Below are 57671 nucleotides of genomic sequence, written 5' to 3'. Positions count from 1 at the left end.
ATGGAGCAAATCTTTGATTTGCCGCGCAGATTCTTTTTCCATAATCGTCAAATACGTAGCAACTTGTTCTTTGTTCAGCAAATTTAAAATGTCCACTGCATCATCCGTGTACATATGTGATAGCAAGTCCGATGCGTAATTGGCATTCATTTCCTTGAAGAGATCTTCGTATTCATCGTCATCAATTTCAATGGCTTCAAAAATATCCGCCATTTCCTTCGGAGAGAGATACTGATACATCAAATGCCGGATATCTTGATCTGCCTTTTCATAAAATGTCGCCTGATCATAAGGGTGATGCGTCAAAAACTCTTCTCTGAAGCCTTCGACGTCCCCTCGATTCAGAAGACCTAAAATCATTTCATGATCCATTTCACGATCATTCTGGTTCATTTCTTCCATTTGGCGTACTCCCTCCTTCCCTAATCTCAACACACAATTTCACCATTCTATACGTTACACTATGTATAAAGATAATCAAGATTAAAGAGGTGTTTTTTCATGGGATTTGATATTATTGGCGATATTCATGGATGCTACCAGGAACTTCTGGATTTACTCAGTGAACTTGGATACCGGGAACAAGGCGGGCTTTACTTGCATCCAGACGGCCGCCGCCTTGTGTTCGTCGGAGATGCAATGGACCGCGGCCCTGCCTCGCTTGATGTCCTGCACCTCTTATTTAAAATGCAGGACGCGGACATCTTATACTATTCCCCCGGAAACCATTGCAACAAACTTTATCGGTTTTTTAAAGGCAATAAAGTCCAGATTGGCCACGGACTTGAAAATACGCTCGACGAGTGGCAGCGGCTGCCAAAAAAAGAGCAGTCGGAGTTCCGGACCCGTTACTTGCAGTTCTACGAAAAACTGCCGCTCTACCTGCAGCTGAGCCCAGATTTGGTAGTTGCCCACGCCGGCATCAAAGAAGAAATGGTCGGAGCAAAAATCAGCAAAGGCATTGCGGTTTTTGTTCTTTATGGAGATACGACCGGCAAATTCCATGCCGATGGCCGCCCCGTCAGAAGAGACTGGGCGAAAAATTACCAAGGCGCTAAATGGATTGTCTACGGCCATACGCCGACAGAAGAACCCTATCTCATCAATCGGACGGCCAATATCGATACCGGCTGTGTGTTTGGCGGCTCGCTGACTGCTTTTCGCTTCCCGGAAAAGGAACTGGTTTCTGTCCCATCGAAGCAGCCGTTCCAGCCTGAGAAATTTCACCTCTATTCGTGAATCAATTGTTCCATATCTTCGTTTAATGGAGAAGAAAAGGCGAATGGCTCTTCCGTGACCGGATGGAGCAAATGGAGCTTGCTGCAGTGCAAAGCTTGGCGGGGAATGATGTCGCGAATGCCCCCGTACAAATCATCGCCCATTAAAGGATGGCCGATGTGGGCTAAATGGACGCGGATCTGATGCGTTCTGCCCGTATTCAATTGCAGCTTCACCCGAGCATAAGCGTCGAATTGCCGAATCACTTCCACTTCGGTTTCAGCAAACTGCCCGTCTTCACGGACTTCCCGTTCAATGATGCTGGAGTTTTTGCGTCCTATCGGCGCCGTAATCGTAAATTGTTTCTCTTCAAAAATTCCATGGGCCAGTGCATCGTATTGCCTTTTCATGATTTTTTCTTTTTGCTGCATCGAGAGCATATGATGGATATGGCGATTTTTCGCGATGCATACGAGCCCTGAAGTATCACGGTCAAGCCGGGTAGCAATGTGCAATGTTGCCGGCACGCCGTGGTCTTCAAAATGTTTGGCGACAATATTGGCCAGGCTCCCTGTAGGATGCTCCCTTGAAGGAATCGTATTTTGAAGCGGCGGCTTATCTACAATCAGCAGAGCTTCATCTTCATAAATGATCTTCAACGGGCCGCTTTCCGCCTGCAGCCCTCCTCCCAATTCCTCTTTAGGAAAAATAACGGTCACGGCATCGCCTTGTTCAACGACATGCCGGACCGTTACTTCACGACCATTCACCAGGATTTTTCCGCCGCCATATTTTACAGATGCCAAAGTCCGCTTGGAAATCCCCCAGCCGCTCAACGCATCGCGCAGCAGCATGGAGGTTTTCACGGGATAAGTTAATTGAAATGCGTTCATGTGTTCCACTTTTAAACCTCGCTATCGATAAATGAATCGTGTACACGTTTCCAGAATGGGAAGGCACGGAAACGGGCAAATCGGACATTTTCATCCGCTACCCGGTATTCGATGGACTTCACATCTTTATGGAGCAATTGCAGATGGTCAACGGTGACCATAAAATCCGGCGCTTTCACGGGCCGAAGCGCGCATCGGTGGTGGGCTGGCAGCACTAACGGAGAGCCGACCGTTCGGAAAACGCGGTTGTTGATCGATGCCATTTCCGTCAGCTGCATCGCATGAAGGGATGGATGGATAATGGCTCCGCCCAGCGCTTTATTGTATGCGGTACTGCCCGAAGGCGTGGACATGCAGAGCCCGTCTCCCCGGAAACGTTCAAAATGCCCTTCATTTAAAAAGACATCCATTACTAGCGTGACATCCGGCGATTTGACGGTCGATTCGTTCAGTGCCAAGTACACGGACGGTTCGGCTTTGTTTAAATAGTGGATGCTGACTTCAAGCAAAGGATACTCGATAACTTCGTATTCTTTTTTCGCAATCGACAACACTAGCTTTTCAATCTCGATCGGTTTCCAGTCTGCATAAAACCCTAAGTGGCCGGTATGTATTCCGACAAAAGCCACTGTATCCAATTGATCCCGGTATTTATGGAATGCATGCAGGAAAGTTCCGTCTCCGCCAATAGACAGCACAACATCCGGCGCCTCTTCGCTCCATTCCAACCCAAAGTCCTGCAAATATTCCCGCGCAGTCGCCATCAATTCATTTGAAAGTTCATCGGTTCTCGATATGATAAAAAATTTCATCGCTTAGATGGTCCCCCTTCTCTTCCTGCTGGAAAATGTGTACCTGAAGATTCCTTGAATTCCGTAAAGTAAGCTTGCGCTTCCTGGATTTCGTCACGGATTTGCGACATCTCTTCATCCAGCTGGAAAGCTGCTTCTGCAGCACGCTGCAGCCTGTTTTTGATTTCTTCGGGAAAAACGCCTTTGTATTTATAATTCAGCGAATGCTCAATGGAAGCCCAGAAGTTCATCGCCAGCGTCCGGATCTGGATTTCAGCGAGAATCAGCTTTTCCCCATTGATCGTTTGGACCGGGTATTCCACAATGACATGATATGAGCGGTAGCCGCTTTGTTTTTCATGGGAGATGTAGTCCTTCTCTTCAACAATCCGCAAGTCGTTCCGCTGCCGCAGCAAGGTGACGACGGTTTGGATATCTCCGACAAATTGGCACATCATGCGAAGCCCTGCAATATCCTGCATCTGATGCGCCAATTCCTCCGACGGTTCAAATGCGATCCCTTTTTCAAGGGTTTTATCATAAATGCTTGCCAACGGCTTTACACGGCCTGTGACGAATTCAATCGGCGAATTTGTATTGTCCGTTTCAAATTGTTGGCGCATGCCTTTAAATTTAATCTTCAATTCATCCACCGCTTGTTTATACGGTGCTAGAAAACGATCCCATTGGCCCATACCCAATCCTCCTAACCCTCTTTAAGCTTGTGAAGCTAATCTCTCATGAAAAACTTCTTCGACGGCCGTACGGAATTCTTCTGCATAATTATCGTTGCCTTCGATATTTTCAAGGAGCATGCCCAGTTCTTCGTGAAATGCATCCAAAGGCATGATTTGTTTTCCCCAAACCAATAGAGGAACAACTTCCGTTCGCTTCAACGCTTCCGCTAAAAGCGGCCAAGTGTGGTCTTTAAAATGCACATAAATATATTCGGTTCCGGTATCGGCCAGATAGACAAAAGCACACGCTTCTGTGTCCGTCAGCATTTTCCCGGCTGCTTCAACTGCTTCCGCAGGTTCAGCCGCATTCACTTGAAATTGGATGGTTTTGCCTTCGATGAGGCCCGCTGATACTTGTACTAATTTACGCAAAGGGATGCATCCTTTCCAGTTTTTATCTACAGTCATATTTTAACACAGCTCTCCTGTCCGTTGCAGTTCAGCTAAAATTATCCCATAATAAATACAAATGATGAGGTGAAGCTAAAATGACAAAAGAACTTGAGATTGAATACAAAAACATGTTGGACCAACAGGAATACAGCCGCTTATTGAAAACTTTCGACGTGAAGGCGGAAGAGATCCAAACGCAGACCAACCATTATTTCGACACAAAAGGGTTCGACTTAAAAGCGAAGCGCTGCGCATTGCGTATTCGTGTAAAAGATGAAAACTTTGAATGCACACTGAAAACCCCCGCTCCGGAAGGAAACTTTGAAATTACCGATTCCCTAACGGCAGAGCAAGCCCAGAACATGCTGGAAGGCGTTTCGTTTCATGCGCCGGAAATCAGCGCGGCACTAGATGAATTGGGCGTCGGGGAAAAAGACCTTGAACGATTCGGTTCTTTGACAACCCACCGGATCGAATTTTCTTATAAAGATGGCTTATTGGTCATTGATCACTCCGAATACGGCGAATCTGAAGACTATGAAGTGGAATTTGAAGTGCAAAATGCGGAACGTGGCCGCAAACAGTTTCTGGAATTCTTGAAAGAACAGGATATCCCTTTGCGTCCTGCTGATAAAAAAATTGCCCGATTCATGAAATCCATTCAGTCTTGATCCAAATTTCAGCCTAACCCTATTCCCTGTCTTTTCCACTTTCAATCGATTTATTTGAGAAATTTCCGTTGCGTTGATAGAATGAATCTACAGCTAAAGCAAAGGAGACTCAATAATGACTGGAAAACCAATTATTCCGTACGAAGAAATTGGTGCGGAACGCTTGTCGCAGTTAATTGACGCGTTCTATGCGCGAGTGGCAAAGCATCCCAAGCTTGAGCCTATTTTTCCTAAGGATCTTACTGAAACAGCTCGAAAACAAAAACAATTTATGACCCAATATTTAGGTGGACCTAATATATATTCTGAAGAGCACGGCCATCCGCGGCTAAAGGCACGCCATCATCCGTTTCCGATTACGCCGGAGCGGGCACAGGCTTGGCTTGAGTGCATGAGCGAAGCGATGGATGAAGTGGGATTGACAGGCAAATTCCGCGAAGTCTTTTACCAACGTCTTGTTTTGACTGCTCACCACATGGTGAATGAGCAAGATAGCGAGGAGGAGTTAGTGTGAATCAATTAGATCTGACTCAGGAAAGCCCGGATCTCCCGAAGCCGGCGAAGCCCATGGAACTTTATATTTTTCTCGACCCGTTAAACCCGCAATGCTGGGAGCTGCAATCCATCGTCCGTAAACTTCAAATCGAATACGGCCAATACTTTTCGATGCGATTCGTTTTAAGCACAAAATTGTTTAATCTTAATAATGCGGCCCAAGCACCGAATATCGATACCGAGAACCTTTCCCATCCTGTCCTTGCTTCCGTAGCCGTGAAGGCTGCTGAACTTCAAGGGAGACGAGCAGGCAACCGATTCTTGCATAAACTTCAGGAACATCTCTTGTTGAAGACAAAAGATGTTTCTTCTTATGACGTTTTGCTTTCGATTGCCGGCGAATCTGAATTGGATTTAGAGGAATTCAAGCAGGATTTCCACTCAGTCAATACGGCGAAAGCGTTCCAATGCGATTTGCAGATCACACGGGAAATGGAAATTGACGAAGTGCCGAGTGTCGTTTTCTTCAATGAATGCATTGAAGACGAAGGTGTCAAAGTGACTGGACTTTATTCATATGATGTCTATCAAACCATTCTTCAAGAAATGTCCGGAGAAGAAAATTTAAATCGGCAGTCTCCGCCTTCTTTGGATGAATTATTTATCAAATATTCCACAATGGCTACAGGCGAAGTTGCTTCCATCTACAATATTTCGGAGCAAAATGCGGAACGGGAATTGAAAAAGCAATTGCTTCAGCAAAAACTCGAACGCATCAATTTGCCCGGCCAGACTTTATGGACATTAAAATAGCCTTTCGCAGCTGCGAAAGGCTATTTTTTCTATTTAAGTGAAAAAATCGGCAAAGTGAAAGGCGCCTTCCACGTCCGGAAGGCGCCTTTCGGTATTACACAAAGGGGATGGGAGAAATGTTCACGCTCAAACAAAGGGGTGTATGTTTGTATGTGATTTATTTCACAACCTAACTTTATCACGGAATAATAGTTAATGCAATAATTCACAAAGGATTTCACAAATTTGTCATATTGCTGTAAAGATAAATTCTTAAATGTCCCTTTTTATTATATTGATATACAAAAAAGAAGCCGGCTGGTACTCCGGCTCCTTTTGCTTTTATTTATTCAGCAACAATTTTTCCAGTTCGTTGAGTTTTTGTTCAAAAACTTTGCAAGCTTCTTCCACCGGTTCAGGCGATGTCATGTCGACGCCCGCTTTTTTCAGCACTTCGATCGGATAATCCGAGCTTCCTGCTTTTAAGAACTCGTCGATGTACCGTTCAACTGCCGGCTGCCCTTCTTCTAAAATGCCTTTGCTGAGAGCAGTCGCTGCACTGAATCCTGTAGCGTATTGGAAGACGTAATAGTTATAGTAGAAATGTGGAATCCGCGTCCATTCCAAACCGATTTCTTCGTCGATTGCCGCGTCTTCCCCGAAGTATTTCTTATTCAAATCGTAATAAACTTCGGTCAAGCGGTCAGCCGTCAAAGCTTCTCCGTCCTGGTTCATCTTATGGATCAAATGCTCGAACTCTGCAAACATCGTTTGGCGGAAGACGGTGCCGCGGAACCCATCCAACCAGTAATTCAACAAATACATTCTTTCCTGGTCGTCCTCAGTAGTCCGCACCATGTATTCATTCAATAAGGCTTCATTCGTCGTCGAAGCTACTTCAGCGACGAAAATCGAATAATCGCCGTAGACGTACGGTTGGTTTGAACGCGTGTAGTAGCTGTGCACACTATGCCCGAACTCATGTGCCAAGGTGTAAAGATTATTGACGTTGTTTTGCCAGTTCATCAAAATATACGGGTTTGTGCCGTAAGCACCTGACGAGTAGGCTCCGCTCCGCTTCCCTTTGTTCTCTTTGACGTCTACCCAGCGGTTTTCAATGCCGTGCTTCACAATGCCGGTATATTCCTCACCTAGCGCTTCCAGGCCTTTAAGCATGATTTCTGTCGCTTTTTCATAGGGGATCTCCATTTTCACTTCTTTAACAAGCGGCGTGTACATGTCCCACATATGAACTTCGTCAAGCCCCAGAACTTCTTTGCGCAATTTCACATATCGGTGCAGCAGATGGAGGTTCTTATTGACCGTCTCTACCAAATTATCATAAACGCTTTCCGGAATATGGTCGTCAGACAAAGCGGACTGGCGAGCGGATTCGTATTTGCGGATGCGTGCATTTACGTTATCGCGCTTAATATTTCCTGATAAGGTGGAAGCAAAAGTATTGCGGTATTTGCCATAAGTCGCATATACCGCTTTAAATGCTTCTTCGCGGACTCGGCGGTCAGTGCCTTCTAGGAAATTCGAATAGTTTCCGTGAGTAATCTGCACTTTTTCGCCTTTTTCATTTTCGATCTCCGGAAATTCCAAATCTGCATTGTTCAGCATGCTGAACGTTTCAGAAGAAGAGTTTGCCACTTCGGACATTTGCGCAAGCAAGGCCTCTTGTTCAGCAGGCAACACGTGCGGACGCATATTATTCAATTCCTCGAGGGCATGTTTGTATAATTTTAACCCGTCATGTTCTTCAATGAATGACGCTAACGTCGATTCTTCGATTGCCAAAATTTCCGGAGTCAAGAATGACAAGCCGGTCGCCACTTTTGCATAAAATGCTTTAATGCGGCTGTCCATTGCCTGATAGGTTGAATTGGTCGTGTCCTGGTCATAACGCATATGCGAAAACGTGTATAGGCGCTGCAGGCGCTGGATCAATTCATCTTTATACACCAGCACTTCGTACAAAGCGTTTGCCCCGTCTTTCAATTTTCCTTGATAGGATTCGGATTTCTCCGCGAGTTCCGCCACTTCTTTAAATTCTTGTTCCCACGCTTCATTGGTTTCAAATATATCTTCCAGTTTCCATGTAAGTTCTGCAGGTACTTCATCTCTGAGCAATAATTTTTCAGCCATTCCATTTCCTCCTTTTCCCGCTCTTTCGGGAGTCGAACTATAGCTTATTTTCTCAATTTTCATACGCTATTGCAATAGTAATCATATAAAAGCTCATACATCATTGTAAAGTTATCTGGCTGGCTCGCCAAAATAACGAAAAGCTCCAAGTATTGTTCCAGCAAGGCTACCGCTTTCTCAAAATGGCCCGGATCTGCCAATACAAGTTTGCCGCTTTCAATTAGCTTTGCCATTGAAATCTGCCCGTTGAACGCTTCAACGGCAAGCAACTGCCACAAGACGGCATGCTGCGGAAAGATTTCTGCACCGATAAACGGATGTCCAATGGAAATCGGTAGCTTTTTCATATCCAGCTGGAGCGTATAGCAGGCACGCCAAAAAAGATTTTGCATCCGGTTCTTTGCAAACAGCTGGCTTTGAATGAATTGCTGCCGAGTTTTGGAGAATAGTCCACAAACCTGTGCGAATTCTTCTTTACTCAGGCGCTTTGGTACAGCAAATGGAAACGATTGGCGTGAAGCATCCAAAGATTTCACTTTGCCAATTCTTCGGCTGCCGCTCACATAAAACAAATTTGAATAATAATAAAAGCGATTCTCGCTAGGGCAAAAAGCCAGCAAATATGGATTTTGGCCCTTGTGCTGAAACAATTCGGTTTCATAGGTTTTCAGCCGGATTATTTGGATGGATTCATTAGGGGGATCATCCAAGCCGCCAATCCAGATAGGCTCAATTCCAAGCTGCATATAGCCTTCTGTCCGATGAACCACATCTTTTTGGGGAATCGTACTGCATTGGAATTCGATCGCTGTTCGCCCTTCTACGAGCAAGTCTGCCCGTTGGCGAATAGCCGGCAAGAATTTTTCAAGTTCACATTGTAATTGTCGGTTTTGGAAGAATTGAAGGAGTGAAAGTTTACCGTGAAGATGCAAGGAAGATTCAGGTTCATGGGAGTAGTCACAACCTGAAAGCGTTTTATGGGCAAAATGGGGGATTTTTATGTCGCCGACTTTTAAGACGACTGGTGTATGGCACCGGGAACAATAGAACCGTTCTTTTTCCCGAAGAGCCAGAAGACTTTCCTTTTGATGAATGTGTGAAAGATTAATGATGGATCGATCGGCTAATGATGCGATTAATATCGAAAACACCTCCCACTCAATTGTAAGAATATTCCCGAATATAAGCAATAAAAAAATCCCCTCGAAAGGGGATTTTATCCGAAATAATAGAGAACGTTCGACAAAGCATCTTGTTTAAAGATCTCTTTGCCATATTCCTCTAACCGGTGAATTGTTAGAGGTGAACTTTGTAGGTATTCGGAAATGATGCTTGTATTGTCTTTGACATCGTCTTCAGAATGAAGCAGATCGTCAAAGCTCACATGCAAGTAGTATTTGTTTTCGAAATGATACAAGGCAGATTCAATCGGCACATACATTAAGCGCCGTGCAATTGGCAACAACTCGTCTACTTCGTTGAAAGCAAAAGTAAATTCAAGTTTTTTCACATCCGGTTCATCAAAAACCGGTTCGAATTCATCGAAATCAGCTGTGTTGGCATCATCGCTTGAAAACATTTTACGGCGTTCTTCTATATCATCAGGCATATCGATCTTCTGCCCGTCTTTCGTTAATTGTGCACGGGTAACCGTCACTTCAAGTCCTTTATCCATCGCCTGGACTTGGATCCATAAAGGCCCTTCCATTATAAAGTCGGCCTCTTCATTCACTTCATCCATCATTTCCCAAAAAAGCTCTTCACTTTTATCTCTGTTAAACCATATTTCATCACGGCTAAAACCCCGTTCTTCAACGTCGAGATAGGAAATGTAAAATTTAACTGTATTGTCATTGATTCTTTCGATTTCCATTTTACACCTCTCCTTTCGAAATGGACTAAGAGGATCGTCCTTCTATGCCGTGCTTGTCTTATCTTACTAGTACTAGTATATCGTGTTTCCTAAGAGAAGAAAAAGTTTCTGCCTGAATCATTCAGGAACTCTTAAGTACATACGAGTCTAGATTATTTCACCAAATTATGCAACTATTTTAGATAAAGAAAAGCTGTCCATAATTTCCTTATGAAAGTTCATAAAGACTGGACAGCTTACGTAGCTTTTTTAGTTCACCATACGCTGCGCTTCGAGCAATTGGTAAGCACGAACTTTGCGCGGAAGGAAACGGCGAATTTCGTCTTCATTGTATCCAACCTGGAGACGTTTTTCGTCCATGATAATCGGACGGCGCAACAATCCTGGATGTTCTTGGATTAACTCATATAAGCGTTGTAGAGGCAGGCTCTCGACATCAACATTTAATTTTTGGAAAATCTTCGAGCGAGTCGAAATTATTTCATCTGTACCGTCTTCTGTCATGCGCAAGATTTCTTTGATCTCGCTGATTGTTAACGGCTCAGAAAATATATTGCGTTCAGTATATGGAATTTCATGTTCTTCTAGCCACGCTTTTGCTTTCCGGCAAGACGTACAGCTTGGAGAAGTAAATAGAGTTACCATCATAGTGGAACACTTCCTTTCGGATTCAAGTTAAATCATATTAGAAATTTATTAAATTAGAATCACTATAATATAGAAGCTCTACATTCATTATACAATATTAGCTTTCAATTGAACATACCTTAGACAAAAAAACTATTATTTTTGTAGAGTTTGTCACATTATCGTTATAATTTCACGGCTTCATTCTCTCGTACATATTATTAAAAATACCCGCATCCTGTCCCTATTAAACCCTATTGTGAAAAAAATTTATTCTCAATTACAAGTGAAGATTTGAAAATAAAGTCTTCTCTTTATAGTACGTTTCACCTTTTAAATAGTTTCGTCTGCTTGAGAAAAAGTCCGGAAGCTTTTATTTTTCTTATTCACTAAAAAGCCGCAAGAGGAATTTGGCGCTTTTCCTCTTGCGGCTGCATCATGCTGCTCCATTATTCAGGTGTATAATCCACGCCGGGTGAATAACTATTGCCGGCATTCCATAGAAGGTATTCGTCAATGCCATTATCATGCAAGGCTTTGATCTGGGCTTCCACTTCCGCTTTCCCGTAGTTCAAGTAATTTCCTGCCCCTAAATAGGAAGCGGTAAAGTCTTGAAGCCATGGACGCGATACCGGTGGATCTTTCAATTCGCCCAGTTTTTTGTTTTCCACTTTTGCATATTCAGAAACTAGCTTATAAGGCTCCAAATCGGGTTTCGCAATGCCAAAATAAGAAGTCCAGTGGCTTGGATAGATCATAGAAGAAATGACGTCCACGTTCTCAGAAATTCGAGAGAAGTTCTGTCCAATTCCAGGCGCTTCCGGAAGTGTCGCTGAATAGCCGAAGATGTCCACCGAAACTTCTACATCATACGGTTTAAGCTGTTCTCTGGCATAGGCTACAAAATCTGTGACAGCTTCTACTCGTCTTTGAACAGGATCTAAATCAGAGTCTGCATATTCACCCATTGAATATTGAAGCGTGTCTGCACGTTTTTCAAACCCTTCAGGAAATCTCACATAATCAAACTGGATTTCCTTAAACCCAAGCTTCGCCGCTTCGATTGCAATTTGGACATTATAGTCCCAGACTTCTTTCAAAAATGGATTGACGAACGACTCGCCTCTCCCGTTCTTCCATATTCCATTGCCTTCGACAAATGAAAGCTCGGGTTTAGCATTTGCCAATTCCGAATCTTTAAAGACAACCACTCGTGCAATTGGGTAAATCTTTTTTTCTTCCATTCTTTCCAGTACTGCCCGCGGATCTTTTATAAAAGGCTGTCCAATGCCCAATTTCGCCAGCGGTGATCCTTCTTCCGGCTTGTAAGTCAGATAACCCATATCTTCTTTAAAATCGATTACCATGGCGTTTAGGTCCGTTGTATCGATTAAATCAACCAGCTTCTCAAAACGCTCGCCCCCAGCAGAATGCCCCGTTACAAAAATGCCTCTTACTGCATCAGGATATTCAAAAGTCAGTCCGGAATCGTATTTAAATAATTGTGAAGTAGCTAAAATTTCTTCATTCACTTCTAGTGAATGATATGTACGTGTTGTAAAGTCAGGAGCTGCCTCTTTATCTTCAGCCGCCATAACTGTAGTGGATGCCAATGTGCTTAGCATCAGTGCGCTAGTAATTGTTAATTTTGTCCATTTCATTGTTGCCATGCACCCTCTCCCTGTTGTAGTTTAATTTTATCATTATTTCAATAAATTGAAAGAAAAAAACGATGATTCCAAAGTATGGAATCATCGTTTACTTTATATTATTTTACCGCAGCAGATGCTTTCAAGGACTGGAATTCGCTTTCTGAACATTGTACAAAATGCCCAGGGGTGATTTCTCTCATCTTCACATCGTCTTTCTCTGTGTAATTATGGATAGCAGGGTCGTAGGATTTACGGACCCGGTTGCGCTCATAATTCGGATCTGGAAGCGGAATGGCTGAAAGCAAAGATTGAGTATAAGGATGCATTGGATTGTTATATAAATCTTCTGCTGGAGCCAACTCAACCATTTTACCGAAATACATAACGCCGATACGGTCTGAAATGTATTTAACCATCGACAGATCGTGGGCGATAAACAAATACGTTAACCCTTTTTCTTCTTGCAATTCTTTCAACAAGTTAACCACTTGCGCCTGGATAGAAACGTCCAGGGCAGAAATCGGTTCATCGGCAATGATAAAATCCGGTTCTACCGCCAGTGCGCGGGCGATTCCTAAACGCTGGCGCTGTCCACCTGAAAATTCATGTGGGTAACGGTTCGCGTGCTCTTTGTTCAATCCAACTGTTTCGAGCAAATCAAAAACCATTTTCTTGCGGTCTGCTGCATTTTTAGCCAGGCCGTGAATATCAATGCCTTCAGCTATAATGTCCATGACTTTCATACGAGGATTCAAGGAAGCATAAGGATCCTGGAAAATCATCTGCATTTTGCGATTGAACTTTTTCAAATCTTTCTTGGATTTCTTGCCGTGTACGTTTTCGCCTTCATAAAAAACGTCGCCTGAAGTTGCATCGTACAATCGGATGATCGAGCGGCCAGTTGTAGATTTCCCACAACCGGATTCCCCTACCAATCCAAGTGTCTCACCGCGATAAATATCGAAGCTGATGCCGTCTACCGCTTTTACTTCATTGGGTTTGCCTACATTAAAATGCTGTTTTAACTCTTTGATTTCAAGTAATTTTTCTGCCATCAAATTGCGCCCCCTTCATAATATCGGCTTCCCGGAAATTTCTTCATGCGCTCGATAACCGTCGCAGGAGGATCCACTTGCGGAGCATCCGGATGCAAGAGCCAAGTTGCAGCAGAATGTGTATCGCTGACTTTAAAGAATGGAGGGTTTTGCTCCATATCAATTTGCAATGCATATTCGCTGCGAAGTGCAAACGCATCTCCTTTAGGCGGATCCAAAAGGTCCGGAGGAGTTCCTGGAATGGCATATAATTTCGCTTCTTCTGTATCCAATGAAGGCATTGAACTTAATAGTCCCCATGTATATGGATGCTGTGGATTATAGAAAATTTCATCCACTGTTCCAATTTCCACAATCTTGCCGCCGTACATAACAGCTACACGGTCAGCTACATTCGCAACAACCCCTAAATCATGGGTTATGAAAATGATCGATGTGTCAATTTTTTTCTGAAGGTCTTTCATCAGCTCTAGAATCTGCGCTTGGATCGTAACATCGAGTGCCGTAGTCGGCTCATCCGCAATCAAGATTTGCGGATTGCAGGCTAAGGCGATGGCAATTACGATACGCTGGCGCTGACCGCCTGAGAATTGGTGCGGATATTGCTTCATCCGCAATTCTGGCTTAGGCATCCCAACAAGGCGAAGCAAATCGATCGCTACTTTTTTCGCTTCTTCTTTGCCAATTTTTTGGTGTTTCAATAACGGTTCAGTAATTTGACGGCCAATCGGCATCGTCGGGTTTAAAGAAGTCATTGGATCTTGGAAAATCATCGAAATGTCTTTTCCACGAATCTTCTGCATTTCTTTATCGCTCAATTTCGTCAGATCACGGCCGCCAAATAGGATTTCTCCATTTTTAAATTCAGCTGAATGATCAGGCAATAAACGCATGATCGATTTTGTCGTAACCGATTTACCAGAACCGGATTCTCCTACAATTGCTAACGTTTCACCTTTGTATAAATCAAAGTTAACGCCTCGGATCGCTTTGACTTCCCCACCAAATGTGTTAAAGGAAAGCTCGAGGTCTTTTACTTGTAAAATTTTCTCCATTTAACTTTCCTCCTTAATCTTTCATCTTCGGATCCAGCGCATCACGAAGACCATCGCCGATCAAGTTGAAGCAAATCATGATAATACTTAATAGGACAGCCGGGAATGCTAAAATATGCGGCTGGTATTGAAGCAATTTATAACCATCGTTGATCAATGTTCCAAGCGATGCATCGGGTGCTTGAAGACCAAGTCCAATGAAACTTAAAAAAGCCTCGAAGAAAATGGCGCCAGGAATCGTGAACATCGTATTGATGATGATGATGCCTAACACGTTAGGCATCAAGTGTTTCCAAATAATGCGGGAATCGCTCGCCCCTAATGTGCGGGAAGCCAAAACGAATTCCTGGGATTTGTATTTCAGTACTTGTCCACGAACTACCCGTGACATCCCCGTCCAACCGGTGATGGTCAAAGCGATAATGATCGCGAGAATCCCCGGATCCATGATCAAGATGAAGAGAATAACAACAACCAAGTTTGGAATACCTGTTAAAATTTCGACGACACGCTGCATGATATCATCAATGCGGCCACCGAAATAACCGGAAATTCCGCCGTAAATAACACCGATAAACATGTCGATTGCGGCAGCGACAAATGCGATGAATAGGGATACTTGCGTTCCTTTCCATACACGCGAGAACATGTCACGACCAAGCCCATCAGTTCCGAACCAATAATTGACTTCGACATTTTTCATATCATACAAGTCGACTTCTTTGCCGCCAAGAGAACCTGTTCCATCCATGATCCCCAGTTTTTCAATTCCTGGAATCTTGGGCGGCAAGTTTGCATGCGTGATTGTTTGAGCATTTGGCTCATAAGGGCTGATCATTGGCCCAACAAAAGACATGATGACAATCAATCCGAAAAGGATGATACTGACGATTGCCCCTTTATTTTTCTTTAAGCGCATCCAAGCATCTTGCCAGAAGCTGACACTCGGCTTCGTGATGCGTTCTGCCTGTTTTGTGTCTACGGTGATGCGTTCAAATGAACCTTTTGGCAGTTTTTCTAGATTTTGGGTCATTAGTTTTTACCTCCTGAAAGACGGATGCGCGGATCGATAACGCCGTACAAAATATCGACAATCAAGATAACGATAATTAGGAAGACTGAGAAGAAAATCGTTGTTCCCATAATGATTGAGAAGTCATTCACCATGATTGATTTTACAAACTGCTCCCCGATTCCTGGAATTGCAAAAATTTGCTCGACTACTAAAGAACCAGTAAGAATACCGACTGCCATTGGACCAAGAACCGTAATTAACGGAATCAATGCGTTACGGATCGCATGTTTAAATGCGATTTCTGAACCGCTGGCACCTTTTGCTTTTGCTAAAGTGATATAGTCAGAACCTAAAACTTCAATCATTTCTGTACGGATGAAACGTGCCGCTGTTGCAAGCGGGAACATCGCCAACGCGATGGATGGCAAGACGCTGGACATAAAGCCGTCTTTCCATAAAGCTACCGGGAACCATTCCAGTTTCAAACCGAACCAGTATTGCAGCAAGGAAGCAAATACAAACGATGGAATGGAAATACCAATAATCGCAACAAGCGTACTAGAGTAGTCTATCCAACTATTCTGCCTTAAGGCAGCAATCATTCCAAGCAAGATGCCGAGAATTGTTCCCAGCACCATACCTTGGAAACCAATTTGAGCAGATGGACCCATACGGCTAATAATCAGGTCTGTAACATTTGCTCCTTTAAATTGGTTAATTGAAATACCTAAATCCCCTTTTAACAAGCCAAACATATAATCAAAATATTGAACAGGCAGAGGTTCATCTAAACCATACCGTGCTTCTACTACTGCCCTTTGTTCTGGAGATAATTTATCTGCGGAAGCGATAGGGGAACCTGGTAAAATCTTCATTAAGAAAAATGTAAATGTTGCAATCAATGCCAATGTGATCACCATATAGATCAATCGTTTGCCGATGTATCGTGCCATGTTGCACCTCCAAAAAATAATTCTATTTCACAAGCTATGTGCGTCGACGATAGGCTTGTTCTTTTCGATAGTTAGCAGAAAATGGTCAATTTTCGGTGAATTCGCCTGCATTAGAAAAGAGAGTATATCGTCCAAATACCAGCGATATACTCTCTTTCTATTTGTTTTTCACAGAGGCCGGGTAATTAACTTATTTACCTGAAATGTAAGCCCATTTGTAGCTGTAATCTCCGCCGAATGGGTGAGAGATAATGTCATGCACGTAAGGTTTTTGAAGAGACATCAAACCGCGTTGGTAAATTGGTGCGATTGCAGCATCTTCTTCGATCAAGATTTGTTCTGCTTTAGCCATAGCTTCCCAGCGACCAGCAAGATCTTGAGCCAATTCGCCTTTCGCTTGATCAACTAAAGTATCGAATTCTTCGTTAGAGTAAGACATTTTGTTTTGAGCAGATCCTGTTACGAATAGGTCAATGAATGTCATTGGATCCTGATAGTCAGGGCCCCAACCAGAGTTTTGGATATCATAGTCTTGTGCTTCATCAAGCTCTAAGCGAACTCCGAAAGGAACAGCTTTAAGCTCAAGAGTCAAACCTTCAAGGTTTTCTTCAAGTTGAGATTTCATGTACTCGTCCATTTTCTTAGCAAGCTCTGAATCTCCACCAAGCATTTCAAGTGTAACTTCAGTCAAGCCAAGCTCTTCCATTCCAGTTGCCCAGAATTTCTTCGCTTCTTCAGCATTGAATTCGTTCATGTCGCCGTTAACTTCACGGAAGTCCGCGTTGTTTTCGTCGAATGTGAATTCAGTTGGTACTAGGTAGTTAGCTGGCAATGAACCGTTTGCTAATACTACATCAACTAGATCTTGTTTGTTGAAAGCCATAGAAATCGCTTTACGGATATTTACGTTTGCAAGTGGAGTTTGTTCTCCATTGCGCTCTTGGTTAAATTTCAAGTAGAACACAGTTGGTTCTAGTTCTCTTACAACTTCTGGATCTTCAGCATATTGCATTGCGAATTCACCAGATAGACCTGTACGGTCTTTTTCGCCTGAAGTGTAAAGGTTGATTGCAGTGCTAGTTTCTTTAACAACGTCTACGTTGATTGTTTCAAGTTTAACTGTTTCTGCATCCCAGTACTCAGGGTTTTTCTCCATAGACCAAGTCAAGCCAGTGCCATCCCAGTTTGTTAACATGAATGGACCGTTGTAAAGCAAGTTATCTGAGTTAGAAGCGTAAGCATCGCCTTTTTCAGTAACGAAAGCTTCGTTTAATGGGTAGAAAGTTCCGAAAGCCATTAGTGACATGAAGTATGGAGTAGGGCGCTCAAGAGTAACTTCTAGAGTTTTCTCGTCAACAGCTTTAACTCCCAATTCAGCTTTGTCCATTTCGCCTGCAGCAATTGCTTCAGCGTTTTTAATCGTACCAGCCATCATGTATGGGCCGTAAGGTGATCCAGTCGCAGGGTCGATCGCACGCTGCCAAGAGAATACGAAATCGTTAGCAGTTACTGGTTCGCCGTTAGACCATTTAGCATCACGTAATTTGAAAGTGTAAGTTAATCCATCTTCGCTGACTTCTGGTTCAGCTTCTGCAAGAGCAGGTTCAGCAACGTTTTCTTGGTTTAAACGGAATAAACCTTCGTTAACGTTGTTCATGATGTTGAAAGCAACGGCATCCTCAGCCAATGATGAATCCATTGTTGGGATTTCTGCACCTTCCATCAAGTTAAGTACTTGTTCAGCATCTGGTTCTCCTGCTGGTTCTTCTCCGGCTGCTTTATCGTCGCCGTCTGTCTCTGGTGTTTCAGCTTTATCGTCATCCCCGCCGCCACATGCAGCTAGGAAAGCGCTAAGAACTAAAACAAGGCTAAGTAGCCAAAATAACTTGCTGTTCTTCACTTAGGTGACCCCCTTAAATTTTCTGAAAAATTGGTACACTGTTTATTATACATAATCTTTTTTTCTTGTACAGTACTTTTTTTAAAAGTATTTACACTTTTGTAACAATTGTGTTTCAACATTATTACACAAAAAGCCGTGATTATTGAAGTTATCAGCATTTTCGAGGTGGAATTATTTTCATTATTTTTTTGATTTTTTTTTTAAGTTCTTCTACAATTAATAAGAATTGAGGTGCAAAAATGAAAAAATTGGTGATAAGTGTCATTGTTGTGCAGGTGCTAATTTTACTGACCATGCTCATTCGAAGCGAGCCTTTCTCCCTGCTTTCTTATATAAATAATTCGTTTATTTTTGGAGGGGTCCTGGTTTTTATCGGTTTATGGGTGTTTGTCATCAGGACAGGAGTTTTCGATATCTTTACACTCAGTATGCGGAAATTCTTCAAAGTCAGATCCACTCTCGAAGATGATGAAATGCGGGCCCCTTCCGAAATTTTCTCGCTGTCGGCTACACCACTATTGATCATCGGCGGCGTGACATTGCTCTTTATGGTGATTTCCTTATTGATTTATGAACTTTAACCGTTGCACAAAAAAAGTTTTTTGTATTATACTTAGAAAATAAACATTGAGCGATGAGAAAGAAGAGTAAATGCAGTTTCTTCTATATAGAGAGCCTGTGGTCGGTGGAAACAGGCAGAGAGCTGCATTGAATGGACTTTTGAGCTGAAACAGTGAAGTAACAGTAGCTGTTTCCGTGATCTTCACGTTATGAAGAAGAGTGGCCAAATACGGCAACTAGGGTGGTACCGCGGAAAAACACATCATTCGTCCCTTTTTTACAGGGATGTGTGCTGTGTTTTTTTATTAGGAGGAGGAAAAGAAATGAAGAAAAAAATCTTTTCAGGCGTTCAGCCTACCGGTACAGTCACGCTAGGAAATTACATCGGTGCGTTTAAACAATTTACTGATCTGCAAGATGAATTTGACTGCATTTTTTGCATCGTCGACCAACACGCCATCACCATGCCGCAAGAACGGTTAGAACTCAGAAAAAATATTAAGGCTCTTGCAGCTCTTTACTTGGCTGTCGGGATCGATCCCGAGAAAGTCACCCTATTTATCCAATCTGAAGTTCCCGCACATGCCCAAGCCGGATGGATGATGCAATGCGTCTCTACTATTGGCGAATTGGAGCGCATGACCCAATATAAAGATAAATCAGCGAAGACCGCTTCTGTGTCTGCTGGATTATTGACTTATCCTCCGCTAATGGCTGCTGATATACTGCTCTACCAAACAGATGTTGTGCCTGTTGGCGACGATCAGAAGCAGCATATTGAACTGACGCGCGATTTAGCGGAACGGTTCAACAAAAAATACAACGATGTTTTGACCATTCCGGAAATCCGCATTCCGAAAAACGGCGCGCGCATCATGTCGCTGCAAGATCCTACTAAAAAAATGAGCAAGTCGGATGCCAATAAAAAATCTATCGTCACGTTATTGGACGATTTAAAAACGATTGAAAAGAAAATCAAATCAGCTGTGACGGATTCGGAAGGGATCGTCAAATACGATCCAACAAACAAACCAGGGATTTCAAACCTCTTGACGATTGAAGCCGCACTTACGGATGCAAGCATCGATTCGCTTGTTGCTAAATATGAAGGCGTCGGCTATGGCGACTTCAAAGCTTCCGTCGCGTCAGCCGTAACTGCTCACTTGGCTCCTATCCAAGAACGCTATAAAGAATTATTGGACTCGGAAGAATTGGACCGCATTTTGGACGAAGGCGCCGAAAAAGCGAATTTCTTAGCCAATAAGACATTAAAGAAAATGGAAAATGCGATGGGCTTAGGCCGCAAGCGCAAATAAAGAATGAAAGAGGCTGCATTTTGCAGCCTCTTTCATTTTTTCAGGATTTCCTGCGTGAAGCGCCTTATGCCTTTCGGGGCTAACGGGCCGCTTCCGCTTTTCTTATTTCCCAGAGATGTACGCCCATTTATAGCTGTAGTCTCCTCCAAACGGATGCGAGATGATGTCTTTGACATACGGTTTCTGCAAGGACATCCGGCCGCGCTGATAGATCGGTGCGATTGCCGCATCTTCTTCTATCAGAATCTGTTCAGCTTGCGCCATTGCTTCCCATCGTCCTTCAAGGTCTTGAGCCAGCTCTCCTTTCGCTGCATTGACCAACTCATCAAACTCAGCATTTGAATAGGACATTTTGTTTTGAGGGGAATCGGTTACGAACAAGTCGATGAATGTCATCGGATCTTGATAGTCCGGACCCCAACCGGAATTTTGAATGTCGTAATCTTGTGCTTCATCCCGTTCTAGGCGAACACTGAACGGGACGGTATTAATTTCAATCGTTAAGCCTACAAGATTTTCTTCAAGCTGGGCTTTCATGTATTCATTTAATTTTTTTGACGTCTCGGTGTCGTCTCCTAAATAATCCAAGGTCACTTCACTGACACCAAGTTCTTGCAATCCGGTTTCCCAATATTGCTTCGCCTCTTCTGCATTGAATTCATTCATGTCTCCGTTGATGTCTCGGAAATCTTCGTTATTTTCATTGAACGTGAATTCTGTCGGTACGAGATAGTTCGCAGGCAAGGACCAGTTAGCCAGCACGACATCCACTAAATCCTGCTTATTGAAAGCCATCGATATGGCTCTTCGGATGTTTTCATTGGCGAGCGGCGTCTCTTCCCCATTCCGTTCCTGATTAAATTTCAAGTAGAAGATGCTTGGTTCGAGTTCCGTCACAACTTCCGGATCTTCTGCATATTGCATTGCGAATTCTCCTGACAATCCAGCCCGGTCTTTTTCTCCTGATGTATAGAGATTCACAGCTGTGCTCGGTTCTTTAATTACGTCCACATTGATGGTTTGAAGCTGAACCGTCTCTGCATCCCAATATTCCGGATTCTTTTCCATTGACCAGGTTAGCCCCGTTCCGTCCCAGTTCGTCAGCATAAACGGTCCGTTGTACAGCACATTATCGGAGTTGGACGCATATGCATCTCCCTGGCCTGTTACAAAAGCTTCGTTCTGAGGATAGAAAGTGCCAAATGCCATCAATGACATAAAGTAAGGCACCGGACGTTCAAGGGTTACAACTAACGTTTTATCATCAGTCGCTTCTACTCCCAGTTCGGCTTTGTCCATTTCACCAGCTGCAATCGCTTCTGCATTTTTGATGGTTCCTGCCATCATATAAGGCCCGTATGGTGAGCCGGTTGCAGGGTCGATCGCCCGTTGCCAAGCAAATACAAAGTCATTTGCAGTAACTGGTGTTCCATCCGACCAATTAGCCTCACGCAAGGTAAAGGTATACGTCAAACCATCTTCGCTGATTTCAGGTTCGCTTTCAGCGAGAGCCGGTTCAGCCATATTTTCCTGATTCAACCGAAACAATCCTTCATTGACATTGTTCAAGATATTGAAGGCTACTGCGTCTTCCGCTAAAGCCGAATCCATTGTTGGAATTTCAGCGCTTTCAATTAAATTCAATACTTGTTCCGCATCAGGTTCTCCTGATCCTCCGCCCGTACCGCCTTCATTATTCTGTCTGCCCTCATCACTTCCTCCATTGCCGCCACAAGCTGCTAAAAATCCACTTATCACCAGCATGAAAATAAGTAAGATCGGTCTTTTCTTGGTGAACACGGGAATGCCTCCTTATTTTTCCGAAAAGATTGATTTTTTTAATTATAACTCTTCTATTATACTTTTGCACTTTATTTTGATAAATATTAATAATTTGACTTATCGCTTTTTATTCTATAAAAAAAAGAGCCACATTGGAGGCGGCTCTTGCTTTTAACGAAGTGATTTGGGGTTAAGGGCATCTTTCAATCCTTCACCGATAAAATTGATGGATAGAATCGTCAATGTGATAATGAAAGCCGGCGGCATCCAAATCCATGGTTTACCTTGCAATACGTCAGGTTCATTTGCCGAGGACAGCATGTTGCCCCAACTTGGGGTGGCTTGCGGAACCCCGAATCCTAAATAGCTCAATGCGGCTTCCGCAACAATCATGCTGGCAAAGATCAAAGTGGCCTGCACGATGATGGTTGACATGACGTTCGGCAGCAAGTGCTTCCGGATGACTTTCCATGGCGAACAGCCAATGGACAACGCCGCCAAAATGTATTCATTCTCCTTCTCAGCGAGAACTTTGCTTCGCACCAGCCGCGCAACCCCGCCCCAGCTCAAGACGCCAATCACTAAAATCAGCACCCATAGGCCGTCTACTATGCCATATAAAATCGTATTTAAAACGATAACAAATACCAAAAATGGGAAGTTCAAAACGAAATCCGTAAAACGCATCAGGATATTGTCTACCATGCCGCCGAAAAATCCGGCAATTGAACCGACGAGCGTTCCTAACGTCACTACGATCAGAGTCGCGCTAAAACCGACCAATAAGGAAATGCGCCCCCCGTAAAATAATCTTGTCAGGACGTCCCTCCCGCTCTTATCGGTTCCAAGCAAATGCTCCCCGTTCGGCTGAATGTTCATCGATCCAATATTTACTTTTGTAACATCTGGGAGCGGCGATAAAAAATTCGCTACGAATGGTGCAGATAAAGACATAATGGTGACGAGTAGGATGAAAATGCTGCTAGCCATGGCTAGTTTATTCCGCAAAAATTTCTTTCTGGCAATCTGCCAGGGAGACAAGCTTCTTTCCGGCTTCTTTTGCTGTGAGATGGTAGTAGTTGATGCCATAATTGCTCCTCCTTAGTCCAGACGGATTCGTGGATCCACGATTCCGTATAAGATGTCTGCGATTAAATTCCCAGCAAGTGTCAAGAACGACAAAAGCATTGTTAAGGCCATTAAGGTCGGATAATCCCTGCTGGTAACTGAATCAAGGAAAAGCTGGCCAATGCCCGGATATGTGAAAATGGTTTCAGTAATGATTGCGCCGCCGATAAGTGCAGCAAAATCAAAGCCTAAAAAGGTAACTAATGGAATAATAGAATTTCTTAAAATATGGACATTGTAAATTTTCTTGAGCGGCGTCCCTTTTGCACGCGCTGTGCGCACAAAATCTTTTCGGGAATTTTCAATAATATCATTGCGCAAGAACTGGGTATATGAAGCGGTACTCATTGCTCCTAAAACTAGGGCAGGCAGTAAGACATGATGAAGCCGGCTGAACCAGTAGTCGAGCGTACCTTCCTCTACTAAAATATCGACAGATCCTCCGAATGGGAACCAATTTAAATGGAAGGAGAAAAAATATATAGCAAATACAGCTGCGACAAAGGAAGGAATTGCGAGCATGATATAATTCACTCCAGCTATCGCATTGTCTCCGATTGTATACGGTTTACGCCCTGAATACATGCCCATTAGAAATGCAAGAATATAGGTTATGAGCAAGGACATGACCCCAAGAAACAGCGTATTGGGGATTTTCTCGATAATCACATCTGCTACCGGAACTTTAAAGCGCGTCGATTTTCCGAAATCGCCTTGCAGAAAACCGGTAATCCAGTCGAAATATTGAACAGGAAGCGGTTCGTTATACCCTAATTTTTCTCTCATTTCTGCTATGTATTCCGGATTCGTATTGAGTGGATCGATTTCGCCGCTCAAGGAATCTCCCGGCATCAATTTCGCTAAAGTAAATACCACAATGGATATCAGGATGAGCATAGGTATCATTCCAAGCAACCTTCTAATCGTATATTTCAGCATATATACTCTCCTTGTCTGTCATATTCTCAGCTGCGCTCCCGGGCACGGTAAGAATTATTTGCCATCAAACATCCCTTACCGTGCATAAGAGCCAATAATGATTCAACGATGGGCGACTTGCTGCGCCCACCGTTGAATGAAAATCTACTATTATTATTCTGTTACAAACCATTCGGCTGGGCTGTTAGAACCTGATACATCAAATTCAGTTCCGCCAACACGTTCGTTCATAGCTACAATTTCTTCCAGTTCAGCAATATAAAGCATTGGCACTTCTTCGTTGACGATCTTCTGCCATTCGATGTAAAGGTCTGCACGTTTTTGCTGATCTGTTCCCACAATGTCAATATTTAAAGCATCATCAAGCAATTGATCTGCTTCCGGATTGTTGTAGCGCGGGTAGTTCCATAATTGATCTGCTTTCCATAGTCCAGATGGATCCGGGTCTGTGCCAGTTCCCCATCCGCCGAAGAATGTTTCGATTGAAGGATCATCTTTTTCAATCATGTCGTAGTAAAGGTTAACTTCGACCATTTCAAGTTCGGATTTGATGCCGACTTCTTCCCAATATTGCGTGATTGCTTGTGCGCGAGACTCAAATGTCGGATTTCCAGTTGCATAGTGTGAGAATTTCACAACGAACTCGTCGCCGTTCGGATCTTCACGGAAGCCGTCATCGTTTATATCTACGTATCCAGCTGCATCTAACATTTCTTTTGCTTTTTCCGGATCGTATTCATAAGTGTTCAAGTCTGCTTCTGCATCGTCTGCTGCGTTCCAATGTGAAGTTGGAACCGGTTTGTTCACGACATTTGCATAGCCGAAGAAGAATGCATCCACCCATTCTTGGCGGTTGATCGCATACATCATCGCTTGGCGAAGCTCTTTGCTTTGGTATTTCGGAAGTTCTTCCGTGATGGTTTGTGTCGCATTGTCGAATTTGCCAAGCTTGAATCCTACATAATAGTAAGAAAGGCCAGGATATGTGACAATTTCAACGTTTTCTAACGGTTCTACTTCAGGGCCGGAAACCGGTTGAAGCGAAATCATATCGATATCGCCATTTTGCAATGCCCCTACAACAGAAGAGTTGTCGATGACGCGCAAGACGATTTTGTCCAAGTTAACGTCGCCATTCCAGTATTCATCGAATCGAGAAAACTCAACAGATTCGCCTGGAACAATTTTATCTACTTTAAATGGTCCAATTCCGATTGGTGTTGAACGCACCCATTCAGATGCTGACATTTCAGCTACCGGCACATCGCCAAGAACGGATTCTGGAAGCGGGTAAGACCAAAGGTTCGTCAAGTTGTTCACACGCGCTTCATCAAATGTGATTTTCACTTCGTAGTCGTTTATCACTTCCACTCCTGAAATCGTATCAGCTTCTCCGTTGCGGTAAGCTTCTGCTCCTTCAATCGTTTGGACGTTTGTGTAGCGGGGACCGTCATAGTCAGGATCTGCTAACGTTTCGAAAGCGAATACCCAGTCATTGACTGTCAATTCTTCGCCGTTGTGCCATTTAACGCCTTCTTCAAATTTAAAGTTGAAGACTTTGTTGTCTTCTGTTGTCCATGAAGCTACGTTCGGCTCCGGCTCCAGGTTTTCGTTATAATTAATCAATGATTCATCAAATAAGGAAATAACATCAAAGTCTGTTTGAATCCCATAAAATGCCGTAGAGAATAATCCTTCAGGTGGAGCATCGATTCCGTATACTAACGTGCCGCCTTTTTGCGGTTCTCCGTCAGCTGCCTTATCTTCTGTAGTGCCGTCTTCTTTCTTTGAATCTTTGCTGCCTGTATCGCCATCATCTCCGCCGCAAGCCGCTAGAAATGCGGAAACGACAAGGATCATCGCGAAAAGCCAAAGTAAGGATTTGTTCTTCTTCATACTTTTCCCCCTCAAAAAAATTTTTTTGATTTAATACAGAAGACATGCTGCAAAATGGCCTGGCCGCACTTCTTTTAATGGAGGCTTTTCTTTCGAGCATGCTTCCATTGCCATTGGGCACCGCGTATGGAACGGGCAGCCGGTCGGCGGATTTTGCGGACTTGGCACATCTCCTTCCAGCACAATCCGTTCTTTCTTGATCGCCGTATTTGGTTCCGGAATCGCAGAAATCAAAGCCTGTGTGTAAGGATGCAAAGGTTCTCTGTATAAATCTCTATTTGAAGCAAGCTCAACGAGATTGCCCAAATACATTACTCCGATTCGATCGCTCATATGCTTTACGACGCTCAAATCATGCGCGATAAACAAATAAGTCAAATCGAACTCGATCTGCAATTCCTTCAGCAGATTCAATACTTGCGACTGTACAGATACGTCCAGTGCGGACACCGGTTCATCTGCGACAATCAATTTCGGGTTCAAAGCCAGTGCACGGGCAATCCCGATGCGTTGGCGCTGGCCGCCGGAAAATTCATGGGCGTATTTGTAATAGGCCTCTTCCGGCAGTCCGACTCTCGTTAATAATGCTTTGATTTCTTGCTCCAACTCTTTTTTATTGCGTTTCTCGTAATTGAGGATAGGTTCTGCAATAATATCTCCCACCATTTGCATCGGATTTAAGGAGGCATAAGGGTCTTGGAAAACCATTTGAAAATCACGCCGTGCTTTTTGCAATTTGGAGCCGGTGACTTTCGTGATGTCTTTTCCTTCAAATAGGATTTTTCCATCCGTCGGTTTCAGCAACCGCAGAATCGTCCGGCCAGTTGTCGATTTGCCGCAGCCCGATTCCCCAACCAGCCCTAAGGTTTCACCTTTTCGGATGCTAAAGGACACATCATCCACCGCTTTTACGTTGCCGACGACCCGCTTGAAAAATCCGCCAGTTACCGGATAGTAGGTTTTTAAATTCTGTACATCAAGCAAGACTTCACGATTTTCTAAGCTATCGATTCTTTCCTGGATAAAATCTCTCGTTGTCATAGAACAGGTACCCCTTCTCTTTGGCGTTCTTCTCCTGCCGGCCAGCTTTCATCGTAAAGGAGGCATGCTGCTTCGTGCTGCGGTTCCACTTCTCCTAATTGAGGAGTGACCGTTAAGCATTCCGGCATCGCTTTCGGGCAGCGGTTGGCAAACCGGCAGCCGATTTGCGGCATATTTATAATAGAAGGAACTAATCCATCAATTGTTGCTAATTTCTCCACATCTTCATCCATTTTCGGAATCGCCTTCATCAAAAGGTCTGTATAGGGGTGCTTCGGATTGTTGAACAATTCATCTACCGTCGCCTTTTCGACAATCTTCCCTGCATACATAACAATCACTTCATCACAGATTTCCGCTACTACGCCAAGATCGTGCGTAATCAGGATAATGGACATATCATTGGTTTCCTGAATATCTTTCAGCAGTTCCAAAATTTGGGCCTGTACCGTAACATCCAAAGCGGTTGTCGGTTCGTCTGCTATGAGCAATTTCGGTTGGCAGGCGATGGCCATCGCGATCATGACCCGTTGTCGCATTCCACCCGATAATTGATGGGGATACTCGTTAACGATTTTATCCGCTCTTGGAATTCCCACACTTTTCAGCAAAGCGATTGAACGGAGCCTCGCTTCTTTTTTAGAAATCGATTCGTGGTTCAAGATCACTTCTTCTATCTGATAACCGATGGTGAATACGGGATTTAGCGAAGTCATCGGTTCCTGAAAAATCATTGATATCTCTTTGCCCCGTATTTTATTCATCTTTTTATCGCTTAGTTCTGAAATATTCAATCCTTCAAAGTCAATTTCTCCGCCACGGATTTTGCCGATGCCGTTCGGCAATAGCTGCATAATGGACAATGACATTACGCTCTTTCCACACCCAGACTCTCCCACGATCCCGACAATTTGTTTTCTGTCGACATTGAACGAGACATTTTCGACTGCATTGTAAAACTTCCGGTCAATTTTAAAGCCCGTTTGTAAATTTCTTACTTGCAAAAGGGGTGTCGTTTTTTTCGTTGTGTAGTTCCCAGTCATGTGAACACCTCAAAATTCTTTTTTTTCTGTCAATTCACTCTAAACAAAGTTTATTACAAAAACATTACCAAGGCAACGCATTTTTTATAATTTTACAAATTATTTCACAATTTCTATAAATATGGTAATTATAGGCATTCCCCCCTCTTATTCAACAAAAGAAAAACCACCAGCTGAAAAATAGCTGATGGTTTTATTGGCGCAAATCATTATTCTGCTAGTTTTTTAAATACTAAAGAAGCATTGTGTCCGCCGAAGCCAAGCGAGTTGCTCATAGCATAAGCAAACTCTGCTTTGCGGGCTTCATTCGGCACGTAGTCCAAATCACATTCTTCATCCGGTGTTTCGTAGTTCATTGTCGGCGGCATGATCCCTTCTTTCAAAGCCAAAGCTGTGAAAATCGCTTCGATTCCGCCTGCCGCTCCCAATAAGTGGCCTGTCATGGATTTAGTGGAACTCATTCCTAATTTATAGGCATGCTCCCCGAAAACCGTTTTAACTGCCATCGTTTCATATAAATCATTGTATTGGGTACTGGTTCCGTGGGCATTGATGTAGCCGATCTCGGTTTTATCAACACCGCCGTCTTCCAGCGCTTGCGCCATTGCTCTTGCTGCGCCTTCGCCGCCAGGTGCCGGAGCCGTAATATGGTGCGCATCGCCAGTTGAACCGTAGCCAATCAGTTCAGCATAGATTTTCGCACCGCGTGCTTTTGCATGTTCATATTCTTCCAGAATCACAATCCCTGCACCTTCCGCAATAACGAATCCATCACGGTTTTTATCAAATGGGCGTGATGCTGTTGCCGTATCTGTATTTGTCGTTAAGGCTGTGTTCGCTGTAAAGCCGGCTACCGATAAACGAGTGATCGGCGCTTCGGCTCCACCTGAAATCATGACGTCCGCATCGCCGCGCTGGATTACTTTGAATGCGTCGCCGATTGAGTTTGTGCCCGACGCACAGGCTGTCACCGAACAAGAGTTGATCGCTTTTGCACCAAAGTGGATGGAAACCTGGCCAGAAGCCATATCCGGAATGATCATCGGCACAAAAAACGGGCTGATGCGGCGAACGCCGCGATCATTCAACACATCCATCTGATTTTCAATCGTTTCCATTCCGCCGATGCCGGAACCGATCCAAACACCAGTACGAAGTGCTGTCTTTTCATCCAGCTCAAGCCCGGCATCCTTCATCGCCATGATGGATGATGCGAGCGCATAATGAGTGAAGCGATCCATCTTGCGGGCTTCTTTCCGTTCAATATAATCTTCGATTGAAAAGTCTTTAACTTCTGCAGCTACTTTAGCTGGATATTGATCTGCATCTAAACGAGTCAGCGGCCCTACACCGGATTTCCCCGACTTTACCGCTTCCCACGTGGTTTCGATATCATTTCCTAAAGGAGTCACTGCCCCAATACCTGTAATTACTACTCGACGATTAGCCATTCTCATTTCTTCCTTTCGCATATCTCTTATTTGCCCCATCTCATTGCGATTGCGCCCCATGTCAATCCGCCGCCAAATCCGACCATGACGACGACATCATCCTCTTTAATCCGTCCTTCTTCCACATCTTCTACAAGAGAAATGGGAATCGAAGCTGCAGATGTATTGCCGTATTTATGGATCGTTTTCGACATTTTCTCTACCGGTAATTCCAAACGGGCCCGTGACGCCTCCATGATGCGGATATTGGCTTGATGTGGAATTAAAAAGTTGACTTCTTCTTTCGTTAATCCTGCTTTTTCAATGACATTGATTGCAGATTCACCCATTTGGCGAACAGCGAATTTAAACACTTCTCTGCCGTTCATCACCAAATGCTTGCCTTCTTGGTAAAGGTTCGAACCGCCGCTGCCATCCGCTCCGAGTTCGAAGGAAAGAATTCCGCGCCCTTCGGATACTTTCCCGACGACTGCTGCTCCGGCTCCGTCGCCGAACAGGACGGCTGTATTGCGGTCTTCCCAGTTTGTAATTTTCGATAATTTTTCCACGCCTACAACGAGGACATATTTATAAACATCGGAATCAATGAATTGTTTAGCAGTGACGACGCCATACATGAAACCTGCACAGGCAGCTGAAACATCCATAGCCGCAGCATGTACTGCCCCAATTTCCTGTTGGATGACACATGCCATCGAAGGGAACGGCTGATCCGGTGTAACCGTTGCAACCAAAATCAATCCGATTTCAGCAGGATCGATGCCAGCATCTTTAATTGCTTTCTGCGCTGCCTCTAATGCCATATCGGACGTGTCCTGTTCATCTCTTGCAATTCGGCGCTCTTCAATCCCGGTCATCGTACGGATCCATTCATCAGAGGTATCCATCCGTTTTTCCAAATCGAAGTTCGTTAATTTATCTTCCGGCAAACATCTGCCAATGCCGATAATTCCTGCATTCATTATGGGTCCCTCATTTCAATTTAACATCAATTATTAGTACCTGGTAATAATAATACGCCATGTCCTGTTATTTTTCAACTAACTGACATACTTCCGACAAAATATCTTTGATTCTTCGAAACTTTCTTTGTGTATGGGAAACGGTATGATATGATTAAGCTAGATATTTTATGTAGAGGTGAGATTAGATGCAATATATTGGCACATTCTTTTGGTCGTTCTTATTGATTTCTTTATTGAACTATGTGGTAAGCGCTGTACAAAACGTCCATTTCGACTTCATGTTAGGCGTTTATATTTCTCTGATTGTCTCTGTCTTGATTTTTGTTATTTCCGCAATCATCCCAGACGAGCCAGCAGCAGAAAAGCATTAATTAAAAATGCGCCATCCGGAATTATCCGGATGGCGCATTTTTTTAATTTGTGATGATCTTCAAATGCCCCTCTTCCATTCCTAAATGCAAGGTGGCATTTGCTTCGATTTCCCCTTTAATCAATTCCCGGGCAATCTTTGTTTCAATTTCCCTTTGGATAAAGCGTTTTAGCGGACGGGCTCCAAATACCGGATCGGTTCCCGCTTCCACAATATACTCAATGACCGAATCATCGACCGCTAATTCCAATTGCTGGCCTTTCATGCGCTGTGCCAGCTCTCCCAGCATCTTTTTCGCAATTCCATAGAAATGAGAATTGCCGAGTGCGTGGAAAATGACAATATCGTCAATGCGGTTCAACAATTCGGGTTTAAAATGCTTCCGCAATTCGGCCATGACAATGTCTTCAAGATCGTGTTCAGTATCCGTTCCGCCAATGAAAGCGGAGCCGATATTCGAGGTCATGATCACAACCGTATTCGAGAAATTGATCAACCGGCCTTGGCTGTCTGTAATCCGTCCATCATCCAAGATTTGCAGCAAAATATTGGCGACGTCCGGATGCGCTTTTTCGATTTCATCCAAGAGCACCACGGAATACGGATTTCTGCGAACTGCTTCTGTCAACTGGCCGCCTTCTTCATAGCCAATATAGCCCGGAGGAGCCCCGACCAGACGGGAAACGCTATGTTTTTCCATATACTCCGACATATCGATGCGGATAAAATGGTCTTCCGAATCGAAAAGGTTCGCAGCCAACGCTTTAGCGAGCTCTGTTTTCCCCACCCCGGTAGGACCTAGGAAAATGAAAGAACCGATTGGCTTTTGTTCATCTTTAATGCCCGCACGAGCGCGCCATACAGCTTCTGTTACCAGTTCAACAGCACGGTTTTGCCCAATGACCCGCTCTTTTAATGTTTCATCCAGTCTTAACAGCTTCTCGCGTTCCCCTTCGACTAACTTCGTAACAGGGATGCCTGTCCATCTGGCGACGATTCCGGCAATTTCATCTTCGGTCACTTCTTCGCGCAAGAGGCGTTCTGCACCGCCTTCATGCAAGTCTTTTTCAAGAACTGCCAGTTCTTTTTCAAGTTCTGGAATTTTGCCGTGGCGGAGGACAGCCGCGGCATTTAAATCGTATTTGTTCTCTGCTTCTTCCAATTGCCGACGATACTGATCCAGCTTTTCACGCTTTTCCTGAATCTTTTTCAGCGATTCTTTTTCTGTGTTCCATTGGTTCTTCATATCTGCCGTGGAAGATTTCAAATCCGCAATTTCTTTTCTCAAAATGTCCAACCGATTTTGGCTCGCCGGATCTTTTTCTTTCATTAAAGCTTGTTCTTCAATTTCCAATTGCATCAAACGGCGAGTAACTTCATCCAGTTCCTGCGGCATTGAATCGATTTCCGTCCGGATCATTGCACACGCTTCGTCGATCAAGTCAATCGCTTTGTCCGGCAGGAAACGTTCGGTAATATAGCGGTCTGACATTGCCGCTGCGGCGACAATGGCCCGGTCATGAATGCGGACCGCATGGTGCAATTCAAACCGTTCTTTCAAGCCCCTTAAAATCGATACGGTATCTTCGACAGACGGTTCACGTACTAGAACTTGCTGGAAACGGCGTTCTAAAGCCGGATCTTTTTCGATGTTCATCCGGTACTCATCAAGTGTCGTTGCACCGATGCAGTACAGTTCGCCACGCGCCAGCATCGGCTTCAGCATATTCCCGGCATCCATTGCCCCTTCGGTTTTTCCTGCTCCGACAATCGTATGGATTTCATCGATGAATAAAATAATTTGGCCGTCGCTGTCTTTTACTTGCTTCAGCACACTTTTTAAGCGTTCTTCAAACTCCCCCCGGTATTTGGCGCCGGCAATCAGTGCACTCATGTCGAGTTCGTAAATGATGCGGTCTTTTAACCCTTCTGGCACGTCATTTCGGACAATCCGCTGCGCCAATCCTTCGACAATCGCTGTTTTCCCAACCCCAGGCTCTCCAATCAGAACCGGATTGTTTTTCGTTTTGCGCGAAAGAATCCGAATGACATTGCGAATTTCCTGATCCCGTCCGATGACCGGATCCATATTGCCATTTTTCGCTTGTTCCACCATATTTCGACCATATTGTTCCAATGGGGATTTTTGTTCTTCGTTCGTAAATTGAACCATAAAATCACTCCTTAATAAGTTTGACCTTATTTGACTAATTTAATTATATGAAATCCTGTCATTTTTGGCAAATGATAACCATAGAAAAAACACCGTAAAATCGGATGATTTTACGGTGTTTTGTGCTCTCATTATCGAACGCCAAGCGCCATTTTTGCATAACGCGACATATGATCTTTGCCCCATACTGGCTGCCAAACGATTTTCACGTCTACTTCTTCAATTTCTGGAAGTTCGTACAACGCCCGTTTGACCATATCCACGATTTGCGGCCCCATAGGGCATCCCATCGAGGTCAACGTCATTGTTACGACAGCAAACCCATCTTCTGAAAGGTCAAGGTCATAAACAAGGCCTAAGTTGACGATATCGACTCCAAGTTCCGGGTCCACTACTTGTTCCAAGGCACCCATCATGCTTTCTCTCATGTCTTGATCCATCATAATCCCTCCCTATTCTGCTCTTCTCATCTTACCAAATTTTCTTGGAAAAAGAAATTCAACCGCTTATCCAGCCACATGCTCAGCCAACCAAGCCATAGCTGCAAGCATTCCAGGACGGCTCACCGCATGGCCGGATTCTTTTTCCCGCATAAAACGGATTCGCTCCGGCACTTCAGCATAATCTTCTTTTAACGCTTTATAGAAATTAAAAGTCGGCTCAAAAGGAACCGTCGTATCTTGTTCTCCGTGCCAGAAAAATAAAGGGCGCTGTTGGAAAACAGCCCGGTTTTTCGTTCCGTCAAAACGGGCGAGCGTATCCAGCATCTTCTTCCGTTCGTCATCCGTAATCGGCAATTTAAATCCTTTCGATTCAAATTGGGCCATTTGCGCTTTTGCCAATTGGACATAATTGGCAGCACCCATCATGACCGAGGCCGCTTTGATCCATGGATAGACTGTCAACGCCCCTAAAGTCGTGATGCCCCCCATCGACGTACCGCCAATGCCAATCTCGCCTACAGCTAAATTCTTTTCGTAGATGGCTGTATGTATTATCGCTAATTCTTCTATTGATGTCAGAACAATCTCCCAAAAACGCAGGCTCATTTGGATTTCATCTAAGCCTTCATCCCGGTCTCCATGCAAATGGGCATCCGGCAAGATGACGCGCATGCCTTCGTTTGCCAATTGATAAGCGTAATGCAGATTATGTTCTTTTGCACTCATATGCCCGTGAAAAAAAACAACTGTCGGCAAAGCTTCTGCAAACCGGTCTTCAGCTGCAACATTCAGGAGCGGGATGCCTTCCCAAATTTCGTGTACCACTTTCACTTTACCCACATCCTTTTTCTTATTCTCCCCAATCGTACCAATGTTCTCCTTCTCCAGCAAACAATCCGCTAAAGCTGACAGAACTTTTTCGAAGCGCCGCATTCCCATGGAAGTTTTTTTGACGAACTGCTTCCTTTATCGCTAAACTATACATAGAGAGAAAGGAGACGGTTTTTAATGAAGCAGCATTTAATAGTGTTAGATTTAGACGGCACCTTATTGACCGATCAAAAAGTCATTTCAGATAAAACAAAATCCACTTTACAGAAGGCCCAGGAGCAAGGCCATCAAGTGATGATCGCCACCGGCCGCCCTTTTCGTTCCAGTGAAGCATATTACAAAGAATTGGGACTGAGCACGCCCATCGTCAATTTCAACGGCGCTTTTGTCCACCATCCAATGGATTCAACTTGGGGCACTCACCATACCCCGATTTCTTTGGATGTTGTGCATGAAGTGGTCGAATCAATGCATCAATTCGATTTCTATAACATCGTCGCAGAAGTATTAGACGATGTATACGTCCACCACCATGATGAAAAATTAATGAATATTTTCAGTTTTGGAGATCCAGAGATCACTACCGGCGACTTGAGAAACTTTTTGAAAGTGGATCCTACCTCAATGCTGATCCATGCACCGGTTGAAAAAGTGCCATTGATCCATGACCATTTATCTTCGGTCCATGCGGAAGTGATCGACCACCGCAGATGGGGCGCTCCATGGCACGTCATCGAGATTGTCAAAAGCGGTTTAAGCAAAGCGGTCGGCCTCGACCGGGTTTCCAAATCGCTCGGCATTCCGCGTGAGAATATTATCGCGTTCGGCGACGAAGACAATGATCTTGAAATGATCGATTTTGCAGGCGTCGGAGTGGCTATGGGCAATGCCATTGAGCCATTAAAAAACATTGCCAACGAAATCACATTGACGAATAATGAAGATGGAATCGCTGAATTATTGATAGACCGGTTAAGCTTAAAATAAAAGGAGGATTTATATGCGATTATTCGCTGACAGTGCATCAGATTTGCCAAAATCTTTTTTCCAGGATGAAAATGTGGTTTTATTTCCATTGCGGGTCCATATCGGAGATGAAGAGTTCGAAGACATTCGAACCGTACATTCGAAGAAAGTGTTCGATGCCATCCGGGAAGGCATCCATCCAAAAACTTCGCAAGTATCGCCGGATGAGATGCTGAATGCCTTTGAGCAGTTGGCAAAAGAAGGAGATGAAGGATTCTATATCGCTTTTTCTTCTGAATTATCCGGAACCCATAATACAGCTGCTATGATAGCGGAACAGGTCCGGGAAGATTATCCTGAGTTAAACCTAACGATTCTGGATTCGAAAGCGGCATCTTCCGGCTACGGGCTTCTTGTAAAAGAAGCGGTTAAGATGCGCACAGCAGGCGAATCTTCTGAAGCCATCATTGAGAGAGTTCGACACTTGGTAAATCACCTTGAAAGCTTGTTTACTGTTGAAGATTTGGATTACATGGCGAAAGGCGGAAGAATTTCAAAAGGCAGTGCATTTGTCGGAGGCTTGTTGAACATCAAACCACTGCTGCACGTGGAAGACGGCAAACTGGTGCCAATTGAAAAATTGCGCGGGCGCAAAAAGGTCCTTAAACGAATGGTCGAACTTATTGAAGAACGCGGCAATAATTTGAATGAACAAACGATTGCCATTTGCCATGGCGACGATTTAGACTTTGCCATGCTCTTAAAATCCGAAATCGAAGAACGCTTCCATCCGAAAGCGATTGAAATTGATATGATTGGATCTGTAATCGGCGCCCATACCGGCCCCGGCACACTCGGTGTGTTCTTCTTTAACGAATGGAAAGCTTGAGGTGGCAGCGATGAAGAAAATCGTGGTTGTCGGAGCCGTCGGCGGTGGCGCTACAGTGGCTGGCCAGATCCGTTTTTACGATAAGGATGCCAAAATCACAGTATTTGACCGCGATTCAACCATGTCTTATGCTGCCTGCGGCACTCCTTATGCGATTGGCGGCGTCATTGAGGATACTGAATCCTTGTTGATGGCCGACCCAGAGCAGTTTAAGGAAAAACGAAACATCGATGTATGGTTAGAGCACGAAGTGATGGAAATTAACCGGGCTGAAAAATCCGTTTTGGTGAAAAACCTTAAAACCGGTGAATGCTTCCACGAACCCTATGATTTTCTCATCCTCTCTCCCGGCGGTTCCGCAATGGTCCCTGTCCTAGACGGTTTGGCTTCTACCGACCATTTTGTTCTTAGAAGCTTTGGTGATATGGAACGGATCATGTCTTATATCGAACAAACGCAACCTTCAAGCTGTGCGGTTTCAGGAGCTGGGTTTATCGGCATTGAAATGGCAGAGAATTTAAAGAACCTGGGCCTCCATGTCCAAATGGTGCATAAATCTTCACACGTCATGTCGATATTGGATCCGGACATCTCTAATCAAGTATTAGCGGAGTTAAAAAGCAACGGTGTGGTTGTACATACGAACTCAGTAATCACAAAAGCAGACCAAAAAGAGCTTCTCTTATCTACGGGACAGAAACTGCACGCTGATTTTCTCATCCTGAGCACCGGATTAAAACCGAATACGGAACTGGCCGAAAAAGCCGGACTTCCAATTGGCGAAACCGGCGGCATCATTACAAATGAATTTATGCAGACGGCCGATTCCTCGATCTATGCGCTGGGAGATGCTTCTGAAAATACCGATTTTGTAACTGGCGGCGCAAAACGCGTACCGCTTGCTTCGCCTGCTCATCGCCAAGCGTTTATCGCTGCCCAACATTTAACGGGGCATGCGATTCCAAAGACCGGTTTGCTTGGCACATCGATTGTCAAAGTCTTCGCGCTCGATGTGGCCATGACCGGTTTGAATGAACGATCCCTGATCGAAAAAGGATTGCTTTATGAGACTGTATTGCTTAAAGGCAATTCAAATGCCGGCTACTATCCGGACCATAGTGAAATCACTTTGAAAGTCCATTTCAACCCTGAGACGAGAAAGATATTAGGTGCCCAGTGCATCGGCAGCAAAGGCGTCGATAAACGAATCGATGTCCTGGCTACTGCGATGTACGCCGGCCTGGCGATTGAAGATTTGCAGGCGCTTGAACTTTGCTACGCGCCTCCTTATTCTTCACCAAAAGACCCGATCAATATGGTCGGCTATAAAGCCATCAGCAACCAAAAAGGAACCAATGCCTAAATCGGTATTGGTTCCTTTTGGTTAACGATTATTTAGTTGTGTTTCTATTTGCTTTCCGTTGCTTGCCTTTTCTCCAGACTATCCATAAGAATGCCATGAATACAAGGTAAAGCACAGCTAAAGCGGCAATATACGCTTTATTGAATCCCGTTTCGTCAATGACGTGGAAAGTTTCCCCTAGTTCGCGGTCCAACGTAATCCGGTAATCGCCGCTCGCTTCCTGGCGGATAATATCGCTTTCGAATAAACCGCGAAGTTCTTTATCGCTGCCGATCACATCAGCCGGAAGGTTGATCGTTTTCGTTTCGGCCGAGTTATTAATCGCAACGATCCACGTTTCTTCTTCATTTGACCGTTTGTAGACTAGCCAATTGGGTTCTTCCAAAATGATTTCCGTTTCTCCTGTGCGAAGCGCTTCCGAAGAATTGCGCAGCGAGTTCAAATCGGAAATATGCTCAATTAATTCTTCATCTACCGACAAGTTCAAGATCTGATGCGACTCTTGCGGAGTGATTCCGTTCATCGCTGTTTCCGATCCGTATTGGACGACCGGAATCCCCGGCATTGTCAGCAATTGAGAAAAGATGACCCGCATACGAGTCGGCGGAAAGCCCCGTTCTGCCACGACATCCGATACAAAGCGCGACCCCAGCAAAGAATCAATCTGGATGAGCTTGCCTTCGCTCGATTCCACCAATTCCCCTAAACCGGTGCTGTCCGCCCCAAAGTTTTTATAGCTTTCGCGCAATGTCTCTTCAGCGCCTGGCAACACCATGGCATCAAAGCCCGCAGTCTCTTCCATTTCTACATCATTTAATAAATAAACATCGCGAATTTCTTTCATCGCTTCTGAAAACTTCTCAATAAACTGTGGATCCAATTGATCGGCATCAGATAGACGCAATCCATCCACTTGATATGTACGAATGAAATCGCCCATAGCGGCAATCAATTCATCCTGCACTTCAGGATTTGAGGTATCTAAAGCCAGCGTCCCCTCTTCATTTTCCGAAAACCATTGCGGATGTTCAGCTGCCCAAATATGGTTGCTGCTGACTTGCTGCGTCGGCACGTCCACCATTAGCTTCAGATCAAATTCATGTGTCTTCTCAACGACTTCCTTCAACTCTTCTTCCGTCCCGAAATGCCGTTCCAACTGCCGGTAATCCAGTACTTTTTTGCCATCATACGTATCGGTTGCAAAAACCGAGCCGATTGATAAAAGCGTAAAGCCCATGTCTTTTACATGCTGCAGCTGTTCGATTACGCCGCCAAAATCACCGCCATTGAAGGCTGCTGGATTTTGCGCATCCACTTCAAAATCGTTTTCGATTTGTTTATTGAAAAACCGGTCAATCAACACGTCATATATAATTTCATCTTCAATCGTCTGTTCTTCTTCTGCAAAAGCTGCGGGTTGGATCAATCCAACTGCCAACACTCCGCTCAAGATGCCTGTTAACCATTTTGCTTTCAATTTAAATCCTCCCTTAATGAGGCTACTCTATTCCAGTCCACCCGATTAATTTTATCAAACCCTTGGCCTTGCTGCTATGGATAATTCCCGAAAACGTCGAGACGCCTTCCCACTTTCGTCTAAACTGTGAATGGACTAAAGATTATAGCTTAAATCAGCCCATAGAAAAACTGCACTTCCATCGTCAGTTGCAACTAACAATGGAAGTGCAGTTCAATTCGGCATTCACTTAAACCTTAAGCTAAGAAATTGATGCCGACTGGCAGTTTAAATCCGAAGAACATGGTTACGAAAAGGAAGACCGCAAACAAAACCCAGAATAATGTAACCGGTTTTTGTTTTTTCGAACGGACCAATACCATTTCCATCATGCCAATCGTCAATAAACCGAACAAGAATTTCAAGCCATATTGCATTGCATCAGATGATGACCATTCGATAAACAAGGCCAATCCTGTAATGATGATCAGGATATAGAACAAACGCAAGATCATGTGGACAATTTTGCGGCCCTTGCTGTCGCGGTTCATGAATGCAGCTACTAGAAACAGTACGATTCCAATAACCCATGTTGTAATGTGTACATGTGTAGTTTCAGTTAAAAAGTCCAAAAGCTCACCTCATTTAATAGTGTCCTTAACAGTTTAGCATAGTTAAGGTGCTAAAAGACATGCCTTCTGTTATGACAAATGTGTGACGAGCGTACCAATTGACTCGATTGAGACTTTGATGGTATCTCCTGCTTTAAGAAACTTAGGCGGATTATATCCTTTTCCTACACCTGAAGGCGTGCCTGTTAAAATCACGTCTCCTGCTTCAAGCGGCACGTATTTGGAAATCTCTGAAACAAGATCATCCACACGGCGGATCATATCTCCAGTGTTGCCATTTTGGCGAACTTCATCATTCACTTTTGTGACAATCGATAAATTTTGGGATTGCGGAATTTCATCTTTTGTGACAAGGTAGGGACCCATCGGGCAAGACCCTTCCAAGCTTTTGCCCAAGAAGAATTGTTGATGTTTTTCCTGCAAGTCACGTGCAGTTAAATCATTTGCTATCGTATAGCCGAAGACATAGTCGTATGCCATCTGCTTCGGAATGGATTTTCCTGGCTTGCCGATGACAACTGCCAACTCACCTTCGTAATCATATGCATCCGTTAGATCTGAATGGACAGAAACAGTCTGTTCATCTGCAGCGATCGTATGCGGCGCTTTTGTAAAGACCACTAAATCGACAGGGCCATCGCCGCCCATTTCCTTAATATGCTCAGTATAGTTTTTGCCGACGCAAATGACATTTTTCGGTGTTTTTGATATTGGAGCTAACCATTCGATATCCGAAAAAGAGAGTTTAAATTGATCTGGATTTTCAGATGCTTTAGCTGCTTCGCTTAATTTGCGCATTTGCTCTACGAATTCCATCCCTTGGGGAATTCCTTCAATCAGTGTAGCAGGAAACGAAGGCAAAACTTCTAATTCCTTTTGAATCGCTAACACATCCCAAACAGCTTCCTCTTTTTTCACTTTTGGTCCAAAACGTTCTTCTTCTTGATATCGAAAAGATAACAGCTTCATTCGTCAAACACTCCTTTTCTTTGATTCCATTCATTATACACATTCATTCTTTTGAATTGTTGCTTTTTTCGAAATTTCTGCCATAGCTCGCTTTGCGCCATAAGAATTCAATCGGGCCTTGCTTAAACTTGGAAAACCAAACTTCTGCAAAAATAAGCTGAATAGCAAAAATTCCAAGCGCAATCCATGTGCCGGTCAATAAATCCACTTGGCCATACAAACCTAAGCCGTATGAGTAGAAAATCAACGTGGCAATGACGGACTGCATTAAATAAGTCGTCAGCGACATCCGCCCCGCCTTGGCTATCGGATTGAACAATTTTTTCGCTCGTGCATTTTGCGCAGCCAATATAATCAGGGAAGCGTATCCAACTGCTACGATCGGTCCGCCAAAAGAATCCTGCAAATAACTATAAGCATAATTATTGTCGATTAAATATGGCGTTGCTTTAAGCACCAACCCAAATGCCAGCGTACTGATTCCGAGGATCCGCCAAAACTTCGTCAACTCTTTCGCGCGTTCGACCAACCGCCATTTGGCTGCCGCTGCACCGATCATGAAGAATGGCAGAATCCGGACAATCAATTCCAGATAATATACAGGATTATTGCTGTACATCCAGTCATCAAACCGTTGGCTGAAAATTTCTGCGAAAGTTCCGGTCGGATACGCAGCCAAGGAATTTTGGACTTCCTGCATACCAGTGTAGAAGTTTGGATCGATGCCAACTGCCACAAACATCAGCGCCAAAAAGAAAAATTGAGGAACCGCATAAATCACAGCCCCTAGGCCCAGGAGCCAAGATGCAGGAATCCGCATCATGCCAATCAATAAGAAACCGGTGATGGCGTAGGTAATTAAAATATCACCATACCAGATTAAAAATGCATGAATGATCCCGATGATCAGCAAAATCGCCAATCTTTTTGCCGCAAAAGGTGCAAATGGCTGGCGCCGCTCCTCGGCTTTCATAAACTGCATAGTTAAACCATACCCAAAAAGGATAGAAAATAACGGATAAAAACTAGCTTGGACGAAGATATCCAAAAAAACGAAAACTTCATCATCCCAAGCTCCATCGAACCAACTGTAAGGATCGATATATGAAAATGGCGAATGGAACGCCAGCATATTAATCAGCAGGATTCCGAGAAGAGAAAACCCGCGCATTAAGTCCAGCGCTGCAATTCGTTCTGTTGCTGCAACAGGTTGTGCTTTCACTTAAATCCTCCTAAATCTTCACTTCTTCGCCTGATGAAAACAAGTACAGCAGGCGTTCTTTAATTGGAATTTTCAATATCGCCTCAACCGCTTCTTGATAAACCGATAATTGAACCTCATACCGTGCCGACATTTCTCTTGGAACATCTGAAATTTGGCTTACCCGGTCTGTTTTGTAATCGAGGAGAACCCAACCATCTTTCTCTTCAAACAAGCAGTCGATAATCCCTTGGACAATTTGATAGTCGCCTGCCTCGTCTTGTTTGGCATAAGTGAATGGAACTTCTCTTTTGATTGTCAAAGCGTTCGAAAGGCGTTCGGCAATTTCACTTTTGTAAAAAGCCTCGATGTCTTTGACACGAATAGCTTTTGCCTCCTCAGCGGATAAAATTTCCCGCCCTGCCAAAGTGCCGATAAACGCTTTAATTTCAGCAGCCTCCATTTTTTCTTTAAATGAGATATGCTGCATGACGGCATGCACCGCAGTTCCAATATCGGCAGCCGACAGCCGTTTATCCTGCATGAAATACGGCCGGTGCATAATTGTTTTTTGGGCAGGGGCATTTGGCTGGATGAATGATTCCGGCTCATCAGAACGCTGAAGCATCTGCAGGCGCTTCATTTCGGAAACGGACTGTTTTGACCGCTTTTCCACAGCGTGCATGAACGGATAACGATAATCAAAACGGGCTTTGATTTCTTCCGTATAGTCTTTTTCATCTGCCGTAATTTGCAAAAGTTCATCCAGATCCAACAGAGCCGGCACCAAGGATTGCGATTCAACAATATTTAGCTGGAAACGCGATTGATGAGGCAACACGCTTCCAAAATTGCCAATCGCCTCCGTGATATCCGGATGCCGGGACAGTGCCGGTCCGATCCAATCCAGATAGCCTTTTGCCCGTGAGCGCATGAAATCGGGCAGCTTAACATCCGAAGAAGATACTTTCCACTTTTCGATCGTCTTCTCGATATCTTTGACAGACGCTGTTAAGTAAAGGCGTTCTTTTGCCCGGGTCATGGCTACGTACAATACGCGCATTTCTTCCGCTTTCATCTGGAGCTGCTTCATTTCCTTCACAGCCAGAAACGGCAGCGAAGTGTATTCAATCCGCGTATCCGGGTTGACAGCTTTCACCGCCAAACCGTAGTCCTGGTCAAATAAATACGATTTATGGAAATCCATTTCATTGAACTGGCGGCCAGTCCCTGCAAAAAACACAACTGGAAACTCCAATCCTTTCGACTTGTGGACGGTCATTAAGCGGACCACATTTTCTTTTTCACTCAATGATTTTGCAGTGCCGAGGTCATCCCCTCTTTCCCGCATCCGGTCGATGAAACGCAGGAAGCGGAACAAGCCGCGAAAAGAAGTTTTTTCATATTCCAGCGCACGGTCATGCAGCGCCCGCAAATTCGCTTGCCGCTGTTTGCCGTTTGTCATGGCGCCTACCATTTCGTAATAGTTTGTATCCAAGTACACTTGCCAAATCAATTCAGCGAGCGATCCGCGGCGGGCCAGATTGCGCCAATCTTCCAATTGATACATAAACCTTCTGAGTTTCTCTGCTGTCGCCGGATGGATGCCAGACCCTCCACGGATAAAAACTTTTAACGCTTCATAGAAAGAGGCTTGCGGAGCAGCCAAACGGATGGCCGCCAGTTCATTTTCCCTAAGCCCGATGAACGGCGAACGCAAGACTGAGACGACCGGTACATCCTGATACGGATTATCGATCACCCGCAGCGTATTCAGCATGATCATCACTTCCAACGCATCAAAATAGCCGCCGGACAGTTCTGCGTACAAAGGAATGCCGGCCATCTTGAATTCGTCTACAAAATCGCCTGACCATGTCATTGAACGCATGAGCACGACAATATCGCTGTACTCCAATGCCCGCTGCGTCTTTTTCCACGGATCGTAGATTTGCGTTTCCTTTTCCATCATTTCCCGGATTTTGCCTGCAATGTAACGGGCTTCCCATTGTGATTTCAACAGCTCATCTTCCGGCTCTTCTTCCGTTTCCGGTTCATGGATCAGCGTCAGTTCTACAGGAACTTCCTGTTCGGGATAAGGTGCCTGATGTTTTAGCGCAGCTGCTTCGTCGTAATTGATCTCCCCTACACGCTCACCCATGATTTGAGAAAAGATATAATTTGTGCCGTCAAGCACTTCTTTGCGGCTGCGGAAATTGGCATTCAAATCGATTCGCATGCCCTGGTCTCCGCCGTCATGGGCAAAACGGTTGTACTTGCCAAGAAACAGCATCGGCTCTGCCAGACGGAAACGGTAGATGGACTGTTTGACATCTCCAACCATGAACAGATTGCCGTCGCTTTCGCTGCCAGATTTGACGAGGGAGAGAATGGTCTCCTGCAGCATATTGGTATCCTGGTACTCATCTACCAACACTTCTGCAAACTGGCGGCGATAATCTTCTGCAATCGCGGAAGGCTTTCCATCATCCATAAGGATTTGAAGCGCATAATGCTCCAAATCGGAAAAATCGACAATGGCGCGTTCAATTTTCAACGCTTTGTACTGCGCGGCGAATTGTTTTGTCAATTCGACCAACGTCCGCATCAATGGAGCCATTTCACGCATTTCATCGAGCAGACGGTTCGGCGTGCGAGTGAAATAGGAGTCGAAGACGCCATTGACGATTTTCTTTACCTCATTCCGGCGCTTTTTCGCTTCGTCAGCAAGAGCCGGGTCGCAGCTGTCTTTTCGAATGGAAGCCGCTTTTCCGAAAGTAAAATTCTTGCTGTATTGGTAGAGGCTCTCCCATGATTCTTCTAATGCAAAAATAGCCTGTCTGACAAGTTCTTCATCCAGATCAAAAGTCTCTGCCAGTATAATCGGGCCATCCGGTTCGCGTGTCAGCTGCTGCCCTTCATGGATCAACTGAAGCGCTTCTTCTAATGCATGGTGGATCGTCATTTTCAAATCACCGATAAATGGCAGATCATCGATAGCGGATCCGCTTGGAACATCGTATAATTCCGGGACTTTCTCGAGCCACTGCTCTGGAGACGGATGGACGCGCGAGTAATCGTACAATTTGCTGAGCAGCACTTCCATTGCCTGGTCGCTTCTGTCGGAAGTGAAGCTGTCTGCCAGCCGGTAGACCGCATCTTGCCCTTCGCCTTCATAAGCCCGTTCAAGCACTGCTTCCAATACATCATCCCGCAGCAAAGCCGCCTCGGTCTCATTGGCAATCCGGAAACCGGGATCGATTTCCAAAAGGTACGCATATTGTTTCACGACTTGCAGGCAGAACGAATGCAGCGTGGAGATCTGAGCTTTATTGATCAAGCGCAGTTGTTTCCGCAAATGCTTCGATTCCGGATTTTCAGCTACCGCTTTTTCCAAAGCTTCCGACATCCGGTGGCGCATTTCTGCAGCTGACGCGTTCGTAAAAGTCACGACCAGCAATTCATCAACGGAAACCGGATCTTCTTCAGATAAAACCCGTTCAATCATCCGGTTGATCAGGACAGCCGTTTTGCCGGATCCAGCTGCTGCTGAAACCAGCATATCCTGCCCTTTTGCCCAGATGGCCTGCCATTGTTCATCTGTCCAAGTGGCATCACTCGGTTTGATCGGTATCATTTGCGATCGTCTCCTTTCGAATCAATTCTACAGCCTTATCTGGCGACAAAGCCGGTAATTTGCGGTAATTTTGTTCAGGATCAGTCGGATCAAACTGGCAGATCGATCGGTAAGAGCAAAATTGGCAAGGGGTATCTTCTTTCACTTTATAAGGCGTAATTTGCGTATCTCCATCCAGAATGCCGTTTCCTGCCGCTTCGTGCTTACCGCGGACAAACTTCCGGATAAAATTCATATCTTCTTTCAAAACCGTTTTTGATTGGGATTTTGAAATCACGCCCTTTTTATTCATGCGCACCGGAATCACATTGGAGAACCCGTCAATTTCATGGTCCATTGCCTGGATCACTTCCGGGTCTTCCACGACCAAGCCGTTCATTTTAAAGGACCGGGCCAATTCCTCTTCCAGCTCTTCTGCGGTTACCAGTTTCGTCAACTTCAACATCGGATTGTGCATGTGGAAATAGAGAACGCCTGCCGGTTCAGCCTCTGCTCCGAGCCAGCGCTCGGAATGAGTCAATGCTACATCCAGATAGGTGAATGTCTGCAGCGACAATCCATGGTAAACATCGCCTAAATCCAATCCCTGTTTGGAAGATTTGTAATCGACTACCCGGATATAAGGCTTTTCGTCGATCTCGGTCGAGTCAATCCGGTCGATGCGTCCCCGGACATTCATCTTTCTTCCGCGTTTCAAATTGATTGCAAGCGGCGGAATCTGCTCTTTCGGCCCAAAACCGACTTCAAGCGCTACCGGTGAAAAGCCGGTCACTTTGGCATGGCGGCTCAGCATAAACGCCGTTTGGCGAATAATGCCTTCCAATTTGTGCTGGATGTAGCGGTAGCGATGCGAACTGATCAAGATATGGTTGACAAAATAAGGCGAAAGTTGATCCATTGCATTTTTGGCCAACTCGCGGCATTGCTTTTCAGTAAGCGAAGACCAGGAGACATTCAAGCGGTTCACTTCATCTGAAATCCATTTGATCGCCGCATGGAAAAGATCGCCTATTGCCGGAGCCGCTAATTTATACTGGCTGCGTTCTTCTAAACGAAGGCCATATGTGACATAATGCGCAAATGCACAGCCATAATACGTCTCCACCCTGGAAACACTTGACGCAATCGGCGTCCCGTATAAAGGTTCAGCTACCTCTTCCCTCAATTGTTCAGCTATATTCGGCTTCAACGGTTCCAAAATTCGTTCAATAACCGATGCCCATAACGGATCCTGCTGATAATAATGGAGGACGGCCCGCCATTCGGGCGACAGTTCTCCGCCACGCAGCTGGGAAGTCAAATAAGACAAACTTGCCCGGGGATGAGAAATGTAAGAAAGATGGGCCGCGTTTCTCAATTCTTCGGGATCAATCACTGCTGGAGTCAGATCGAGAGAAAGCATATCGCTGAGCTTCTGGATATAAAGAGAAGGCAAAAGCGCTTTTCCTTCTTCGTCCGCAATTGGATACGACACAGTCAAATAATCGGAAGAAGAAGTAAATGTCCGATAAGCCATGTAGGTTTCATCCATAAGCCGCATTTTCGAAGTCGGAGCCAATTCAAAGCCGATTTGGGCAAACCATTCTCTTTCCGTATCGGTCAGCAGCCCTTCCTGTTCGACGCGCTGAGGCAAGATGCCGTCATTGGCACCGATGACAAAAACGGATTTAATGTCCATCAAACGGGCTAAATCCATTTTAGATACGGTCACTTGGTCTAATGAAGGCGGAATGCGAGAGAATTCGAGTGTTTCAAATCCTTCGTCCAAAATTTTCAACGCAGCACTCAATTCGACTTCCTTATCGCCGAACATGAGGACGAATTGATCTAAAACAGTTGTCCACTGCGTCCATGCCTGTTCATGTTCCGTTGCAGAAAGCAGGCGGTGTTCCGCCTCTTCTCTATCTTTTAGGGCTTGCAGTTTTTCATAGACATTCAATTGCTCCATAAAGACATATAAAGTTTCGGCAATTTCTCGGCCGGTATTGCATCGTTCCAAATCGCCTCTCAGCTGAAGCAGCGGTTCTCTAATCAAATCACGGACGGCATGAAGCTCTACCTGAGCCGCCAATTCCTCATCCGTTTGAATGCCGGTATGGAATTCCAGCCCACGGTATTTTTTATAGAACCAGCGTTTTTCATCAAACCAGCGCTCTCCATAGATGCCGTTGGCAATGACGAAGTTTTCAAGAATATCACTCCGTTCACGCCATTTGGAGACGCTGCCTTCCGGGAAGAACAAATCGGTCTTGACTGCTCTAAACACCGGCTCGTAGGAAAAATTCGACAGCACCACTTCTAAGACGGAGCGATTGAATTCAATGAGCGGATGGTGCAGCATGGATTTTTTCCGGCTGATAAAATAAGGGATTTCATATTGCGGAAAGACTGTATTAATCAATTCGTCGTAGACTTCCGGCTGCCGGTACAATAAAGCAATGTCCTGGTAGCGAAGCCCATTTCGAACTTGGGCGCGGATTTTTCGGGCCACGGCATGCATCTCTGCCCGGCGATTCGAAGCCTCGACCAATTCAACATTTCCTTCAGAGACGGCTGTACGCAAAGGAAAATCGTCAAAATGTTTTTCGAGATGCGCCAATTCACGGTTATTGAAGCGCCGCTGCTCTGTCATATAAACGGACCTATCGATATCTACGGCTTCCGCTTTTGCCAATTCCGTCAACCGGTATGCAGTATTCGCCGATTGATAAAAGAGGTCCTGTTCATCCTCTGGATTTGATTGGTCATCCATCGGAAGTGCTATAGTCACGTTCTTCGCGTATTTCATGAGTTCAGTCAGTATTTCGTATTCACGGGCTGTGAAATTGACGAATCCATCAATATAAATGGTCGAAGCTTTGATCATTTCCGAATGTTTAATGCGTTCTGAAAGCATCGCTAAATGCCCTTCAGAATCTACAAAAACCGTACCAAGGCGATTTTCGAGTTCCGAAAGGATGAGTTCCAAATCCGAAGCTTTATCAAGCAAAGTGCGGGGAGCCCCCACTTCGGTCAATGAATTGCGGATGCCAGTCAGGTCGCCGCAATCAACGCAGTATCTGGAAAATTCTTTTACCAGCTGTTCAATCTGGTCGGTAAAGCCTCTTTTTCCAGCGGCTCTCCGGAATAATTGAAATTCTTCTTTATGTTCTTCCAATAAACTGCGGATCAGCATGCGATAACCGAAAGTATCCACTTCTCTTCTGCTGATGCCGCCCACTTCCTGCAGTACTCGCCAAGCAAGGCGCTTAAATGTTACAGCTTGGGCACGGATCATGCCTTGCATGCCGTAAGCGGATGAAAGCCGATACTCGGTAGAAAATGACATTTGATCCGGCACGATGAAGAAAATCGGATCGCCGTCAGCTTGCCGCTTTAATTCATCGGCTATTTCTTCCTGGATGAATCGTGTTTTTCCGGAACCTGCGCGTCCGTATACAATCCGTAATGCCATTATTTAACCTCCAATAAGAACGTTTGTTCTAATTATATAAGAACTTGGCCATTTTTGCCATTCACAACCGCTATTCAACTTTTCCGCTTTCGCGCTCTTTTTTGGCTTGCCGAAAATCCGCTTCCACTCGCTTATTCAGCCTTTTCTCCAGCACTTTGCCGATCACATAGAGCAAAATAATCACCACTACAACGACAGCTGTCCGGATCGGTTGCGTAAATAATGCACGGATATCATAGCCGACATAAGAAATCATTAAGACCATTACGAATTTCCCAGCCATCAGCGTCAGCAAATAATAATGGCGGCTGATATTAGATAGCCCTGCCACTAAATTGACTAATGCGGATGGAGTGAAAGGAAAACAGAGCAATAAAAAAAGCGGACCGAAGCCATTCCGTTCAACCCAATGAATCAGCCGCTGTACACGCTCATGTTTTGTCATGAAATTCATGAAGCGGGCCCGGCCATATTTCCGGATAATCAGAAAAACCACATAAGATCCAGCAACCGCCCCGCCCCAGGAAATAAGGAATCCGATCCACAAACCATAGGCTGTCGCATTCGCAAACACAAAAACGAACAGGGGAAGAAACGGAAGAAAGGCTTCAATGAAAGGCAGCAAAAAACCGATTAACGGGCCAAAAGCCCGGTAAGATTGGGTCAATTCAATAATATTTTCCATCGTAAAAAAATCAGCCATGAACTCAATCCTTTTAGGTGCTCTAGTTTTCGAAAAATCATTTCTATTTTCAAATAATTTTATGCTATGCTTATATTCGTATATTAATTACTTTACACTCTTTCTCCTTATTTGGAAAAGAGAAATACTTTGTGCGGGGAGCGATTTGAATGGATGATCGTGGATTTTTTTCCGGGATCAAAGCTGGAACAAGCATTGCCGTAGGTTACTTCCCGATTGCCTTGACTTTCGGATTGTTAGCTAAGACCACGGGCTTATCTTTGATCGAAGCTACTGCGATGAGCATCTTCGTCTATGCAGGTGCAGCCCAATACATATCTCTTTCGTTAATCGCAGCGGGCGTCTCTCCGCTTCTCATTGTTTTAAACACGTTTGTTGTCAACATACGCCACTTTCTTATGACGGCTTCACTCAACGAAAAGATGCAGCCTGAAAAAAAATGGATAAAAGCGCTTTATGCTTTCGGCGTGACGGACGAATCTTTTTCGGTGCTTGCGACGCAAAAAGGCGGCAAACTGCGGACGTCTTTCGGAATTGGCGTCATAGTTGTCGCATACGGCAGCTGGGTCGTCTTTACAGCAGTCGGGCATTTGATCGGAGCCAATCTCCCCCATTTCCTCCAAGCAGCCATGTCAATTGCGCTTTATGCCATGTTTGTCGGTCTCTTAGTCCCTTCCATGCGCGAAAATCGGAAAGTTGTCAGTTTGGCATTAATCGCGGGGTTGATCAATTCTTTCTTTTATTTCACCGGTTGGCTGTCGACCGGATGGGCGATTCTGGTATCGACTCTGGCATCGGCGATCTTGATTGAAATTATTTCTTCGAAAGGCAGGCGAGTTTAATGGGCGCTTGGTATTGGTGGATGATCATCGGCATGGCAATTGTAACGTACTTGCCGCGCGCGATTCCCTTAGCTTTTTTGGAAGGGCGCGAATTGCCGCCGGCTATCCAGAACGTATTGCGCAACATTCCCTACGCCGTATTAGGGGCACTCATTTTCCCGGCCATCTTTTTTGTACAGGAAAATATTTGGTTCGGCATTATCGGAGCCGCTGCTGCTTTTGGCATTGCTTTTGCCGGAGCCAATGTCATGACTGTGGTATTGGGCTCTATTGCAGTGCTCGCCGTCTACAGTGTTTGGTTTTTATAAGGAATTAAAAAACGCCGTTACTCATCTTTATGAGTTTCGGCGTTTTTTCTGCGTTGGTACATCGTCGAAGCATACCAGAATCCAATGGTCAGAGAAGCGGCATTGACGACAAACAAGAGCCACGTGTGGGTATAGCCCGCATACACAGCAGCAGCGATCAGCGCCACTGTCAATATCAATCCAACGATATGATTGAAGGTCACACGGGTAAACAGCACAACAAGCAAACCTGGCACCAATAAAGATAAGAAAAATTTTGTTATCATTGAGTCCATTTAAATTTCTCCTTAGTTGACCACAATCAACCCTAGACGATGGTGATCATGCCGGAAAATGACATGCTGGCGCAATCGGACTTCCCGGTTGTGGTCTAACACTTCCAACCGGCAATGCGCCGCATTCACTTGAATCGCTTCATAGAGCTCGGTTTCATTCGAAACAGACAAACCATTTACTTTTCGGATGACTTCCCCTTTTAACAGCCCCATCTTATCTGCCGGAGAATCCGGCAAGACATCCACAATCATGACCCCCATCGATTGAGGCGTCACTGCATGGTTTCCTTGGCGTTCTTTGATTTCGAAGAATAGCGTAATGGCCAATCGGCCTGCCGCACCTGCTAGCAATGCGACGAAAGCCATCGGTTCCCATAAGAATGAGCCGAGTGCCAAAACGATGATAGCGATTCCCAGTTTCCACGTCAGGCCGCCGATTTTCGGAAAAAGATAAATCGGCAACGTTTTTCTGGAGCGGTTTTGGAAGGCTAAAATAAACGGGACCAGCATGAATGAAAACGAGCTTTGCCCGATTGTAAATTGCGGCCAGTAAGGTGCGTACGCATCAAGTAGGCTTCCTGGAACCACAACCAGTACCGGAATCATCCATAAACGTTTGACGTCATAGACAGCTGCCATCAATCCGCGCGATGTACTTTCGCGGCGGGGAGAAGCTGAGCTGGCGCCTTTTTTCGAAATCAAAATCCCTTCAGCGATCACAAAGGCTCCGGCAATCAATGCTACTGGCACGAGCCAGCCCCAATCAAGATAATGGCCGCCATATTCAAAAATCCCAAAATCGATGGTCCACCCGTTTCGTTTAAAGAGCCAGCCAAGCCCAACAGCCGCTAATGCCAAGTAAACAAATGAACCGAGGTAGAAGACGCCAGTGACCATCATTATAATGCTGATGAGGCTAAGTGCTACGAGCCATTCGAGCGGAACAGCCAATCCAAGTGCACAAAAAAACAGGGAATAAATCAAGATAAAGATCGCGCCATCTTTTAGAAGGCCTGAGAATTCAGTCCACCCCCAAACAATTCGTGTCCGAAACATTTTCCGTTCTCGTTTGACACGGAAATATCCTAACAGAACCGCAGTCAACAGTGCTATGTAAAAAGCAGGGTTGATAAAAAATCTTCCTATGTCCAGTAACGCATCCATTATCACTTCTTCACACCATCCTATCACGGGCACTGTCGTTTCTTTCCATTGTACCAAAGAACCCGATGTTTCTGTAGATTTTTTCGGTTAACGGAAAGCTCCGTCCAATTGTTTTAATAGATCTTCTGTCCCTTCAATTCCTGCAGACAGGCGAACAACTTGCGGAGTAACGCCGATTTTCTGTTTTTCTTCTTCCGTTAATGCTCTGTGCGAGGTGCCGTATGGGTAGGAAACGGTCGTTTCCACCCCCGCAAGAGTAGGAACGATTTTTATCCATCCTAACGAAGAGAAGAATTTAGAGATGTCCATGTCTTCCGGCAGCTCAAATGTAACGATAGCGCCTTTTCCGGGATACCATACTCTCGCCTTTCCGTGCAGAAATTCTGCAATGGCTTGGGCATTTGCCGTTTGGGCTTTCATCCGCACTGCGAGCGTTTTAAGGCCGCGAAGAGTCAGCCAGGCTTCAAAAGGGCTTAAGTTTAGCCCTAAATTAACAACCCGTTTTTCCGCTTCAGCGATTAAATCGGCATTTCCAACGAGGACACCGGCCGTAACATCGCTATGGCCGCCTAAATACTTTGTGGCACTGTGGGCTACCAGATCGGCTCCTTGTGCATAAGGCGCGGTCGTATAAGGCGTCGCAAAAGTATTGTCGATCATTACTTTCACTCCGTAGCGTCCCTTGAATTGCTCCAATGTTTGAAGATTTTCCACACGCAGAAATGGATTGGTAATCGATTCGCTGAAAATCAATTTAACTTCCGGAAAATCAATCAGGATTTGCTCCATTTCATCCGTATTTGTAAAATCGGCAAAGTGTACATGGATGCCCATCCGCAGCAATTCTTCTCTTAAAAGATGAAAAGTTCCCCCGTAGACATCTTCTGCTGCCAGTATATGGTCACCCGACTTCACTACCGCGAGCATGCCTGCAAGTATGGCAGACATGCCCGAAGAAGCCGCGATGCCTTTTGGGGCGCCTTCCATTTCGGCCACCGATTGCCCTAAAGCATCTGTGTTCGGATTTGCAGTGCGCGAATACAAATAGGTGCCATTTCCTTCATAATAGCCCTCCAGCTCTTCTAAAGAAGAAAAAGAGAAAGCAGAGGTCTGGTACAAAGGCATTACTTTTGGTTGAATGAAACGTTCTTCCATTGCCGCAGTGTGGACGGCTTTTGTTTCAATTGAGCGCATGCTAGCATCCCCTTTACTCCATATTGGCGATCATTTCTTTCATCATGGTTTCATTCATCGGCCCGACGATTTTATTTTGGACTCTGCCATCCGTATCGATCATATAGGAAGTTGGGATGGTCACCGCCTGATAAAGTTTTCCGATTTCGCCTTCCTTATCCATCGGAATCGGAAACGTCAGCTCATATTCCTTCACAAAGTTTTGGACTTTATCGACTCCTCGATCTTCCGTCGTTAAATTCACTGCTAGTACTTCGACATTGCTGCTGGCAGCATGCTCTTCAAAATAATTTTGCATATGCGGCATTTCTGCCCTGCACGGCGGACACCACGTGGCCCAAAAATTCAAAATCACTTTTTTTCCTTGGTAATCGGATAGCTTTACTGTTTCGCCTTCTAACGTTGTCAGCTCAAAGTCCGGAGATAATTCGCCTTTGGCCAGGCCTTCATCTGTTGGAAGAAAATCGACATCGCTGCCGAGAGCAATCTTGGCAAGTTCATCTTTGTTTTCAAGATTCGTTTTGACAATCCCAGCAACGGCAATACCGATTAAACAGGCAATAAGCAGTAAACCAATCATTTTTTTAGACATTCGCACGTCACCTCATTCATCTTTCATCATACGATAAATCGACCCTTTTGTTCCACTTCTGTCTCATCAGAACTGCATAGAAAAAAGCCGGCATCAGTGAACGATGCCGGCTTTGGTATTAAAGTGAAATGTAATTTGCAGGATTGACTGCGTTCGTGCGTCCGCCATTCCATGGACCTACATGGATTTCGAAATGCAGATGCGATCCGAATGAACGGCCGGTATTGCCCATAGCGCCGATGCTTTGGCCTTGGGAAACCGATTGACCGACTGATACGCCAATTGAACTCAAGTGAGCATATACAGTCGCATGGGTTTGTCCGTTCAAGGAATGGGTGATGATAATGACATTCCCGTACCCGCCCATAGAACCGGCATATGAAACAAATCCGTTTGCAGCAGCCATGATGTTCGTTCCGACACTATTGGCAATATCTACGCCTTGGTGGAATTCAGGGCCAGCTCCGATATCTCTCCAGCCAAACTTCGAAGTATAGCGGCCTGAAGTCGGGTTGATGAACCCTGAACTTTTTGCCGGCTGTGCTGCTGGCGGCGTATATGCAGGCGCGGCTGGGGCTGCCGGCGCGGCTGCGCTCTTAGCGGCTTTCGCACTTGCAGCTGCTTTGCGCGCTGCCGCTGCTCTTGCTTCTGCAGCAGCTTTTTCTTGGGCCGCTTTTTCAGCAGCCAGTTTGCGTTGGCGCTCTTCTTCCGCTTTGCGTGCTAGTTCAGCCAGTCTTGCCTGTTCAGCAGCAATTTGTTTTTCCAAATCTGCGCTGACATCAATTGTTTCTTCACGCTGCTTTTCAAGTTTCGCTTTTTCATTTGCTAAACGTTTTTGTTCAGCTTCAAGCTTTTTCACTAATCCTTTTTGCTTCGCTTTTTGCTCATCCAAAGATGATTTCAACGAAACCAATTCTGCGCGGCGCTCTTCCTGCTGCGCAAGCTTCGTTTCAACTTCCGCTTTTTGTTCAGCTAGAAGCTGTTTGTCTTCCGCTTGTTCCCGCATGATTTTGCGGTCAGCGTCGATTAATGTATTTACGGCAGAAAAACGGTCAATGAAATCAATAAAGCTGTTGGCACCAAGCAGTACATCTATGTAATCCACTGATCCTCCGCTTAATTGAATCGCACGTGCACGTTCTTGCAGCAACTCGGTTCTTTCTGCAATTTTGCGCTCAAGTTCTTCAATAGAAGCTTTTAGTTCTTCGATTTCATCTTTTGTGACATTGATTTCGCCTTCCACACTGGCAATTTTCGCTTCAGTTTCTTGAATTTTCCCATTCAATTCCTGAATCTGCGCCATAATTTTTTCTAATTCGGATTGATTTACAGAAATCGCTTCAGACTTTTTGTTGATCCCTGAATTCAATTCGCTTTGTTTTTGCTGTGCTTCTTGCTGTTTTTGTTCTAATTCACTCAGTTTATCCGCACTGGCTGTAGGCATGATTAGCGATACAGCTAGCAGCGAAGATAACCCAGTCAACATCCATTTCGACTTCGACATCAAGTTCGTGTTCCCCTTTCGGATTTACGTTCTTTTCTCTCTGTCTTAAACACGCAAGAATTTACGTATTGACATAAAGCTTCCCCAAACTCCTATGAATATGCCCATCAATAGAATCAACGCGCTCACTTGATAGATAAATGGCGAGAATTCCAATAGCTGGAAGATTTCATTTTTTAATCTTGGTTCTGCATAAACTGTAACGTTATAGTATAGAGCGGCTACGAGGCCAATCGGGATGATCGAGCCAAGCAATCCAAGCCACATGCCTTCTAATATGAAGGGAATTCGTACAAACCAGTTTGTCGCGCCCACTAATTTCATAATTTCGATTTCATGGCGTCTTGCAACAATTGTGATCCGGATCGTGTTGGAAATTAAGAACATGGCTGTAAAAAGCAATGCAAGAATTAGTACCAGTCCAACATTGCGGCCGGTATTCAAGACATTGAACAGTTTTTCAATCTTGCCGGCTCCAAATTCCACTTTTTCGATTTGATCGATTTTGGAGATTTCGCCTGCAACCTTTTCAGTCTGCTGCGGATCAATAGATTTTACGTAAAAAACATCAAACAACGGGTTGTTTTGTTCGTAAAGGCTAAAATCATCTCCGAAGTTAAGGATGAGGTCCGTCAATTCTTCCTCTTTAGTAGAGAAGTCTACTGATTCGACCCCCGGCAATACACTGATTTCATTTTCAAGCCGGTCAATATCTTCTTGACCAGTTTCCAACGCGATAAATACTTTCATTTCCACATCATTTTCTACATCATCAGCTATTTTGTTTAAGTTCATCATAATCAAAACAAAAACACCGACAAGCAATAACGTGACGGTTACTGCACTGACTGATGCAAAAGTCATCCAGCCATTCCGTCCAAGGCTTTTCAGGCTTTCACGGAAATGGCGCCCTAATGTTCTAGCCTTCATAGCCGTAATCACCTCCGGCTACGTCTCTTACGATCAATCCGCCTTCAATGGCGATAACGCGATGTCTCATTGAGTTTACAATTTCCCGGTTGTGGGTTGCCATCAAGATCGTTGTTCCGCTTTTATTGATCTGTTCAAACAATCTCATGATGTCCCATGAAGTTTCCGGATCTAAGTTTCCAGTAGGCTCATCTGCAATAACCACTTTCGGTTTATTGACGATCGAACGTGCGATGGATACCCGCTGCTGCTCCCCACCCGATAATTCCGTCGGGAACATGCGTGCTTTATGTTTTAATCCTACTAAATCCAAGACTTTCAATACGCGCTTGCGGATCTCTTCCGGTTTTTCTTCTATTACTTCCAGCGCAAACGCTACGTTTTCGTAAACGTTCAGTTTAGGAAGCAATTTAAAATCCTGGAAGACGACGCCGATTTGGCGGCGAAGCAACGGTACTTTAGAGTTCTTTAATGTAGCGATATCAATGCCGTCTACGAACATTTGACCTGAGGTTGGGCGTTCTTCCCGATACATCATCTTGATAAATGTCGATTTCCCCGCTCCACTCGGACCTACTACATATACGAATTCGCCTTGGTCGATCTCAACATTCATTCCGTTGAGTGCCACAATGCCGTTCGAATACTTTTTGTAGACATTTTTCATTTGAATCATTTACTAACCACCTATATATATTAAGAGTTTCCGTAAATCTTGAGTTCCATGAAAATTTCTAGCAGAATCATTATAACACCTTAAACCTCTTTTTTTATTACATTTATGTATCAATTAAAATTCAATATGAAATATTTTATAGATAAATAGTAATGTCTTTTTCTAAAATTAAACATCAAATTAGTATCATTTTACTCTATTTTAGCGCATTTTTTCACTAAACTGAATTTATGACATTTTTGTGAAATAGAAAAAACCGGCTATTCAGCCGGTTTACTTCTTCTCGGATAACCATTGGGCTACTGCATCTGCTTCTTCGCCTTCAATGATATCTGGAGGCATTGCTCCTCGTCCATTATCAATGACATCACGAATTTCTTCTTCTGATAATCGGGAACCGACATCATTCAAAGATGGAAAATTGCCTGCACCTTCCAGGTTTTCACCGTGGCACGAAATGCAATTTTGCTGTACCACTTGCTCCGGGTCTATCGATGAGTCATCTGAACCGCCGCTATCTGGCGCATCTGCTGAATCATCGCCCCCGCCGCATGCACCAAGCACTAGCGCTGAACCGAATAATAAAGCCATTAGCTGTTTCTTCATGCTGGGTCCCTCCTCTCGTTTTTGCCTACCTATTAGAGTATACCAAAGTTATGCGCGTTTGAAACCTTCCCCAAGCACCTCTACAGCATCCGATACG

54 protein-coding genes and 1 other annotated feature (2 of these 55 cut by a window edge) are annotated in these 57671 nt (G+C 44.6%); of the genes, 12 read left to right on the top strand and 42 right to left on the bottom strand.

Going from position 1 to position 57671, the window contains the following annotated elements; all coding sequences use genetic code 11:
* On the bottom strand, positions 1–402 hold the beginning of the coding sequence (gene mgtE, locus MTR82_RS00540; protein ID WP_246807365.1) for a magnesium transporter. It extends 966 nt beyond the left edge of the window; 402 of the gene's 1368 nt are visible here — the first part of the coding sequence; its start codon is at positions 400–402; the stop codon falls past the left edge of the window.
* A 99-nt stretch (positions 403–501) separates the two neighbouring features.
* Here mgtE and prpE point away from each other — a divergent pair, with 99 nt between their 5' ends.
* Positions 502–1239: a bis(5'-nucleosyl)-tetraphosphatase PrpE gene (gene prpE, locus MTR82_RS00535; RefSeq protein ID WP_246807364.1), complete on the top strand. Its 738-nt coding sequence runs from the start codon at positions 502–504 to the stop codon at positions 1237–1239.
* Here prpE and MTR82_RS00530 read toward each other — a convergent pair.
* Genes MTR82_RS00530 through MTR82_RS00515 form a run of 4 tightly spaced genes read right to left on the bottom strand, consistent with a single transcriptional unit; the run spans position 1230 to position 4011 of the window.
* On the bottom strand, positions 1230–2111 hold the full coding sequence (locus MTR82_RS00530; protein ID WP_246807363.1) for an RluA family pseudouridine synthase: 882 nt from the start codon (positions 2109–2111) through the stop codon (positions 1230–1232). The genes prpE and MTR82_RS00530 overlap by 10 nt on opposite strands.
* 11 nt (positions 2112–2122) lie before the next feature.
* The gene (locus tag MTR82_RS00525; protein WP_052650981.1) at positions 2123–2923 is read right to left on the bottom strand and encodes an NAD kinase; all 801 of its coding nucleotides are present in this window, start codon (positions 2921–2923) and stop codon (positions 2123–2125) included.
* Positions 2920–3597 carry a GTP diphosphokinase gene (gene yjbM / locus MTR82_RS00520; protein ID WP_279576944.1) on the bottom strand — a complete coding sequence of 226 codons (678 nt, stop codon included), beginning with the start codon at positions 3595–3597 and terminating at the stop codon, positions 2920–2922. Before yjbM ends, MTR82_RS00525 begins: the two co-directional genes overlap by 4 nt.
* A 21-nt stretch (positions 3598–3618) precedes the next feature.
* Positions 3619–4011, bottom strand: a complete 393-nt coding sequence (locus MTR82_RS00515; protein WP_246807361.1) for a UPF0738 family protein — start codon at positions 4009–4011, stop codon at positions 3619–3621.
* A gap of 116 nt (positions 4012–4127) precedes the next feature.
* Here MTR82_RS00515 and MTR82_RS00510 point away from each other — a divergent pair, with 116 nt between their 5' ends.
* The 3 genes from MTR82_RS00510 (at position 4128) to MTR82_RS00500 (ending at position 6011) form a co-directional block, all read left to right on the top strand.
* Positions 4128–4703 carry a CYTH domain-containing protein gene (locus MTR82_RS00510; protein ID WP_246807360.1) on the top strand — a complete coding sequence of 192 codons (576 nt, stop codon included), beginning with the start codon at positions 4128–4130 and terminating at the stop codon, positions 4701–4703.
* Positions 4704–4818: 115 nt separating this feature from the next.
* Positions 4819–5217 (top strand): globin domain-containing protein, encoded by a 399-nt coding sequence (locus tag MTR82_RS00505; protein WP_052650978.1) that lies wholly within the window; start codon positions 4819–4821, stop codon positions 5215–5217.
* Complete coding sequence (locus MTR82_RS00500; RefSeq protein WP_246807359.1) at positions 5214–6011, top strand: ClpXP adapter SpxH family protein; 798 nt, start codon at positions 5214–5216, stop codon at positions 6009–6011. The genes MTR82_RS00505 and MTR82_RS00500 overlap by 4 nt, the downstream gene beginning before the upstream one ends.
* A 321-nt stretch (positions 6012–6332) precedes the next feature.
* On the opposite strand, the gene pepF is transcribed toward MTR82_RS00500, so the two are convergent.
* The 10 genes from pepF to MTR82_RS00450 form a co-directional block, all read right to left on the bottom strand.
* Complete coding sequence (gene pepF, locus MTR82_RS00495) at positions 6333–8141, bottom strand: oligoendopeptidase F (RefSeq protein WP_246807358.1); 1809 nt, start codon at positions 8139–8141, stop codon at positions 6333–6335.
* Positions 8142–8200: 59 nt separating this feature from the next.
* Complete coding sequence (locus tag MTR82_RS00490; protein WP_246807357.1) at positions 8201–9331, bottom strand: competence protein CoiA; 1131 nt, start codon at positions 9329–9331, stop codon at positions 8201–8203.
* 26 nt (positions 9332–9357) lie between these two features.
* Positions 9358–10014, bottom strand: a complete 657-nt coding sequence (mecA, locus tag MTR82_RS00485) for an adaptor protein MecA (protein WP_246807356.1) — start codon at positions 10012–10014, stop codon at positions 9358–9360.
* Between the two features lie 249 nt (positions 10015–10263).
* Positions 10264–10659: a transcriptional regulator SpxA gene (gene spxA, locus MTR82_RS00480; protein WP_006829729.1), complete on the bottom strand. Its 396-nt coding sequence runs from the start codon at positions 10657–10659 to the stop codon at positions 10264–10266.
* A gap of 431 nt (positions 10660–11090) precedes the next feature.
* Positions 11091–12236 (bottom strand): putative glycoside hydrolase, encoded by a 1146-nt coding sequence (locus MTR82_RS00475; RefSeq protein ID WP_425023862.1) that lies wholly within the window; start codon positions 12234–12236, stop codon positions 11091–11093.
* A 173-nt stretch (positions 12237–12409) separates the two neighbouring features.
* Entirely contained in the window at positions 12410–13348 is a 939-nt protein-coding gene (locus MTR82_RS00470) for an ABC transporter ATP-binding protein (protein WP_052650974.1), read from the bottom strand.
* Complete coding sequence (locus tag MTR82_RS00465; protein ID WP_052650973.1) at positions 13348–14403, bottom strand: ABC transporter ATP-binding protein; 1056 nt, start codon at positions 14401–14403, stop codon at positions 13348–13350. Before MTR82_RS00465 ends, MTR82_RS00470 begins: the two co-directional genes overlap by 1 nt.
* A gap of 13 nt (positions 14404–14416) precedes the next feature.
* On the bottom strand, positions 14417–15436 hold the full coding sequence (gene opp3C, locus MTR82_RS00460; protein WP_246807355.1) for an oligopeptide ABC transporter permease: 1020 nt from the start codon (positions 15434–15436) through the stop codon (positions 14417–14419).
* Positions 15436–16371 carry an oligopeptide ABC transporter permease gene (opp3b, locus tag MTR82_RS00455; RefSeq protein WP_246807354.1) on the bottom strand — a complete coding sequence of 312 codons (936 nt, stop codon included), beginning with the start codon at positions 16369–16371 and terminating at the stop codon, positions 15436–15438. Before opp3b ends, opp3C begins: the two co-directional genes overlap by 1 nt.
* 190 nt (positions 16372–16561) lie before the next feature.
* Positions 16562–18271 carry a peptide ABC transporter substrate-binding protein gene (locus tag MTR82_RS00450; protein ID WP_246807353.1) on the bottom strand — a complete coding sequence of 570 codons (1710 nt, stop codon included), beginning with the start codon at positions 18269–18271 and terminating at the stop codon, positions 16562–16564.
* Positions 18272–18513: 242 nt separating this feature from the next.
* Between MTR82_RS00450 and MTR82_RS00445 the strand changes: the two genes are divergently transcribed.
* The gene (locus MTR82_RS00445) at positions 18514–18855 is read left to right on the top strand and encodes a DUF3899 domain-containing protein (RefSeq protein ID WP_246807352.1); all 342 of its coding nucleotides are present in this window, start codon (positions 18514–18516) and stop codon (positions 18853–18855) included.
* 44 nt (positions 18856–18899) lie between these two features.
* Positions 18900–19112, top strand: a binding site (T-box leader).
* Positions 19113–19158: 46 nt separating this feature from the next.
* Entirely contained in the window at positions 19159–20151 is a 993-nt protein-coding gene (gene trpS / locus MTR82_RS00440; RefSeq protein ID WP_246807351.1) for a tryptophan--tRNA ligase, read from the top strand.
* Between the two features lie 102 nt (positions 20152–20253).
* On the opposite strand, the gene MTR82_RS00435 is transcribed toward trpS, so the two are convergent.
* From MTR82_RS00435 to MTR82_RS00400, 8 genes are all read right to left on the bottom strand, one after another.
* The gene (locus MTR82_RS00435) at positions 20254–21915 is read right to left on the bottom strand and encodes a peptide ABC transporter substrate-binding protein (protein WP_246808536.1); all 1662 of its coding nucleotides are present in this window, start codon (positions 21913–21915) and stop codon (positions 20254–20256) included.
* Between the two features lie 189 nt (positions 21916–22104).
* A complete protein-coding gene (gene opp4C, locus MTR82_RS00430) occupies positions 22105–23022 on the bottom strand; it encodes an oligopeptide ABC transporter permease (RefSeq protein ID WP_052650967.1) in 918 nt (305 codons plus the stop codon).
* A 12-nt stretch (positions 23023–23034) separates the two neighbouring features.
* Positions 23035–24000 (bottom strand): oligopeptide ABC transporter permease, encoded by a 966-nt coding sequence (gene opp4B / locus MTR82_RS00425; RefSeq protein WP_052650966.1) that lies wholly within the window; start codon positions 23998–24000, stop codon positions 23035–23037.
* 153 nt (positions 24001–24153) lie between these two features.
* Positions 24154–25896 (bottom strand): oligopeptide ABC transporter substrate-binding protein, encoded by a 1743-nt coding sequence (gene opp4A / locus MTR82_RS00420; protein WP_246807350.1) that lies wholly within the window; start codon positions 25894–25896, stop codon positions 24154–24156.
* A gap of 30 nt (positions 25897–25926) precedes the next feature.
* Positions 25927–26937: an ABC transporter ATP-binding protein gene (locus MTR82_RS00415; protein ID WP_246807349.1), complete on the bottom strand. Its 1011-nt coding sequence runs from the start codon at positions 26935–26937 to the stop codon at positions 25927–25929.
* Positions 26934–27980 (bottom strand): ABC transporter ATP-binding protein, encoded by a 1047-nt coding sequence (locus tag MTR82_RS00410; RefSeq protein ID WP_246807348.1) that lies wholly within the window; start codon positions 27978–27980, stop codon positions 26934–26936. The genes MTR82_RS00415 and MTR82_RS00410 overlap by 4 nt, the downstream gene beginning before the upstream one ends.
* A gap of 209 nt (positions 27981–28189) precedes the next feature.
* Entirely contained in the window at positions 28190–29431 is a 1242-nt protein-coding gene (gene fabF / locus MTR82_RS00405) for a beta-ketoacyl-ACP synthase II (protein WP_052650962.1), read from the bottom strand.
* Between the two features lie 26 nt (positions 29432–29457).
* Positions 29458–30393, bottom strand: coding sequence for a beta-ketoacyl-ACP synthase III (locus MTR82_RS00400; RefSeq protein ID WP_246807347.1), 936 nt, complete (start codon positions 30391–30393; stop codon positions 29458–29460).
* 188 nt (positions 30394–30581) lie between these two features.
* Here MTR82_RS00400 and MTR82_RS00395 point away from each other — a divergent pair, with 188 nt between their 5' ends.
* On the top strand, positions 30582–30767 hold the full coding sequence (locus tag MTR82_RS00395) for a YjzD family protein (protein ID WP_052650960.1): 186 nt from the start codon (positions 30582–30584) through the stop codon (positions 30765–30767).
* A gap of 42 nt (positions 30768–30809) precedes the next feature.
* Here the strand turns inward: MTR82_RS00395 and MTR82_RS00390 are convergent, their stop codons facing one another.
* From MTR82_RS00390 to MTR82_RS00380, 3 genes are all read right to left on the bottom strand, one after another.
* Positions 30810–32939: an ATP-dependent Clp protease ATP-binding subunit gene (locus MTR82_RS00390; protein WP_246807346.1), complete on the bottom strand. Its 2130-nt coding sequence runs from the start codon at positions 32937–32939 to the stop codon at positions 30810–30812.
* Positions 32940–33070: 131 nt separating this feature from the next.
* The gene (locus MTR82_RS00385) at positions 33071–33379 is read right to left on the bottom strand and encodes a metal-sulfur cluster assembly factor (protein ID WP_246807345.1); all 309 of its coding nucleotides are present in this window, start codon (positions 33377–33379) and stop codon (positions 33071–33073) included.
* Between the two features lie 66 nt (positions 33380–33445).
* Positions 33446–34213, bottom strand: a complete 768-nt coding sequence (locus MTR82_RS00380) for a prolyl oligopeptidase family serine peptidase (RefSeq protein WP_246807344.1) — start codon at positions 34211–34213, stop codon at positions 33446–33448.
* A 177-nt stretch (positions 34214–34390) separates the two neighbouring features.
* Between MTR82_RS00380 and MTR82_RS00375 the strand changes: the two genes are divergently transcribed.
* From MTR82_RS00375 to MTR82_RS00365, 3 genes are read left to right on the top strand one after another with little or no spacing between them, the layout of a single operon-like run.
* On the top strand, positions 34391–35200 hold the full coding sequence (locus MTR82_RS00375; protein ID WP_052650958.1) for a Cof-type HAD-IIB family hydrolase: 810 nt from the start codon (positions 34391–34393) through the stop codon (positions 35198–35200).
* 13 nt (positions 35201–35213) lie between these two features.
* A complete protein-coding gene (locus MTR82_RS00370) occupies positions 35214–36068 on the top strand; it encodes a DegV family protein (RefSeq protein WP_246807343.1) in 855 nt (284 codons plus the stop codon).
* A 10-nt stretch (positions 36069–36078) separates the two neighbouring features.
* Positions 36079–37431 carry a CoA-disulfide reductase gene (locus MTR82_RS00365; protein ID WP_246807342.1) on the top strand — a complete coding sequence of 451 codons (1353 nt, stop codon included), beginning with the start codon at positions 36079–36081 and terminating at the stop codon, positions 37429–37431.
* A 28-nt stretch (positions 37432–37459) separates the two neighbouring features.
* On the opposite strand, the gene MTR82_RS00360 is transcribed toward MTR82_RS00365, so the two are convergent.
* The 7 genes from MTR82_RS00360 to MTR82_RS00330 all read right to left on the bottom strand — a co-directional run bounded on the left by MTR82_RS00360 (position 37460) and on the right by MTR82_RS00330 (position 49483).
* Positions 37460–38908: an alpha-amylase family glycosyl hydrolase gene (locus MTR82_RS00360; protein WP_246807341.1), complete on the bottom strand. Its 1449-nt coding sequence runs from the start codon at positions 38906–38908 to the stop codon at positions 37460–37462.
* Positions 38909–39144: 236 nt separating this feature from the next.
* Complete coding sequence (locus MTR82_RS00355) at positions 39145–39519, bottom strand: YisL family protein (protein ID WP_052650955.1); 375 nt, start codon at positions 39517–39519, stop codon at positions 39145–39147.
* 69 nt (positions 39520–39588) lie between these two features.
* Positions 39589–40488 carry a fumarylacetoacetate hydrolase family protein gene (locus MTR82_RS00350; protein WP_052650954.1) on the bottom strand — a complete coding sequence of 300 codons (900 nt, stop codon included), beginning with the start codon at positions 40486–40488 and terminating at the stop codon, positions 39589–39591.
* A 43-nt stretch (positions 40489–40531) separates the two neighbouring features.
* A complete protein-coding gene (locus tag MTR82_RS00345; RefSeq protein ID WP_110925585.1) occupies positions 40532–41710 on the bottom strand; it encodes a DUF418 domain-containing protein in 1179 nt (392 codons plus the stop codon).
* Positions 41711–41720: 10 nt separating this feature from the next.
* Positions 41721–45326 (bottom strand): helicase-exonuclease AddAB subunit AddA, encoded by a 3606-nt coding sequence (gene addA / locus MTR82_RS00340; RefSeq protein WP_246807340.1) that lies wholly within the window; start codon positions 45324–45326, stop codon positions 41721–41723.
* Positions 45304–48780: a helicase-exonuclease AddAB subunit AddB gene (gene addB / locus MTR82_RS00335; RefSeq protein WP_246807339.1), complete on the bottom strand. Its 3477-nt coding sequence runs from the start codon at positions 48778–48780 to the stop codon at positions 45304–45306. Before addB ends, addA begins: the two co-directional genes overlap by 23 nt.
* 70 nt (positions 48781–48850) lie before the next feature.
* Entirely contained in the window at positions 48851–49483 is a 633-nt protein-coding gene (locus MTR82_RS00330; protein WP_052650951.1) for a TVP38/TMEM64 family protein, read from the bottom strand.
* Positions 49484–49632: 149 nt separating this feature from the next.
* Here MTR82_RS00330 and MTR82_RS00325 point away from each other — a divergent pair, with 149 nt between their 5' ends.
* Both MTR82_RS00325 and MTR82_RS00320 read left to right on the top strand, forming a co-directional pair.
* Complete coding sequence (locus MTR82_RS00325) at positions 49633–50325, top strand: AzlC family ABC transporter permease (RefSeq protein ID WP_052650950.1); 693 nt, start codon at positions 49633–49635, stop codon at positions 50323–50325.
* Positions 50325–50633 carry an AzlD domain-containing protein gene (locus MTR82_RS00320; RefSeq protein ID WP_052650949.1) on the top strand — a complete coding sequence of 103 codons (309 nt, stop codon included), beginning with the start codon at positions 50325–50327 and terminating at the stop codon, positions 50631–50633. The genes MTR82_RS00325 and MTR82_RS00320 overlap by 1 nt, the downstream gene beginning before the upstream one ends.
* A 17-nt stretch (positions 50634–50650) precedes the next feature.
* On the opposite strand, the gene MTR82_RS00315 is transcribed toward MTR82_RS00320, so the two are convergent.
* The 9 genes from MTR82_RS00315 to MTR82_RS00275 form a co-directional block, all read right to left on the bottom strand.
* Entirely contained in the window at positions 50651–50908 is a 258-nt protein-coding gene (locus MTR82_RS00315) for a CsbA family protein (RefSeq protein ID WP_052650948.1), read from the bottom strand.
* Between the two features lie 12 nt (positions 50909–50920).
* Positions 50921–51964 (bottom strand): PDZ domain-containing protein, encoded by a 1044-nt coding sequence (locus MTR82_RS00310; RefSeq protein ID WP_246807338.1) that lies wholly within the window; start codon positions 51962–51964, stop codon positions 50921–50923.
* Between the two features lie 195 nt (positions 51965–52159).
* Positions 52160–53266: a trans-sulfuration enzyme family protein gene (locus tag MTR82_RS00305; RefSeq protein ID WP_246807337.1), complete on the bottom strand. Its 1107-nt coding sequence runs from the start codon at positions 53264–53266 to the stop codon at positions 52160–52162.
* Between the two features lie 13 nt (positions 53267–53279).
* A complete protein-coding gene (locus tag MTR82_RS00300; RefSeq protein ID WP_246807336.1) occupies positions 53280–53858 on the bottom strand; it encodes a peroxiredoxin family protein in 579 nt (192 codons plus the stop codon).
* A 118-nt stretch (positions 53859–53976) separates the two neighbouring features.
* Positions 53977–55362: a murein hydrolase activator EnvC family protein gene (locus MTR82_RS00295; protein ID WP_052650944.1), complete on the bottom strand. Its 1386-nt coding sequence runs from the start codon at positions 55360–55362 to the stop codon at positions 53977–53979.
* A 45-nt stretch (positions 55363–55407) separates the two neighbouring features.
* Positions 55408–56292, bottom strand: coding sequence for a permease-like cell division protein FtsX (gene ftsX / locus MTR82_RS00290; protein WP_052650943.1), 885 nt, complete (start codon positions 56290–56292; stop codon positions 55408–55410).
* Positions 56282–56968, bottom strand: coding sequence for a cell division ATP-binding protein FtsE (gene ftsE / locus MTR82_RS00285; protein WP_052650942.1), 687 nt, complete (start codon positions 56966–56968; stop codon positions 56282–56284). Before ftsE ends, ftsX begins: the two co-directional genes overlap by 11 nt.
* Positions 56969–57241: 273 nt before the next feature.
* Positions 57242–57574 carry a cytochrome c551 gene (cccB, locus tag MTR82_RS00280; RefSeq protein WP_052650941.1) on the bottom strand — a complete coding sequence of 111 codons (333 nt, stop codon included), beginning with the start codon at positions 57572–57574 and terminating at the stop codon, positions 57242–57244.
* A 48-nt stretch (positions 57575–57622) separates the two neighbouring features.
* A protein-coding gene (locus MTR82_RS00275; protein ID WP_246807335.1) for a YitT family protein crosses the window boundary here: on the bottom strand, positions 57623–57671 show its final stretch. Its footprint extends 824 nt past the window's final position; 49 of the gene's 873 nt are visible here — the last part of the coding sequence; its start codon lies off the right edge, out of view — the gene reads right to left on this strand; the stop codon is at positions 57623–57625.

This window comes from Planococcus ruber (assembly GCF_022819085.1).
GTDB lineage: Bacteria > Bacillota > Bacilli > Bacillales_A > Planococcaceae > Planococcus > Planococcus ruber.
Note: the sequence above shows the minus strand (reverse complement) of the source record. Positions and strands in the feature narration are given on the sequence as shown.

What these genes read in the sequence shown, in the direction of transcription:
- prpE (WP_246807364.1), top strand. Translation starts at nt 502, where the DNA reads ATGGGATTTGATATTATTGGCGATATTCATGGATGCTACCAGGAACTT.
- MTR82_RS00530 (WP_246807363.1), bottom strand. Translation starts at nt 2,111, where the DNA reads ATGAACGCATTTCAATTAACTTATCCCGTGAAAACCTCCATGCTGCTG.
- MTR82_RS00525 (WP_052650981.1), bottom strand. Translation starts at nt 2,923, where the DNA reads ATGAAATTTTTTATCATATCGAGAACCGATGAACTTTCAAATGAATTG.
- yjbM (WP_279576944.1), bottom strand. Translation starts at nt 3,597, where the DNA reads ATGGGCCAATGGGATCGTTTTCTAGCACCGTATAAACAAGCGGTGGAT.
- MTR82_RS00510 (WP_246807360.1), top strand. Translation starts at nt 4,128, where the DNA reads ATGACAAAAGAACTTGAGATTGAATACAAAAACATGTTGGACCAACAG.
- MTR82_RS00505 (WP_052650978.1), top strand. Translation starts at nt 4,819, where the DNA reads ATGACTGGAAAACCAATTATTCCGTACGAAGAAATTGGTGCGGAACGC.
- pepF (WP_246807358.1), bottom strand. Translation starts at nt 8,141, where the DNA reads ATGGCTGAAAAATTATTGCTCAGAGATGAAGTACCTGCAGAACTTACA.
- mecA (WP_246807356.1), bottom strand. Translation starts at nt 10,014, where the DNA reads ATGGAAATCGAAAGAATCAATGACAATACAGTTAAATTTTACATTTCC.
- spxA (WP_006829729.1), bottom strand. Translation starts at nt 10,659, where the DNA reads ATGGTAACTCTATTTACTTCTCCAAGCTGTACGTCTTGCCGGAAAGCA.
- MTR82_RS00475 (WP_425023862.1), bottom strand. Translation starts at nt 12,236, where the DNA reads ATGGCGGCTGAAGATAAAGAGGCAGCTCCTGACTTTACAACACGTACA.
- MTR82_RS00470 (WP_052650974.1), bottom strand. Translation starts at nt 13,348, where the DNA reads ATGGCAGAAAAATTACTTGAAATCAAAGAGTTAAAACAGCATTTTAAT.
- MTR82_RS00465 (WP_052650973.1), bottom strand. Translation starts at nt 14,403, where the DNA reads ATGGAGAAAATTTTACAAGTAAAAGACCTCGAGCTTTCCTTTAACACA.
- opp3C (WP_246807355.1), bottom strand. Translation starts at nt 15,436, where the DNA reads ATGACCCAAAATCTAGAAAAACTGCCAAAAGGTTCATTTGAACGCATC.
- opp3b (WP_246807354.1), bottom strand. Translation starts at nt 16,371, where the DNA reads ATGGCACGATACATCGGCAAACGATTGATCTATATGGTGATCACATTG.
- MTR82_RS00445 (WP_246807352.1), top strand. Translation starts at nt 18,514, where the DNA reads ATGAAAAAATTGGTGATAAGTGTCATTGTTGTGCAGGTGCTAATTTTA.
- trpS (WP_246807351.1), top strand. Translation starts at nt 19,159, where the DNA reads ATGAAGAAAAAAATCTTTTCAGGCGTTCAGCCTACCGGTACAGTCACG.
- MTR82_RS00435 (WP_246808536.1), bottom strand. Translation starts at nt 21,915, where the DNA reads ATGCTGGTGATAAGTGGATTTTTAGCAGCTTGTGGCGGCAATGGAGGA.
- opp4C (WP_052650967.1), bottom strand. Translation starts at nt 23,022, where the DNA reads ATGGCATCAACTACTACCATCTCACAGCAAAAGAAGCCGGAAAGAAGC.
- opp4B (WP_052650966.1), bottom strand. Translation starts at nt 24,000, where the DNA reads ATGCTGAAATATACGATTAGAAGGTTGCTTGGAATGATACCTATGCTC.
- opp4A (WP_246807350.1), bottom strand. Translation starts at nt 25,896, where the DNA reads ATGAAGAAGAACAAATCCTTACTTTGGCTTTTCGCGATGATCCTTGTC.
- MTR82_RS00415 (WP_246807349.1), bottom strand. Translation starts at nt 26,937, where the DNA reads ATGACAACGAGAGATTTTATCCAGGAAAGAATCGATAGCTTAGAAAAT.
- MTR82_RS00410 (WP_246807348.1), bottom strand. Translation starts at nt 27,980, where the DNA reads ATGACTGGGAACTACACAACGAAAAAAACGACACCCCTTTTGCAAGTA.
- fabF (WP_052650962.1), bottom strand. Translation starts at nt 29,431, where the DNA reads ATGGCTAATCGTCGAGTAGTAATTACAGGTATTGGGGCAGTGACTCCT.
- MTR82_RS00400 (WP_246807347.1), bottom strand. Translation starts at nt 30,393, where the DNA reads ATGAATGCAGGAATTATCGGCATTGGCAGATGTTTGCCGGAAGATAAA.
- MTR82_RS00395 (WP_052650960.1), top strand. Translation starts at nt 30,582, where the DNA reads ATGCAATATATTGGCACATTCTTTTGGTCGTTCTTATTGATTTCTTTA.
- MTR82_RS00390 (WP_246807346.1), bottom strand. Translation starts at nt 32,939, where the DNA reads ATGGTTCAATTTACGAACGAAGAACAAAAATCCCCATTGGAACAATAT.
- MTR82_RS00385 (WP_246807345.1), bottom strand. Translation starts at nt 33,379, where the DNA reads ATGGATCAAGACATGAGAGAAAGCATGATGGGTGCCTTGGAACAAGTA.
- MTR82_RS00375 (WP_052650958.1), top strand. Translation starts at nt 34,391, where the DNA reads ATGAAGCAGCATTTAATAGTGTTAGATTTAGACGGCACCTTATTGACC.
- MTR82_RS00370 (WP_246807343.1), top strand. Translation starts at nt 35,214, where the DNA reads ATGCGATTATTCGCTGACAGTGCATCAGATTTGCCAAAATCTTTTTTC.
- MTR82_RS00365 (WP_246807342.1), top strand. Translation starts at nt 36,079, where the DNA reads ATGAAGAAAATCGTGGTTGTCGGAGCCGTCGGCGGTGGCGCTACAGTG.
- MTR82_RS00350 (WP_052650954.1), bottom strand. Translation starts at nt 40,488, where the DNA reads ATGAAGCTGTTATCTTTTCGATATCAAGAAGAAGAACGTTTTGGACCA.
- addA (WP_246807340.1), bottom strand. Translation starts at nt 45,326, where the DNA reads ATGATACCGATCAAACCGAGTGATGCCACTTGGACAGATGAACAATGG.
- addB (WP_246807339.1), bottom strand. Translation starts at nt 48,780, where the DNA reads ATGGCATTACGGATTGTATACGGACGCGCAGGTTCCGGAAAAACACGA.
- MTR82_RS00330 (WP_052650951.1), bottom strand. Translation starts at nt 49,483, where the DNA reads ATGGCTGATTTTTTTACGATGGAAAATATTATTGAATTGACCCAATCT.
- MTR82_RS00325 (WP_052650950.1), top strand. Translation starts at nt 49,633, where the DNA reads ATGGATGATCGTGGATTTTTTTCCGGGATCAAAGCTGGAACAAGCATT.
- MTR82_RS00320 (WP_052650949.1), top strand. Translation starts at nt 50,325, where the DNA reads ATGGGCGCTTGGTATTGGTGGATGATCATCGGCATGGCAATTGTAACG.
- MTR82_RS00315 (WP_052650948.1), bottom strand. Translation starts at nt 50,908, where the DNA reads ATGGACTCAATGATAACAAAATTTTTCTTATCTTTATTGGTGCCAGGT.
- MTR82_RS00310 (WP_246807338.1), bottom strand. Translation starts at nt 51,964, where the DNA reads ATGTTTCGGACACGAATTGTTTGGGGGTGGACTGAATTCTCAGGCCTT.
- MTR82_RS00305 (WP_246807337.1), bottom strand. Translation starts at nt 53,266, where the DNA reads ATGCGCTCAATTGAAACAAAAGCCGTCCACACTGCGGCAATGGAAGAA.
- MTR82_RS00300 (WP_246807336.1), bottom strand. Translation starts at nt 53,858, where the DNA reads ATGTCTAAAAAAATGATTGGTTTACTGCTTATTGCCTGTTTAATCGGT.
- MTR82_RS00295 (WP_052650944.1), bottom strand. Translation starts at nt 55,362, where the DNA reads ATGTCGAAGTCGAAATGGATGTTGACTGGGTTATCTTCGCTGCTAGCT.
- ftsX (WP_052650943.1), bottom strand. Translation starts at nt 56,292, where the DNA reads ATGAAGGCTAGAACATTAGGGCGCCATTTCCGTGAAAGCCTGAAAAGC.
- ftsE (WP_052650942.1), bottom strand. Translation starts at nt 56,968, where the DNA reads ATGATTCAAATGAAAAATGTCTACAAAAAGTATTCGAACGGCATTGTG.
- cccB (WP_052650941.1), bottom strand. Translation starts at nt 57,574, where the DNA reads ATGAAGAAACAGCTAATGGCTTTATTATTCGGTTCAGCGCTAGTGCTT.